General features: G+C 37.6%; 61 protein-coding genes (1 of these 61 running past the window's edge). 48 read left to right on the forward strand and 13 right to left on the reverse strand.

What is annotated here, in order from left to right:
• The 16 genes from BMZ41_RS07725 to BMZ41_RS16035 all read left to right on the forward strand — a co-directional run.
• On the forward strand, nucleotides 1-218 hold a 218-nt coding region (locus BMZ41_RS07725), incomplete at its 5' end, for a group II intron maturase-specific domain-containing protein (protein WP_304442048.1).
• Between the two features lie 236 nt (nucleotides 219-454).
• On the forward strand, nucleotides 455-682 hold the full coding sequence (locus BMZ41_RS07730; protein ID WP_090528383.1) for a DUF3791 domain-containing protein: 228 nt from the start codon (nucleotides 455-457) through the stop codon (nucleotides 680-682).
• 26 nt (nucleotides 683-708) lie between these two features.
• A complete protein-coding gene (locus tag BMZ41_RS07735; RefSeq protein WP_177184179.1) occupies nucleotides 709-900 on the forward strand; it encodes a hypothetical protein in 192 nt (63 codons plus the stop codon).
• Nucleotides 885-1,112 carry a hypothetical protein gene (locus tag BMZ41_RS07740; RefSeq protein WP_090528386.1) on the forward strand — a complete coding sequence of 76 codons (228 nt, stop codon included), beginning with the start codon at nucleotides 885-887 and terminating at the stop codon, nucleotides 1,110-1,112. Before BMZ41_RS07735 ends, BMZ41_RS07740 begins: the two co-directional genes overlap by 16 nt.
• A 19-nt stretch (nucleotides 1,113-1,131) precedes the next feature.
• Complete coding sequence (locus BMZ41_RS07745; protein WP_090528389.1) at nucleotides 1,132-3,210, forward strand: beta-galactosidase; 2,079 nt, start codon at nucleotides 1,132-1,134, stop codon at nucleotides 3,208-3,210.
• 263 nt (nucleotides 3,211-3,473) lie between these two features.
• Nucleotides 3,474-4,874 (forward strand): asparagine--tRNA ligase, encoded by a 1,401-nt coding sequence (asnS, locus tag BMZ41_RS07750; protein WP_090528391.1) that lies wholly within the window; start codon nucleotides 3,474-3,476, stop codon nucleotides 4,872-4,874.
• A 22-nt stretch (nucleotides 4,875-4,896) separates the two neighbouring features.
• On the forward strand, nucleotides 4,897-5,907 hold the full coding sequence (gene asnA / locus BMZ41_RS07755) for an aspartate--ammonia ligase (RefSeq protein ID WP_090528393.1): 1,011 nt from the start codon (nucleotides 4,897-4,899) through the stop codon (nucleotides 5,905-5,907).
• A gap of 219 nt (nucleotides 5,908-6,126) precedes the next feature.
• A complete protein-coding gene (locus tag BMZ41_RS07760) occupies nucleotides 6,127-6,414 on the forward strand; it encodes a YerC/YecD family TrpR-related protein (protein ID WP_015548776.1) in 288 nt (95 codons plus the stop codon).
• 152 nt (nucleotides 6,415-6,566) lie between these two features.
• Nucleotides 6,567-8,012 (forward strand): hypothetical protein, encoded by a 1,446-nt coding sequence (locus BMZ41_RS07765; RefSeq protein ID WP_090170414.1) that lies wholly within the window; start codon nucleotides 6,567-6,569, stop codon nucleotides 8,010-8,012.
• A gap of 56 nt (nucleotides 8,013-8,068) precedes the next feature.
• Nucleotides 8,069-8,824 carry a class B sortase gene (locus tag BMZ41_RS07770; RefSeq protein ID WP_090170412.1) on the forward strand — a complete coding sequence of 252 codons (756 nt, stop codon included), beginning with the start codon at nucleotides 8,069-8,071 and terminating at the stop codon, nucleotides 8,822-8,824.
• An 84-nt stretch (nucleotides 8,825-8,908) separates the two neighbouring features.
• Nucleotides 8,909-9,541 (forward strand): DUF1836 domain-containing protein, encoded by a 633-nt coding sequence (locus BMZ41_RS07775; RefSeq protein WP_090528395.1) that lies wholly within the window; start codon nucleotides 8,909-8,911, stop codon nucleotides 9,539-9,541.
• 86 nt (nucleotides 9,542-9,627) lie between these two features.
• Nucleotides 9,628-11,964, forward strand: a complete 2,337-nt coding sequence (locus BMZ41_RS07780) for an ATP-dependent helicase (RefSeq protein WP_090528398.1) — start codon at nucleotides 9,628-9,630, stop codon at nucleotides 11,962-11,964.
• A gap of 9 nt (nucleotides 11,965-11,973) precedes the next feature.
• The gene (gene rlmD / locus BMZ41_RS07785) at nucleotides 11,974-13,641 is read left to right on the forward strand and encodes a 23S rRNA (uracil(1939)-C(5))-methyltransferase RlmD (RefSeq protein ID WP_090528402.1); all 1,668 of its coding nucleotides are present in this window, start codon (nucleotides 11,974-11,976) and stop codon (nucleotides 13,639-13,641) included.
• Nucleotides 13,642-13,862: 221 nt separating this feature from the next.
• A complete protein-coding gene (locus tag BMZ41_RS07790) occupies nucleotides 13,863-14,153 on the forward strand; it encodes a CD3324 family protein (RefSeq protein ID WP_090528405.1) in 291 nt (96 codons plus the stop codon).
• A gap of 16 nt (nucleotides 14,154-14,169) precedes the next feature.
• The gene (locus BMZ41_RS16135; protein ID WP_050008154.1) at nucleotides 14,170-14,445 is read left to right on the forward strand and encodes a DUF1062 domain-containing protein; all 276 of its coding nucleotides are present in this window, start codon (nucleotides 14,170-14,172) and stop codon (nucleotides 14,443-14,445) included.
• 46 nt (nucleotides 14,446-14,491) lie between these two features.
• Nucleotides 14,492-15,487, forward strand: a complete 996-nt coding sequence (locus tag BMZ41_RS16035) for a GNAT family N-acetyltransferase (protein WP_090528411.1) — start codon at nucleotides 14,492-14,494, stop codon at nucleotides 15,485-15,487.
• A gap of 120 nt (nucleotides 15,488-15,607) precedes the next feature.
• Here BMZ41_RS16035 and BMZ41_RS07805 read toward each other — a convergent pair whose 3' ends face one another.
• Nucleotides 15,608-16,420: a helix-turn-helix domain-containing protein gene (locus tag BMZ41_RS07805; RefSeq protein WP_207646138.1), complete on the reverse strand. Its 813-nt coding sequence runs from the start codon at nucleotides 16,418-16,420 to the stop codon at nucleotides 15,608-15,610.
• 207 nt (nucleotides 16,421-16,627) lie between these two features.
• On the opposite strand from BMZ41_RS07805, the gene BMZ41_RS07810 reads away from it, so the two are divergent.
• The 9 genes from BMZ41_RS07810 to BMZ41_RS07840 all read left to right on the forward strand — a co-directional run bounded on the left by BMZ41_RS07810 (nucleotide 16,628) and on the right by BMZ41_RS07840 (nucleotide 23,620).
• Nucleotides 16,628-16,978: a plasmid mobilization protein gene (locus BMZ41_RS07810; RefSeq protein WP_026528705.1), complete on the forward strand. Its 351-nt coding sequence runs from the start codon at nucleotides 16,628-16,630 to the stop codon at nucleotides 16,976-16,978.
• A gap of 163 nt (nucleotides 16,979-17,141) precedes the next feature.
• On the forward strand, nucleotides 17,142-17,414 hold the full coding sequence (locus BMZ41_RS07815) for a hypothetical protein (protein WP_090528416.1): 273 nt from the start codon (nucleotides 17,142-17,144) through the stop codon (nucleotides 17,412-17,414).
• 51 nt (nucleotides 17,415-17,465) lie between these two features.
• A complete protein-coding gene (locus BMZ41_RS07820; protein WP_090528419.1) occupies nucleotides 17,466-17,762 on the forward strand; it encodes a resolvase in 297 nt (98 codons plus the stop codon).
• A gap of 75 nt (nucleotides 17,763-17,837) precedes the next feature.
• The gene (locus BMZ41_RS07825) at nucleotides 17,838-18,893 is read left to right on the forward strand and encodes an ORF6N domain-containing protein (protein ID WP_090528808.1); all 1,056 of its coding nucleotides are present in this window, start codon (nucleotides 17,838-17,840) and stop codon (nucleotides 18,891-18,893) included.
• Nucleotides 18,894-18,906: 13 nt separating this feature from the next.
• Nucleotides 18,907-20,598 carry a recombinase family protein gene (locus BMZ41_RS07830; RefSeq protein WP_090528422.1) on the forward strand — a complete coding sequence of 564 codons (1,692 nt, stop codon included), beginning with the start codon at nucleotides 18,907-18,909 and terminating at the stop codon, nucleotides 20,596-20,598.
• A gap of 83 nt (nucleotides 20,599-20,681) precedes the next feature.
• Nucleotides 20,682-20,846, forward strand: coding sequence for a hypothetical protein (locus BMZ41_RS15600; RefSeq protein WP_177184181.1), 165 nt, complete (start codon nucleotides 20,682-20,684; stop codon nucleotides 20,844-20,846).
• 53 nt (nucleotides 20,847-20,899) lie between these two features.
• Complete coding sequence (locus tag BMZ41_RS15835) at nucleotides 20,900-21,247, forward strand: helix-turn-helix domain-containing protein (protein ID WP_242942026.1); 348 nt, start codon at nucleotides 20,900-20,902, stop codon at nucleotides 21,245-21,247.
• 66 nt (nucleotides 21,248-21,313) lie between these two features.
• A complete protein-coding gene (locus BMZ41_RS15840) occupies nucleotides 21,314-21,874 on the forward strand; it encodes a hypothetical protein (RefSeq protein WP_242942027.1) in 561 nt (186 codons plus the stop codon).
• Nucleotides 21,875-21,943: 69 nt separating this feature from the next.
• Nucleotides 21,944-23,620, forward strand: a complete 1,677-nt coding sequence (locus tag BMZ41_RS07840) for a recombinase family protein (protein ID WP_090528425.1) — start codon at nucleotides 21,944-21,946, stop codon at nucleotides 23,618-23,620.
• A gap of 44 nt (nucleotides 23,621-23,664) precedes the next feature.
• On the opposite strand, the gene BMZ41_RS07845 is transcribed toward BMZ41_RS07840, so the two are convergent.
• The gene (locus BMZ41_RS07845; protein WP_090528428.1) at nucleotides 23,665-24,048 is read right to left on the reverse strand and encodes a PH domain-containing protein; all 384 of its coding nucleotides are present in this window, start codon (nucleotides 24,046-24,048) and stop codon (nucleotides 23,665-23,667) included.
• Nucleotides 24,049-24,396: 348 nt separating this feature from the next.
• Between BMZ41_RS07845 and rsgA the strand changes: the two genes are divergently transcribed.
• The 4 genes from rsgA to BMZ41_RS07865 all read left to right on the forward strand — a co-directional run bounded on the left by rsgA (nucleotide 24,397) and on the right by BMZ41_RS07865 (nucleotide 27,328).
• Complete coding sequence (gene rsgA, locus BMZ41_RS07850) at nucleotides 24,397-25,413, forward strand: ribosome small subunit-dependent GTPase A (protein WP_090528432.1); 1,017 nt, start codon at nucleotides 24,397-24,399, stop codon at nucleotides 25,411-25,413.
• Complete coding sequence (locus tag BMZ41_RS07855; protein WP_090528434.1) at nucleotides 25,400-25,603, forward strand: hypothetical protein; 204 nt, start codon at nucleotides 25,400-25,402, stop codon at nucleotides 25,601-25,603. The genes rsgA and BMZ41_RS07855 overlap by 14 nt, the downstream gene beginning before the upstream one ends.
• Nucleotides 25,604-25,943: 340 nt before the next feature.
• Entirely contained in the window at nucleotides 25,944-26,744 is an 801-nt protein-coding gene (locus BMZ41_RS07860) for a class I SAM-dependent methyltransferase (protein ID WP_090528437.1), read from the forward strand.
• 38 nt (nucleotides 26,745-26,782) lie between these two features.
• Nucleotides 26,783-27,328, forward strand: coding sequence for a GNAT family N-acetyltransferase (locus tag BMZ41_RS07865; RefSeq protein WP_090528440.1), 546 nt, complete (start codon nucleotides 26,783-26,785; stop codon nucleotides 27,326-27,328).
• A gap of 60 nt (nucleotides 27,329-27,388) precedes the next feature.
• Here the strand turns inward: BMZ41_RS07865 and mscL are convergent, their stop codons facing one another.
• Complete coding sequence (gene mscL, locus BMZ41_RS07870) at nucleotides 27,389-27,835, reverse strand: large conductance mechanosensitive channel protein MscL (RefSeq protein WP_090170194.1); 447 nt, start codon at nucleotides 27,833-27,835, stop codon at nucleotides 27,389-27,391.
• A gap of 228 nt (nucleotides 27,836-28,063) precedes the next feature.
• Here mscL and BMZ41_RS07875 point away from each other — a divergent pair, with 228 nt between their 5' ends.
• The 11 genes from BMZ41_RS07875 (at nucleotide 28,064) to BMZ41_RS07925 (ending at nucleotide 39,771) form a co-directional block, all read left to right on the forward strand.
• Nucleotides 28,064-29,326: an SseB family protein gene (locus BMZ41_RS07875; RefSeq protein ID WP_090528443.1), complete on the forward strand. Its 1,263-nt coding sequence runs from the start codon at nucleotides 28,064-28,066 to the stop codon at nucleotides 29,324-29,326.
• A gap of 39 nt (nucleotides 29,327-29,365) precedes the next feature.
• Complete coding sequence (locus BMZ41_RS07880) at nucleotides 29,366-30,697, forward strand: MFS transporter (RefSeq protein ID WP_090528446.1); 1,332 nt, start codon at nucleotides 29,366-29,368, stop codon at nucleotides 30,695-30,697.
• An 84-nt stretch (nucleotides 30,698-30,781) separates the two neighbouring features.
• On the forward strand, nucleotides 30,782-31,606 hold the full coding sequence (locus BMZ41_RS07885; RefSeq protein ID WP_330386167.1) for a glycerophosphodiester phosphodiesterase: 825 nt from the start codon (nucleotides 30,782-30,784) through the stop codon (nucleotides 31,604-31,606).
• Nucleotides 31,607-31,629: 23 nt separating this feature from the next.
• Nucleotides 31,630-32,595 (forward strand): alpha/beta fold hydrolase, encoded by a 966-nt coding sequence (locus BMZ41_RS07890; RefSeq protein WP_090170187.1) that lies wholly within the window; start codon nucleotides 31,630-31,632, stop codon nucleotides 32,593-32,595.
• Nucleotides 32,596-32,624: 29 nt separating this feature from the next.
• Nucleotides 32,625-34,127 (forward strand): ATP-dependent Clp protease ATP-binding subunit ClpX, encoded by a 1,503-nt coding sequence (clpX, locus tag BMZ41_RS07895; RefSeq protein WP_090170185.1) that lies wholly within the window; start codon nucleotides 32,625-32,627, stop codon nucleotides 34,125-34,127.
• 211 nt (nucleotides 34,128-34,338) lie between these two features.
• A complete protein-coding gene (locus BMZ41_RS07900; protein WP_015548251.1) occupies nucleotides 34,339-34,542 on the forward strand; it encodes a cold-shock protein in 204 nt (67 codons plus the stop codon).
• A gap of 141 nt (nucleotides 34,543-34,683) precedes the next feature.
• The gene (locus tag BMZ41_RS07905; protein WP_090528449.1) at nucleotides 34,684-35,835 is read left to right on the forward strand and encodes a transglutaminase domain-containing protein; all 1,152 of its coding nucleotides are present in this window, start codon (nucleotides 34,684-34,686) and stop codon (nucleotides 35,833-35,835) included.
• Nucleotides 35,836-35,944: 109 nt separating this feature from the next.
• On the forward strand, nucleotides 35,945-36,781 hold the full coding sequence (locus BMZ41_RS07910; protein WP_090170181.1) for a DegV family protein: 837 nt from the start codon (nucleotides 35,945-35,947) through the stop codon (nucleotides 36,779-36,781).
• A gap of 9 nt (nucleotides 36,782-36,790) precedes the next feature.
• The gene (locus tag BMZ41_RS07915) at nucleotides 36,791-38,011 is read left to right on the forward strand and encodes a bifunctional folylpolyglutamate synthase/dihydrofolate synthase (protein WP_090528452.1); all 1,221 of its coding nucleotides are present in this window, start codon (nucleotides 36,791-36,793) and stop codon (nucleotides 38,009-38,011) included.
• A complete protein-coding gene (locus tag BMZ41_RS07920; protein WP_090170176.1) occupies nucleotides 37,992-38,468 on the forward strand; it encodes a J domain-containing protein in 477 nt (158 codons plus the stop codon). Before BMZ41_RS07915 ends, BMZ41_RS07920 begins: the two co-directional genes overlap by 20 nt.
• Nucleotides 38,449-39,771, forward strand: coding sequence for an MATE family efflux transporter (locus BMZ41_RS07925; protein WP_090170174.1), 1,323 nt, complete (start codon nucleotides 38,449-38,451; stop codon nucleotides 39,769-39,771). The genes BMZ41_RS07920 and BMZ41_RS07925 overlap by 20 nt, the downstream gene beginning before the upstream one ends.
• A gap of 89 nt (nucleotides 39,772-39,860) precedes the next feature.
• Here BMZ41_RS07925 and BMZ41_RS07930 read toward each other — a convergent pair whose 3' ends face one another.
• Complete coding sequence (locus BMZ41_RS07930) at nucleotides 39,861-40,223, reverse strand: hypothetical protein (protein WP_090528455.1); 363 nt, start codon at nucleotides 40,221-40,223, stop codon at nucleotides 39,861-39,863.
• Between the two features lie 148 nt (nucleotides 40,224-40,371).
• Nucleotides 40,372-41,925, reverse strand: a complete 1,554-nt coding sequence (locus tag BMZ41_RS07935) for a methyl-accepting chemotaxis protein (protein WP_090170171.1) — start codon at nucleotides 41,923-41,925, stop codon at nucleotides 40,372-40,374.
• 221 nt (nucleotides 41,926-42,146) lie between these two features.
• Here BMZ41_RS07935 and BMZ41_RS07940 point away from each other — a divergent pair, with 221 nt between their 5' ends.
• The 4 genes from BMZ41_RS07940 (at nucleotide 42,147) to BMZ41_RS07955 (ending at nucleotide 45,971) form a co-directional block, all read left to right on the forward strand.
• Entirely contained in the window at nucleotides 42,147-42,695 is a 549-nt protein-coding gene (locus tag BMZ41_RS07940) for a DUF3990 domain-containing protein (RefSeq protein WP_090528457.1), read from the forward strand.
• Nucleotides 42,696-43,370: 675 nt separating this feature from the next.
• Nucleotides 43,371-44,267, forward strand: coding sequence for a hypothetical protein (locus BMZ41_RS07945; protein WP_090528460.1), 897 nt, complete (start codon nucleotides 43,371-43,373; stop codon nucleotides 44,265-44,267).
• A gap of 145 nt (nucleotides 44,268-44,412) precedes the next feature.
• Nucleotides 44,413-44,976: an RNA polymerase sigma factor gene (locus tag BMZ41_RS07950; protein ID WP_090528464.1), complete on the forward strand. Its 564-nt coding sequence runs from the start codon at nucleotides 44,413-44,415 to the stop codon at nucleotides 44,974-44,976.
• Nucleotides 44,973-45,971, forward strand: coding sequence for a DUF4179 domain-containing protein (locus BMZ41_RS07955; protein WP_090170163.1), 999 nt, complete (start codon nucleotides 44,973-44,975; stop codon nucleotides 45,969-45,971). Before BMZ41_RS07950 ends, BMZ41_RS07955 begins: the two co-directional genes overlap by 4 nt.
• 1,436 nt (nucleotides 45,972-47,407) lie before the next feature.
• On the opposite strand, the gene BMZ41_RS07965 is transcribed toward BMZ41_RS07955, so the two are convergent.
• The 8 genes from BMZ41_RS07965 to BMZ41_RS07995 form a co-directional block, all read right to left on the reverse strand.
• Nucleotides 47,408-48,181 carry an ABC-2 family transporter protein gene (locus tag BMZ41_RS07965; protein WP_026653665.1) on the reverse strand — a complete coding sequence of 258 codons (774 nt, stop codon included), beginning with the start codon at nucleotides 48,179-48,181 and terminating at the stop codon, nucleotides 47,408-47,410.
• The gene (locus BMZ41_RS07970) at nucleotides 48,181-48,963 is read right to left on the reverse strand and encodes an ABC-2 family transporter protein (protein ID WP_028246285.1); all 783 of its coding nucleotides are present in this window, start codon (nucleotides 48,961-48,963) and stop codon (nucleotides 48,181-48,183) included. Before BMZ41_RS07970 ends, BMZ41_RS07965 begins: the two co-directional genes overlap by 1 nt.
• Nucleotides 48,960-49,925 (reverse strand): ABC transporter ATP-binding protein, encoded by a 966-nt coding sequence (locus BMZ41_RS07975; RefSeq protein WP_026653608.1) that lies wholly within the window; start codon nucleotides 49,923-49,925, stop codon nucleotides 48,960-48,962. The genes BMZ41_RS07970 and BMZ41_RS07975 overlap by 4 nt, the downstream gene beginning before the upstream one ends.
• The gene (locus BMZ41_RS07980; RefSeq protein ID WP_015548220.1) at nucleotides 49,922-50,725 is read right to left on the reverse strand and encodes a peptide arginase family protein; all 804 of its coding nucleotides are present in this window, start codon (nucleotides 50,723-50,725) and stop codon (nucleotides 49,922-49,924) included. The genes BMZ41_RS07975 and BMZ41_RS07980 overlap by 4 nt, the downstream gene beginning before the upstream one ends.
• Nucleotides 50,726-50,754: 29 nt before the next feature.
• A complete protein-coding gene (locus BMZ41_RS07985) occupies nucleotides 50,755-51,891 on the reverse strand; it encodes a YcaO-like family protein (RefSeq protein WP_028246286.1) in 1,137 nt (378 codons plus the stop codon).
• 55 nt (nucleotides 51,892-51,946) lie between these two features.
• Nucleotides 51,947-52,111, reverse strand: a complete 165-nt coding sequence (locus BMZ41_RS15605) for a hypothetical protein (RefSeq protein WP_015548221.1) — start codon at nucleotides 52,109-52,111, stop codon at nucleotides 51,947-51,949.
• A 219-nt stretch (nucleotides 52,112-52,330) separates the two neighbouring features.
• Entirely contained in the window at nucleotides 52,331-53,032 is a 702-nt protein-coding gene (locus BMZ41_RS07990; protein ID WP_015548222.1) for a sigma-70 family RNA polymerase sigma factor, read from the reverse strand.
• Nucleotides 53,032-53,892: a helix-turn-helix domain-containing protein gene (locus tag BMZ41_RS07995; protein WP_051194705.1), complete on the reverse strand. Its 861-nt coding sequence runs from the start codon at nucleotides 53,890-53,892 to the stop codon at nucleotides 53,032-53,034. Before BMZ41_RS07995 ends, BMZ41_RS07990 begins: the two co-directional genes overlap by 1 nt.
• A gap of 354 nt (nucleotides 53,893-54,246) precedes the next feature.
• On the opposite strand from BMZ41_RS07995, the gene BMZ41_RS08000 reads away from it, so the two are divergent.
• The 4 genes in view from BMZ41_RS08000 to BMZ41_RS08015 are tightly spaced (at most 12 nt apart) and all read left to right on the forward strand, a layout consistent with a single transcriptional unit that may run on beyond the window.
• Nucleotides 54,247-54,600 (forward strand): DUF3847 domain-containing protein, encoded by a 354-nt coding sequence (locus BMZ41_RS08000; RefSeq protein WP_177184182.1) that lies wholly within the window; start codon nucleotides 54,247-54,249, stop codon nucleotides 54,598-54,600.
• Nucleotides 54,601-56,088: a MobQ family relaxase gene (gene mobQ / locus BMZ41_RS08005; RefSeq protein ID WP_090528470.1), complete on the forward strand. Its 1,488-nt coding sequence runs from the start codon at nucleotides 54,601-54,603 to the stop codon at nucleotides 56,086-56,088.
• Nucleotides 56,089-56,100: 12 nt separating this feature from the next.
• Complete coding sequence (locus BMZ41_RS08010) at nucleotides 56,101-56,718, forward strand: CHC2 zinc finger domain-containing protein (RefSeq protein ID WP_090528473.1); 618 nt, start codon at nucleotides 56,101-56,103, stop codon at nucleotides 56,716-56,718.
• A protein-coding gene (locus BMZ41_RS08015) for a virulence-associated E family protein (RefSeq protein WP_242942028.1) crosses the window boundary here: on the forward strand, nucleotides 56,678-57,671 show its 5' portion. The gene runs 389 nt beyond the window's last position; the window shows 994 of its 1,383 coding nt (coding positions 1-994); its start codon is at nucleotides 56,678-56,680; the stop codon falls past the right edge of the window. The genes BMZ41_RS08010 and BMZ41_RS08015 overlap by 41 nt, the downstream gene beginning before the upstream one ends.

The following is a 57,671-nucleotide window of genomic DNA, read 5'->3' on the forward strand; positions in this document are numbered from 1 at the left end:
CTATGCTAAGAGGCTGGATTAATTATTTTGGGAAATTCAATCCATCAGCCATGAAATATACACTTCAATGTATAGAACGTAGGCTAGTAAAATGGGCAATGTGTAAATATAAGAACCTTCGTGGTCATAGAAGACGGGCAGAAAAATGGCTCACGTCTGTAAGAAAACGAGAGCCGAGATTGTTTGCACACTGGAGCAAAATGTATTCGTATTGTTAGATGATAAGAGCCGTATGAAGGGAGACCTTCACGTACGGTTCTGTGAGAAGTTTGAGGTGAAAATCCTCCTACTTACTCGACTGAGAGGTCGGGAGATTAATTAAATCTCCCTCCTACTCGATTACCTATAACTAGCTGTTTTCTTCGGCTGCAAATATTCTTTTATATTTGCTGCTGTAATGGTAAAATTTAAATGAATAAGATATCTTTGACTATTTATATTGGAGTGAGAAACTATGGCAGATGAAAAATTTCAAATGACATTTATGGAGGCCAGGATTGTTAGATTGGCTTCATATAGATGGAATCTTCCGGTAGAAAAGATAATAGATTTATTTAGAAAAGTAGATGTTCTTGGATATATAGAGACAGGATTTGGAATTTTCCATTGTGAAGGTGATGAAACAGTTCTTGATGATGTAGAAAAATATCTTATCAGAAAAGGAGTTAATCTTAATGGTTGAATTAAAGGAAGGCCTGATTTTATATCATGGCAGTTATTGCCACATTGACAGCTTATTTAGCAGGTGCCTTTGGAAATGTTGGGGAGGCTGAAGCAGATACATTATGTATGAATCAGTTGCTTCCTAATAAACTTCAAGATCAATTGTGTTTTAGAACGGATAAGGCATTATCGTGTTTAGAGTTTATTGAGGGAGAAAAAATATGGCTGAACAAGTAGTATCAAAGGAGAGGCTAGATTATACAGTTGACGCTTTGATATCCATGGTTGTTTCGGAATTGGCTGAAGAGTTAAAGCAAGATGAAAAAAATATTTTAGAAGACTTTTTGATTTCTAAAACAGGAAAAGCACTTTATGATACTGAAACTAAACTTTGGTGCAATGGCCCAACATATATAGCTGAAATCTATAAGAAAGAGAAGGGACTTTAGTAAGGTCACTAAAATTAAAATGCACATAATCGATTTTACAAAAGCTAGAAAACAGAAGGTTTATCCTCTATCGCAGAAATTTTTTGGGAAAAATCCAGCTGGACAGGAGCTGGGTTTTACCAATTACTACATGACGATAGATGGTGAGCCTTTTTTCGCTATAAGCGGGGAATGTCATTTTACCAGAGTGGCAGAGAGCCAGTGGGAGGACACCATCCTGAAGATGAAGGCAGGCGGGCTGAATATTGTTTCTACCTATGTCTTCTGGAACCATCATGAGGAGATTGAAGGGGAGTTTTGCTTTGATGGCAGAAGAAATCTACGGAAGTTTGTGGAAATCTGTGCAAAGCATGACATGTTTGTAATCCTTAGAATTGGTCCCTTCTGTCATGGCGAAGTGAGGAATGGAGGATTGCCTGACTGGCTGTATGGAAAGCCTTATGATGTGAGAAGTAATAACTCGGCATTTTTGGAACAAGTGAGATTGTTGTATAGGGCAATTGGAGAGCAGATACAAGGCCTACTATATAAAGATGGAGGCCCTATCATCGGCGCACAGCTTGATAATGAATATATGCATTCAGCAGCACCATGGGAGATGACTACAGGAATTTCCAATGAGTGGGTAAATGGAGGCCGCGACGGTGATGCGTATTTGGTAGCACTGAAAAATATCGCAATCGAAGAAGGCATTGTTACACCATTTTACACCTGCACAGGCTGGGGTGGCGCAGCCACTCCTACAGGCGAGATGCTTCCACTTTGGGGCGGCTATGCTTTCTGGCCTTGGATGTTTTATGGAAACAAGGATTACAAGCATCCTGCAACACCTGAATACATTTATAGAGATAATCACAATAACGCTGTGAAATCCACCTATAACTTTGAACCATTCTATGAGCCTGAGTCTATGCCATATTCCTGCTGTGAAATGGGTGGTGGAATGATTCCTTTCTATAATTATCGCTTTCATTTTCCATGTGAATCGGTGGATGCGATGGCAAATGTAAAACTTGCCAGCGGCTGTAATTTCCTTGGATATTACATGTACAGGGGTGGAACAAATCCTCACGGTCTGAGAATGGATTATTTGAATGAACATCAGGTGCCAAAGCTTGGTTATGACTACAATGCACCTATAGGAGAATTTGGACAGCTTCGCCCAAGCTTTTACAGGCTTAGATGTATTCATATTTTCTTAAAGCACTTTGGTCATTTGCTTTGCCCAATGACTACTATATTGGCAGATGATAATCAGGGATTGATTCCGGAAGATAATTCGTATTTACGATATGCAGCAAGGACAGATGGTGAAAGTGGATTCCTGTTTATAAATAATTATCAGGACCATATTGAGCAGGCTGATAAGGTAAATGAATCAATAACCATCAAATTGAAGGATAAAGAAATTACAATAGATGACCTTTCCATAGCAGCAGGGGAAGAGGCAATTCTTCCTATTAATTTAGATATGGATGGTGTGCGACTGGAATATGCCACAGCTCAGCTGCTTTCGAGAGTGGAGACGGATACGAGTCTTATATATATATTCTTCAGACCAGCAGGAATGAAGCCAGTGTATAAATTCGAAGGCGAAGAGATTATTGAGATTCCAGATAGTCCATCCTACAGTTTTGGAAAGCAGGTTAAAGGCAAACCATTGTCAATAATAACGTTGTCCCGAGAATTGTCACTGGAGTACACAGAAATAAAGCCACCAGCAGAGCTCACAAATCAAAACAAGAGAGTGCTCACACCTAAGCAGTGCGGTGAGTCCAGATTTACAATAGAGATTCCAAAGTTGAATCCAGAGGCAAAGGATACGCTGCTTCAGATTAATTATAGTGGCGACATAGGACAGTTGTTTGATAAGACTGGAAAACTGCTTCACGACGATTTCTGCTGTGAATCCACCTGGGAAATCGGGCTAAAGGAGCTTGGTATTAAAGGGGGAGATGTGCTTACTCTCTACATAACACCTAAGAAGGATGATGTTGTGGTAGATGTGTCATCAACTATGGCAGGAAGACTGGAAAAGGCAGATGGAGTCCATTATGCACTAAGAAAAGTGGCGTTGGTGGAGACCTTGGAAGGCTAGCTGCAAAAAGATACTTGACTTTAAAAGTCTAAATAACTATACTTTACTCAAATAAAGAAGGGGAACGGTCATGGCATTTACATCTATGCTTAATAATCTCAATAATAACAATAATAATTCCGTGAATAATAATCAGGGGATTTAATTTTATTGCTGTTGATGAGATTTGAAGATTGTTCAAATATGTAAGAATTAGCGAGCCTCATCAAGCGCAAGTTTGATGGGGCTTTAATTATGTAATTCAATAATAAGGAGAAAATAAAATGAGCGTTAAAACAATTGACGTAAGAACACTTTCAAGAAACTTTAAAGAGTTCGACGGCAAGGAAGTTACAGTTTCAGGCTGGGTCCGCAACATGCGTGATTCTAAGACATTCGGTTTCTTAGTACTTGCTGACGGAACATTTTTCAACCCAGTACAGGTTGTATTTAACCAGGATAAAATCGACAACTTCGACGAGGTTTGTCATTTAAATGTAGGTGCAGCTGTATATGCAACAGGTATCGTTACACTTACACCAGAGGCAAAGCAGCCATTCGAGATTCAGGCTACAAAGATTGATGTAGAAGGAAAGTCTACACCAGATTATCCAATCCAGCCAAAGAGACACACAATGGAGTACCTTCGTACACAGACACATCTTCGTCCACGTACAAACACATTCCAGGCTGTATTTAGAGTTCGTTCTCTTTGCGCATACGCAATTCACAAGTTCTTCCAGGAGCGTGATTTCGTATATGTACACACTCCACTTATCACAGGAAGTGACTGCGAGGGTGCAGGTGAGATGTTCCAGGTTACAACAATGGACCTTAACAACATCCCTAAGACAGAGGATGGCAAGGTTGATTTCTCACAGGATTTCTTCGGCCATGCTACAAACCTTACAGTTTCAGGTCAGTTAAATGGTGAGACTTATGCTCAGGCATTCAAGAACATCTACACATTTGGACCTACATTCCGTGCAGAGAACTCTAACACAACTCGTCATGCAGCTGAGTTCTGGATGATTGAGCCAGAGATTTCATTTGCTGATCTTGAGGACGATATGATTCTCGCTGAGGACATGATTAAGTTCGTTATCAACTACGTTCTTGAGCATGCTCCAGAGGAGATGGAGTTCTTCAACAACTTTATCGACAAGGGACTTCTTGATAGACTTCATCATGTTGCATCTTCTGATTTCGGTCGCATCACATACACAGATGCTGTTGCTGAGCTTGAGAAGCACAACGATGAATTTGATTACAAGGTATCTTGGGGCTGCGATCTTCAGACAGAGCATGAGAGATATCTTACAGAGAAGATTTTCGGAAAGCCTGTATTCGTTACAGATTATCCAAAGGAAATCAAGGCTTTCTATATGAAGCTCAACGAGGATGGAAAGACTGTAGCTGCTATGGACTGCCTCGTTCCTGGTATCGGTGAGATCATCGGTGGCTCACAGCGTGAGGACAACTACGATGTTCTTGTTGAAAGAATGAAGGAGTGCGGTCTTAAGGAAGAGGATTACCAGTTCTACCTTGACCTCAGAAAGTATGGTTCATCTAGACATGCTGGATTTGGTCTCGGCTTCGAGCGTTGCGTAATGTACCTTACTGGTATGGGCAACATCCGTGACGTAATTCCATTCCCAAGAACTGTTGGAAACTGCGACTTATAATAAAGACTAGGAGGGTTAAGTTATGAGCAAGATTTACATCCCAGATGGATACGCGTCAGCGTTAGATTTAAAAGAGACACAGATTGCTATTAAGAGGGTTAAAGACTTCTTTCAGGCACAGCTTACAGCTGAGTTAAATTTACACCGTGTTACAGCACCACTTTTCGTTCGCCCTGAGTCAGGTTTGAACGATAACTTAAATGGTGTTGAGCGCCCAGTTGCCTTTGGTGTAAAGGAACAGAATGATAAAGAGGTTGAAGTTGTTCACTCTCTTGCAAAGTGGAAGAGAATGGCACTTGGCCGCTATGGTTTCAATGTAGGCGAAGGTCTTTATACAGATATGAATGCTATTCGTCGTGATGAGGACACTGACAATATTCATTCTATTTATGTTGATCAGTGGGACTGGGAATGTATCATTGAGAAATCTGCTCGTAACGAAGAGACTCTTAAAAAGTACGTAAAGAGCGTTTATGCAGCTCTTCGTGTTACTGAGAAATATATTGCAAATTCATATGACTATGTACAGTGCATTCTCCCTGAGGAGATTCATTTTATCACTACTCAGGAGCTTGAGGATAGATGGCCTGATTTAGATGCTCATCAGCGTGAGTATGAAGCAGCTAAAGAGTACGGCGCTATCTTCCTTATGAAGATTGGTGATTTGCTTAAGTCTGGAGAAAAGCACGATGGTCGTGCTCCTGACTATGATGATTGGCAGCTTAACGGTGATATCATCGTTTACTATCCTGTAGATGATATTTCACTGGAGCTTTCATCAATGGGTATCCGTGTTGATGAGGACAGCCTTAAGGCTCAGCTTCAGAAGGCTGGCTGTGAGGAGAGAGCAGAGCTTCCATTCCAGAAGGCTATTCTTGATAAGAAGCTTCCTTATACAATCGGTGGTGGTATCGGTCAGAGCCGTATTTGTATGTTCTTCCTCAGAAAATGCCATATTGGCGAGGTACAGTGCTCTATCTGGCCAGAAGAGGATGTTGAGTACGCAAGCCAAAAAGGTGTAGTCATCCTATAAAAGACAAATAATAAATACTGTCTTTCGCTGACAAACAAAACACTTTACAATTGTATATTTTTATCGTACAATATCTTTCGGCTCTCTTTCAGGGAGCCGATTTTTTCGTCTATAAAATATTTTTTATGTTGTCCTTTACTTTAAGACTTTAGTGTGCTACAGTATTATTGTAGTGATAAAGTTTATATTGTGGGATTTTTATTAGGAGTATTTGTAATAATGAATAAGAAACTTGAAACAGCAGAGATGGATGAGCTTTTAAGAGCTATTCTTAGCCTCGAGACAGTCGAGGAAGCCTATGAATTTTTTGAAGATCTTTGTACAGTTAATGAGATGGTAGCTATGAAGCAGCGCTTCGAGGTTGCCAAGATGCTTCGCGAGGAGCGTACATATCAGGACATCGCTGATGAGACTGGCGCTAGTTCAGCTACTATCAGCCGTGTTAATCGTGCCCTTAATTATGGTAACGATGGATATGATATGGTTCTTAAGAGAATCAGCAAGTAGTGATAAGGTAATCAGAGATTTAAGGTCAGGCTTTTATGCCTGATCTTTTTTTGTGAATTTTTCTATGACGTTATAAAAATTAGATTGACAACAAAATAATATCGAAATATAATGTCGTTTGCGTTTATAGAAATTTGGAGGTTAAATCTAATATGAATGGAATGAAAAAGTTTGTCGCTGTTGCAGCAGCTTTCGCTATAGCAGTGACAGGATTTATGGTTGATAAGAATGATGCAAAGGCATGGTCTGTAATGGACGTCAGTCAGATTAATTATAAAGCTTTAAGAGCCCCTGAGCAGGATAATGATATAAATCAGACTAATTCTTATGGCATACCTTATTATTATGAAGGTCAGACATTTGAAATTTACGGATTTACAACTGATATTGATGATAGAACATATAATGTTAATCGTATAGGTCAACCGGGAAATGGTAATGCCTATGGTTGGATAGATGGAGAAAACGATCCTATTCCTGAGTCTGAGGATGATTATATTTTAGCGGTTGCTACTAATGACGAAGGCACGATTTCAGTAGAAAATGGTGTTTGGACAACTAATAGATTAAATGCCCATACTTATTATTATCCAGCGACTAGAAATGCGAATGGTGAATTAAGATATAAATGGGATGATGCTATTCGTTTATATGGAACTTATACTATTATGGGTTCTATCTTTATTACAGATGAATCAGGCAAGATTTTAGAAGAAGATGTACCTAGTGGCACTATAGGTAATAGCAGTACATTTGGAGTAAAAACCATTAACTCTAAATACTCTATTACAGCAACTTCTGATAATGAAAGTATTGCTACTGTAAAGGTTGATGGTAGAAACTTCATAATTGAAGGAAAGTCTGCAGGTGTAGCTCATATCACAGTTATTGATGAAAAAGGAAACGAAGCTAGTATGTCTTACTTTGTAAAGGACGCTTCACAGACAAATACTACTTCTACCACTTCAAATAATTCAACTAATATAGATGTAAGTTCAGCTTCAACTAGTTCATCAGACAGTTCTTCAAGTAGTTCATCTGCAACTGTTCAAACAAAGGAACGTCCAGTTGACTCTTTTGAGACAGTAACTGTTAATGCTAATGGCGAACAAGTTAGAACTATTGTAACAAATAATGGAGTATTTAAATCTTCACTTGATAGTGTAAATGATGTTGTTCCAGCAGGAGCATCATTTACTAGTGCAGAGATTGAGCCAACTGCTCAGTATTACGTTACTGTTAATGAGGCTTTCAAGAAGTTCTGGAATAATAACGAGAATGAAGTATCTTACAAAATTGGCAAGATGGTAGAATTCGATCTTGCAGACATGAGTGGTGCTGCTATTCATCAGCTTGACGGATATGTAACTGTTTCTATGGATATGCCATCAGACATGGTTGTAGGCGAGAATCAGGTTGTTAAGGTATATCGTGTTGCTGAGGATGGTACGGTAGTACAATGTCCTACAGTTGTAGAAAATGGTGTAATCCAGTTTGCTACAAACCACTTCTCTACTTACGTATTTGTAGTTGAAGATGAGCAGACTTCTGCAAGCGCAACATCAACAACAAAATCTCCAAAAACAGGAGAGGAATAAGAATAAACTTTTTAGGGAGACTGAAATAATAGCAGTCTCCTTTTTTAGGTATAAGTATGAAGAAAAAAGATTTGATTGGTTGTATAGCCATAGTTTTAGTTACAATTATTGGCATTACGATATATGTAGGGATATTCAAAAAGGATAACTCAGAGGAAATGCCAAAAGATGCTGTTTCAGCTCCAATTGAAGTTGTTAGCGTTCAGAAACCAGAAGTAACTACTGATACCAAAGATATAGCAGCGCTTCAAAGTGATAATCCAGATATTTATGCGTGGATAACTATGCCAGGAACAACAGTTGATTACCCTGTACTTCAATCAGAAGAGGATAATTATTACCTTAATCATAAGGTGGATGGTACAGAAGGTCTTCCAGGTTCAATTTATACAAATCAAATAGATGGAAAAGATTTTCAGGTGGCAAATACAGTTGTATATGGTCACAACATGAAGAATGGTTCGTATTTTGGTCAGCTTCATTTATTTGAAGATAAGGACTTTTTCGATAATAATCGAGAAATTGATATTTACCTTTCAGATAGAAAACTAACCTTTGAGATTATTATTGCCAGCAGGTTCAATGATAGTTATCTTTCAGATACATATATAATGGAAAATCCAGTTGGAACAAAGCAGTTTTTGAGCGATTTGACAGCTTATGAACCGGATGCAGAGAGTACTCATATTATAGAGGGATATGATATGGGGGAGTATGAGCAAATTATTACTCTTTCAACTTGCGTGAAGGGTGTAGCGGAAGAAAGATATCTTGTTGTTGGTAGATTGATAAAAGTAGAGGCATACGAATAATCAAAGACAATGCAATATATTTATGCTAAAATGTGAGATGTAGTTTCTGAAACTACATCTCATTTTTTGTATAAGGGGAAAGATATGGATAATTCTAGAAAACGACTTAATGAAATTCTTCATCAGTTGGCTGAAATAGATTATGTTCATCCTGCTGATATTCCAAATATTGATTTATATATGGATCAGGTGCTGACCTTTTTAGATCAGGAGCTTGGTACTGTCCGCGAGGTAAACGAGGACAAGGCCATGACAAAGACTATGATAAATAATTACACTAAGAATCAGCTTATGCCACCTCCAGAAAAGAAAAAGTATTCCAGAGAGCATATGCTGAATCTTATCTTTATATATTACTTTAAGAATTTCTTGGGCTTGAAGGATATCAAGAGTATCTTAGACCCAATTAATGATAAGTACTATGGTGATAGTGAAGGTTTGTCTTTCTTTGATATTTATTGCGACATGGTCGGCTACGAGCGAAAGGTTGCAAAGGAAGTTACAAAGGACATTATTAAGAAGTACAACATGAGCCGAGAGGCCTTTGCTGACCAGGATGAAGAAAGCAAGGATGTGCTTCAGGATTTCACATTCATCTGTCTGCTTTCATTTGATGTATTCGTTAAGAAAATGATGATTGAACAGTATATTTCCAACCGTCGTAAAGATGAGGAAAAGGCAGACAATAGTTCCAAAGAAAAACCAAAAGAAAAGTGATTATTAGGTAGAAGGAACTATGTTTCTATGTTAGAATTATAGAACAAAGTTTCGAAAATAATCATAAATGTAAGGATAGTTTTGTTATGAATTTAGATTTTTTGAATGACAAGCAACGAGAGGGCGTAGTTACCACTGAGGGGCCAGTGCTTATTTTGGCTGGCGCCGGCTCAGGAAAGACACGAGTGCTTACCCACCGCGTTGCTTATTTAATAGAGCAGGGGGTGATGCCCTACAACATCATGGCTATCACTTTCACTAATAAGGCAGCCAGAGAGATGAGGGAGCGTATTGATAATATCGTCGGCTTCGGTTCTGATGGTGTTTGGGTAGCTACCTTCCATGCCAGCTGTGTTCGTATTCTTCGTCGTTTCTGCGAAAATCTCGGACAGGGCTACAGCAGCAATTTTACTATTTATGATACAGACGATTGCAAGACCCTTATGAAAGAGGTTTGCAAATATCTTCAGATAGATACAAAGCAGTTTAAGGAGCGAACATTCTTAAATGTAATTTCTGATGCTAAGAATAAATTAATTGGTCCTGAAGAATTTACTAATCGTGCCATGGGCGATTTTAATATGTCCCGTCAGGCCGCAGTATATCGCGAATATCAGGCTCGCCTTCGTCAGAATAATGCATTTGATTTCGATGATTTGATTATGAAGACTGTAGAGCTCCTTCGTTTAGATGGAGATGTTCGTGCTTATTATAATGATAAGTTCAAATACATTATGGTAGACGAGTATCAGGATACCAATGCAGCGCAGTTTGAGCTGGTTCGTTTGCTTACTGGCGGTGCACAGAATCTTTGCGTAGTAGGTGATGACGACCAATCCATCTACAAATTCCGTGGTGCTGATATTTATAATATTTTGAATTTTGAGCAGCACTTCCCTGCAGCTCACGTTATTAAGCTGGAACAGAATTATCGTTCTACAGGCAATATTTTGGAGGCGGCTAATTCTGTCATTGCCAATAACGAGGGACGTAAGGAAAAGGCTCTTTGGACAGAGGCTGAGGATGGAGATAAAATTCAGTTCCAGCAGTTTGACAGTGCATATGAAGAGGCTAGCTTTATTGCCAGCAACATAGGTGCTTTGGTTCGTAAAGGCGAAGCAGATTACAAGGATTGTGCAGTACTTTATCGTACCAATGCTCAATCACGTCTTATAGAAGAAAAAATGATTTATGAGGGTATCCCTTATAAGATTGTTGGCGGTGTTAATTTCTATAGCCGTAAGGAAATCAAGGATGTTCTTGCTTATTTAAAGACAGTTGATAATGGTAGTGATGATATTGCTGTTCAGCGTATCATTAATATTCCTAAGCGTGGAATTGGTGCTACCACTATCACAAAGGTTTCTGATTTTGCCAGAGAACGTGGTCTTAATTTCTACGAGGCACTGCTTCATTGTGAAGAGGTACCATCTATTGGAAAGGCAGCTACAAAGATTCAGGGCTTTACCAGCTTAATAGAGAAGCTGCGTCAGATTGCAAAAGAAGAATCTGTATCAGCACTTGTTGAAGAGATTTTGGATCAGACGGATTATGTGGCAGAGCTCAGAGCTGAGGGCACTGACGAGGCTAAGGCTCGTATTGAAAATATCGACGAGTTACTTACAAAAGCAGTTGCCTACGAAAAGGATGCAAGAGATGATGGCGAGGAGCCTACTCTTTCAGGATTCTTAGAGGATGTAGCGCTTGTTGCTGATATTGACAGCTATGAGGAAAGCGACAATTACGTTGTGCTTATGACTCTTCATGGCGCTAAGGGATTGGAGTTCCCACGTGTTTATATGGCAGGCATGGAGGATGGATTGTTCCCAGGTCAGGCAGCTATCTTTGATGGCGGCGGAGCAGATTCAGAGCTCGAAGAAGAGCGCCGTCTTGCTTACGTAGGAATCACCCGTGCCCGTGAGCATCTTACAATGACTGCAGCACGTATGAGAATGGTTCGTGGCGAGACAGCCTTCCATAAGATTTCCCGCTTTGTAAAAGAGATTCCTGAAGAGCTAGTAAAGGGCAATCTCTGGGAACCAAAGCCTATGGATGATTACAGCAGCACTCCTATTGGAGAGTACTCTGTCTACCAAAAGCCTTCAGGTTTCGGTAAGCCATTTGCTGCCTCTACAAGCTATGGTACAGCAGGTTCTACAGCAGGGAAAGGAAAGGGCAGCTACAGCGCCAGCAGATATTCTGTAGGTAGCTCCACTACTGCAGTTGCTAATAAGAACGGCACAAAGATTGAGAAGAGTGAATTGGATTATGGCATCGGCGACCGCGTCAGCCATATCAAATTTAAAGAAGGGACAGTTAAAGATATTATAGATGAAGGTCGCGACTACGAGGTCACAGTAGAGTTTGATGGTGTCGGCGTAAAGAAGATGTTTGCGTCCTTCGCAAAGTTAAAGAAAGTATAGGTGTAATTTATGAAACGTGGTGAAGTTGTACAAGGTAAAGTAATAAAAGTAAACTTCCCTAACAAAGGTATAGTAGAGACTGCTGAAGGAGACCGCCTTCGTGTAAAGGGTGTACTTCCAGGGCAGACAGTATCTGTAAGAGTTAAAAAGAGTTCAAAAGAAAAGGCTCAGGGTAATCTTCTTTCAGTAGATGCTCCATCTCCTCTTGAGATGGACTGCCCAGCTTGCGTGCATTTTGGAAAGTGTGGTGGTTGTACATATCAGTCACTTCCTTATGAGCAGCAGCTTAAGATTAAAGAGGGCATGATTCATGACCTTATGGCACCAGTTATCGGTGAGGATGTTTGGAATGCCACATACGAGGGAATCAAGGCCAGCCCTAAGCAGTTTGAATACAGAAACAAGATGGAGTTTTCTTTTGGTGATGAGGTAAAGGATGGTCCTCTTACTCTTGGTATGCACAAAAAGGGTAGCTTCTATGATGTTGTTACAGTAGATGGCTGCCAGATTATCGACGCAGATATGAGACGCGTTCTTACTATCACATTGGATTACTTCGCAAATGCGAAGCAGCCATATTATCGCAAGAATACACACGAGGGATATCTCCGTCATCTTCTTGTTCGCAAGGCAGCAAAGACTGGCGAGATTCTTGTGGATTTGGTTACAAGTACACAGATTTCATCTATCTATGAAATAGCTCTTTTAGAGGGATGGAAGCAGGCTCTTATTAATTGCCCTGATTGGGAAGGAAAGCTTACAGGTATCCTTCATACAAAGAATGATAGAGAAGCAGATGTTGTCTGCGATGAAGGTACAGAAATTCTCTATGGTCAGGATTGGTTCAAGGAAGAGATTCTTGGATTGTCATTTACAATCACACCATTCTCATTCTTCCAGACTAATTCACTTGGTGCTGAGGTGCTCTACAGTACAGCACGTGATTTTATTGCTGGCGGAGCTGACGGGGCAGAGGTATATGACCTTTATTCTGGAACAGGTACAATTGCTCAGGTTATTGCACCTGCAGCAAAGCATGTAACAGGTGTAGAAATCATCGCTGAGGCAGTTGAGGCTGCAAAGGACAATGCTAAGCTCAATGGCCTTGAGAACTGTGATTTCATCGCAGGAGATGTACTTAAGGTTCTCGATGATATTACTGAGAAGCCAGATTATATAATCCTTGATCCACCACGTGATGGCATCCATCCAAAGGCACTTGATAAGATTATCGATTACGGTGTAGATTCACTTGTTTACATCTCATGCAAGCCTACCAGCTTAGCTCGCGACCTTGAGGTATTCCTCGCCCGCGGCTACAAGGTCACACGCCTTGCCTGCGTGGACATGTTCCCAGGCACTTACCATGTGGAAACGGTTGTGCTTTTGTCCCAACAAAAACCAGATGATCATATTGAGATAGAGATTAATCTGGATGAGATTGATGCTACAAGTGCTGAGTCGAAGGCTACATACAAGGAAATTGAGGAATGGGTGCAGGAACACTACGGATTTCATGTAACAAATCTTAATATCGCTCAGGTAAAGCAGAAGCATGGAATTATAGAGCGTGAAAACTATAATAAGCCAAAATCAGAGAACAGCAGACAACCGGGATGTCCGGAGGAAAAAGTGAAGGCGATAGAGGAAGCATTGAGATATTTTCAAATGATATAAGGACATATTTTGTTGCGCAAGTTTTTTTATAATTATTCTTGAGGTTGAATCATAAGATATGTTCACGTACAATTAACGAGGATTATACTTTGTGTGATTAGGAAAGGAGCATGATTATATGACCATCAGAGTTGTTATCGCTCAGTAGTCTGAGCTTAAATAATAAATGAATCGTAAGCTCAGATGAATCCTAAAAGAAATATCAATTTAGGAGGAGCATTATGAGCTATATTAAGGCAGAGAACGTGCTGCCGCAGGAATTAATAGAAACGATTCAGCAATATGTAGACGGAAAAATGATCTATATTCCCTGCAAGGAAAAACAGGAGTGGGGAACCACGACTTCTGCCAAGGTCTTCTTTCGTGAAAGAAATGAAGAAATATACGAAAACTACATAGGCGGAATAGGAATACACGAACTTGCACACAGGTTTTCCCTGTCGGAGAAAAGCATTCAGAGAATCCTCAGGAATCAGAGGCTGGCCTTAAGCAAAGGTGCCCCTTCTGTCTGATCATACCAAAATAAGAGTGTTCTTTAGATGTGGAGGTTGTGGGAAGAAACAGGAGTTTATCAATTCCTATAGATTTAGAGTAAATGCTAACGGTAAGAGTGTTGATGTATGGCTGATATATCGATGTAAGAAATGTAAGCATTCCAAGAACCTCACAATTTATGAAAGGACTCGTCCAGGAAAGATACCTGAAGAATTGTTTGAGAGCTTTATGAATAACGATATGGAAACTGCCATGAAGTATGGTAGCGATATAGACTTTTTAAAAAGAAACAATGCTGAATTAAAATGAATTTCGGCCGGGCTATGTGTCCGGCCATTTCAATAGGGAGAATGTAATGGAAGAACAATATTTTTTTCATGTAATATCCGACATTCCCAAGAAGGTCGGTGAACATATCATTCTGGATGACAAGCATCCAAACGGTGTCCACAAGCGTGTATATGAGGAACTCGAAACAGTAAATGATATATATAACAATCCTGAAAAATATAAGGATACAGAACTGACGCACAAGGTGGATGTAGCGCTTCGTGAGCTTGCGTTGGAAAAAGTTAGAAAAGAAAAGTATTCGGAGTACCCTTCGAGAATGGCTTCGCTATATGTGTCTAAGTCATACGAGGAAGCTGAGAGGTGGGGAGACTATTTTGCTAAGTTAGGAAGACCTACTTTCGGAATTGCAAAGATAAAAGTGACTGGAAGAGTTTTTGAAGAAGATGCCTACAAGTGTTTTGATGGAGTAACAGACGAACAAGAGAATCTTAGGATGGCTGAAATCTATTGGCAGAATGGAGCTAATGAGGATGGACATGAATCAATCGTGGAGATTCTTGCTGACGGAGATATAGAGATTGTTGAGATGGTAAAAGATATTAATGCGAATACGGAATACAAATATTTTGAGTTGAGAGAAAAACCCGACTTAAAAGATATGGCTGCAGATTGGTTTCACAAAAAGTGGGGAGTCCCAAAGGATGCTTATCTTGAATGTATGACAGCGTATCTTAATAAAGAGACCGAAAATGGTTGGTACCTATGCATGTTAGGAGATCAAATTGTCGGGGGGTTAGGTGTAATCGATAATGATTTTCATGACAGGAAGGACTTAAGCCCCAATGTTTGCGCTGTATATACTGAAGAGGCTCATCGTGGACAGGGGATAGCAGGAAATCTTCTTAATCTTGTTGTGGAGAACATGAATAAAAAAGGAATTTCACCGCTCTATCTTGTTACAGATCATACTGGTTTTTATGAGCGTTATGGATGGGAGTTTTACTGTATGGCTCAAGGGGATGATGAACCGGAGCAGACGAGATTGTACATTCATCGATGATACATTTGAAATAAACAACTAGGAAAAGACGCACTCTATACTTACTAATGGCAGGTATGAGTGCGCCTTTTTCTTGAAAAAGAAAATGTAATAGATTTCGGAAAAGCATTTGACATTGGTTTATTTTTTCTTCTTGCCGCGTCCGGTTCCTTTTACAGGTTTACAAAGATCTGAATATCTCTGGAGGATATCGGTAAAGGTTTTAAACTCATAAGGGTCCATCTTAGTGAAGTTGATTTTAAAGAGTTTGCTGTACATTATCATCTGAGCTTGTGTTGCATTATCGGCAGTCTTTAGCTCTTCAAATGAATCAAGGATATCATCAACAGGTGTAGTTGCATTACCGGTTTCTGCATCTTTGCTATGAGCATCTCTTAAATCTTTTGCGATTTTTACGATATCATTTCCGAGAAGGTTATTAAAGTAATTATCTTCGGAAATAGAAGCTGTCGCCAATGTTTTCATATAATGATCTTCATCAGATATGCCTTTGTTTTGAAGACGGACTCTTGTCTGTTCAATCATTTTGTTGAGGTTTCTAAATTGCATTCCGGCAAGATTGTCAATGTAGATTTCCATGTCAGTGAGAAAATTTTTAAACTCTGGATGCTTTATCATTTCGCATATTAGGCGAGCATTCAGCTTGCCACTTTTTAATATTTCAACAGTTTCATCATCTAACCCTAAGTCATCAACAGGGAATCTGTGCTGTTCACGATTCTCGGTAAGTCCTAATAAATAATCGGAAGTTACTCCATAAAAATTTGCAAGGGAGATAATAGCCTTGTGAGTAATTTCTTTGTAATCATCAGTTTCATAATTTCCTAGAGATGCTCTGGATATTCCGGTCTGTTCTGCCAGTTCTTGCAGAGACAGGCCTTTTTCTATTCTTAAATCTTTTAGTTTTTCCTGAATTGATAATTTACACTTCAATGCTTTATTCCCCACAGTGCTTTTCCAAAAGTTCTTGTATATGTAAATCATAACAGAATGTAAGTTGGCTATAAATGATGAATTCCAATATCGTGGAAAATTTTGAGAAGAGCAACTATTTCCTACCTCTTGGATATACGGAGTAGGGCTTCTAAATCTTGGATAATTAGTCCATGAACAACGCTAACGAGAGGAGGTGAAAAGCAAATGTTGTTAAATCAGGGATACGTTCCATGTAACAAACAGATTCATATCAAGATTCCTGAAAATGAATTGCAGATGATTCATGACAGGATGGAGAAGATAGGAGTCAAAAACATGAGCGCCTATATTAGGAAGATGGCAATCGATGGATATTACATTCACATAGACTTCAGTGAGTTATTAGAAATCATCAAACTTCTAAAAATTGACAGCAACAATATCAACCAGATTGCAAAAGTTGCCAATTCATGTGGCACTGTAGATGGCAAAACAATTTCAGATATGAAGGAGAATCATGAACGAGTTTTGAAGAAGGTGGAAAAGACTTTTAACAAATATTTGGACATTTATTGACTTCGTTTTTAGCCTGTTTTGCAGGCGTAGCTTGTCGATGAAAATCGGCAATCAGGGGGATTGGGGCACACTCCCCAACAAGCAAAATCGCATCAGGTGTACACCGATGCACTGCTTGCCAATTTGTGAAAGGCCATAAAACTATGATGAAAGGGAGGAAAATATGGGAAGGAATTACTTTGAAAATCCATCTTGTAATGTAGCTTTTGAAAGATGCATCGACGTACTTGCTGAGCTAATTGAAAAGTATGCCGGTAAGTTTGCTATGGATGATATAGGCTATGACTATTGCGTATATATTGACAATACGCCGGTCATACTTGTTTATTCATACAAAAATTTGGGTGATCGACTCAAAGATTATTATAGGCAATGTTATCACAATCAAGACTCAGGGATGAAATCAGAAAAGAGCATGTGCCAAAAAGCAAGTTGACAGTGACACAGTGCGGAATTACAATGGTGTCAGAAAGCGAGGTGGCACAAGATGAAAATTACAACTCTTGATGAAGCCCTTGAAAGAATAAAGGAATTAGAAAAAGAGGTTGCAGAGCTAAAGGCGGAAAATGAAACGCTCCGTAACCGTAACTTCGGTGGTCGCAAAAAACATGATGAAGCTTGGATGGCAGCATACAATGATTTCATGTTGAAGTATGAGAGTGGCATGACTCTTATGGAGATTGTGGCAGAGGGGGATGTCAGCAGAAGAACAGCCTATCGCTATCTGGCATATTATAAAGAACTGCAGAAAATTGTAGGAGATTCAAAAAGTGTCCAGAAATGAACATTTTAGATTTTAAGTTTAAGACGTAGAATCTTGAGGTCAAAATATTTGACCTCAAGAATTGGAAAGGAAAATATGGACGATAAAAAGAAGGAAGTGGTTGAGAATACTGAAATAGTTCCAGTAGAAATCACGGAAGAACTTTTGAAAGAAAAACTATATGAGGTACGTGGCGTAAAGGTGATGCTTGATTCAGATTTGGCAGAAATATATGGATATGAAACTAAAAGGTTAAACGAGCAGGTAAAGAGAAATATAAGAAAATTTCCTGAAGACTTTATGTTTCAAGTGACTGATGAAGAAGTGAAAATTTTGTGGTCGCAAAATGCGACCGCAAATATTAATTCAATGTCGCGTAGTAATCCATACGTTTTTACAGAGCAAGGATTGTATATGTTAATGACAGTTTTAAAAGGAACACTGGCAGAAAAACAGAGTATAGATTTAGTTCGTACTTTCAAAAAGATGAAGGACTATATTATTGATAATCAGAGTCTTATTGGTCAGCGTGAAATGATGCAGCTATCAATGCAAACTGCAAGCAATGTGGTCGAGATAAAAAAGCTCCGAATGGATCTTGTTTCTGTGGAAAAACAAATGTCAGATGTCATGGATGGACTTAGCGATGTTGTGACAAAATCTGATCTTGCAGACATGATGAATAGTTTTGTTAGTGACGAGGATAATGGCTGGCTCATGTATAATACCAAGTATTGCAGTGCGGATGTGGCATATTCTTCAATATACAGTAAAGCCAAGAAATCAGTATATCTTGTTGATAATTATATTGGAATTAGAACGTTGGTACACTTGAAAAATGTTATTTCGGGAGTGGAGATCAAGGTGTTTAGTGATAATGTAGGTACTTCAAAACTCCACAATATTGAATACAAAGATTTCTGCAAAGAATACCCAACATTAAAAATTACAATGCAACGTACCGGTGGAATTTTTCATGACAGATTTATTGTTCTTGATTACGGAACAAAAGATGAACGTGTATTTCTGTGCGGTGCATCGTCAAAAGATGCAGGTGGTCGTATCACAAGTATTGTAGAAGATTTTGGAATAGATAAGTATAAACCGATGATAAAGAAATTATTGCAAAATGGATTATTGCAACTTCCATAGGAGGATGTTCTAATTGAAGAAACAAACAAAATGCTATATCTACACCCGTGTTTCTACAGCAATTCAGGTTGACGGTTATAGCTTGGACGCCCAACGAGATAAGCTAAGCAAATATGCTGAATATCAGGATATGGAAGTTGTAAAAGAGTTTTCTGATGCAGGCCACTCCGGCAAGAATATAAATGGTAGACCGGAGTTCTCAAGGATGCTCGAAGAAATCGCAAGTGGTGCGGATGGAATAAGCTACGTTCTCGTTTTTAAGTTGTCAAGATTTGGAAGAAATGCAGCTGATGTTCTCAGTTCATTACAGCTAATGCAGGATTATGGTGTTAATCTGATCTGCGTAGAAGATGGAATAGATAGTTCTAAGGAAGCAGGAAAGCTTATGATTTCAGTTCTATCGGCTGTCGCTGAAATTGAGCGAGAAAATATTCTCGTCCAAACAATGGAAGGCCGTAGACAGAAAGCAAGAGAAGGTCGTTGGAATGGTGGCTTTGCTCCCTACGGATATACGCTTGTTAATGGGGAACTCATAATTGCAGAAGATGAGGCTGAAATCATTCGTATTATTTTTGACAAGTATATTCATACCAATATGGGTGTCAACGGTGTGGCGGATTACTTAAATACGCATGGATACAAGAAGAAAAAGCGTCAGAATAATACGCTTGATGCATTTGCAAGCTCTTTCATAAAGGGAGTACTTGATAATCCTATCTATATGGGAAAAATGCCTTATGGCAGACGCTCTAATGAGAAGATTCAAGGAACTCGAAATGAATATCATGTTGTAAAACAAGAAGAATATGATTTATATGATGGAATCCATGAGGCTATTATTTCAGAGGATGACTTCAGGCTTGCGGCTCAGAAGCGAAAGGAGACAGGAGTAAAAAGAGAAAAGACGCATAGCCTTGAGCATGAACATATTTTATCAGGAATTCTTCGTTGTCCTGTTTGTCATGGCGCTATGTATTCTAATGTTAATCGTAAAAAGAAAGCTGACGGCACATACTATAAGGATTTCTTCTATTATGCATGTAAGCATAGGCTTAAAGTTGATGGTCATAACTGTAGCTATCATCATCAATGGGGGCAGGATAAAGTAAATGCTGCCGTAGAAGAGGTTATATATAAGCTCGTCAATAACCCAAAGTTTCAAGATGCTCTCAAAACTAAAGTGGGAGCAAAAACAGATACAGAAGAGTTGGAAAAAGAAAGAGAAATCTGTCGGACCAGACTTCGACAGACAATCGGTGCTAAGAATAAACTGGCTGAGCAGATGGACGCTCTTGATGTTAGTGACAGGTTCTATGACAGAAAATATGATGATATGCAGGAGCGCATGAATAAGCTGTATGAGGAAATTGGTGCAATAGAAGATGAGATTGATACCATCTCCATGAGAATCGATAACATCAACAAAAAGCAGCTTTCTAAAGACTCCATCTATCGCATACTTAAGAGCTTTGATAAAATATACAGTGAATTTACAGATTCAGAAAAGAAGCGTTTTATAAATTCTTTTGTGGAGCGTGTTGAAATCTTTGAAGAGGAACAGGAGGATGGTCGCTTCTTGAAGAGTATCAAATTTCGGTTCCCAGTATATTATAATGGGGCTGAGACGCAGGAAGTGGATCTTTCTGATTCTGGTTGGGACTATCAAAGAAGCCTCGAGACGGTAGCGAAAATTGATAAAATATAATAATTAAGTATTAAAAAAAGCTTCTGAACTTGAAAAAGTTTGGAAGCTTTTTTATCTGTTTCCAAGGTGTGGGAGCAGATTTTATGTATTCAATGATTTTAAAGTATAACGATAAGGTTGATTTGGACAGCTTGCCTGATCCAGAGGTTCTTTTTCTTATGCAGAACATAAGAAAGTTTATTAAGCTTTCGGCCGAAAAACGTAAAGAAAAGGATTTGTTTGATATTGAATACGTTTTGTTTGCATGATAATATATTCGTGTAAACGAAATTGAAAGAATTCGGAAAGGCGGACATATATTATGACAATAACTGAAAGAATATTTTTCCTTATAAAGGAGCGTGGGTTAAGTCAGAATGCATTTGGTAAAGCAGCAGGGATAGCGCCTAGCACAATCAGTGATTGGAAGAGAAAAGGTCATAATCCCTCCGCTGATAAGATTATGGATATATGCAGAGTATTAGAAGTATCACCAGAGGCTCTTCTTACTGGTAAAGGTATAGATGAGACTGAGGTCAAGGAGACTAAGGTGGATTATAAGGAAAAGCAGCTTTTAATGGAATATGAAGGTTTAAATGAGGACGCGCAAAAGAGACTGCTGACCTATGCGAAGAAGTTGGGGGAGTTGACGAAATTGGAGGATATTTAAAAGTATATTATCTTGAAATGCTATTTTGGCATTTCAAGTTTATTAAGTTTTACAAGGAGTATTAAATTGGAAGAAAGTAGAAATGTAACAGTTGTTAAAGATGCTGATGGAAAGGATGTTGTATTAATTAATTCTATTAAATTTAAAGGTAAACGTTCTATAGATTGGGATGACGTTAGAGAGTATTTAAAGACTTTTGTTGGAACATCTTGCCAGATTGAAAGCACAGGCGATTGGATATTTATTGGAAATGATTTGCCAAATGAGTATACAGGATCAGAATATACCTATGGTTTGAAAGGTGCTAATGCTAAAGCAAAGGCAAATGCAACACAAGGTATTCCAGAGTTAATCAATACTGCCAAGGGAACTCATTTTAGGGAAAACAATGAAGAAAAGCATTATAGAAATGCAAAGTATGGATGGTATCGATATGATTCACATTTTGCACTTCCTGTTTTCAAAGAAAATGGTGATATAGAAAGATATAATGTATTCCATGCTTCTCTAATTGTAAGACATTCAGAAGATAATAAACTTTATCTTTATGATATTTTGGACATAAAAAAAGAAACGAGCAACCCGCTTGAGCACTTGGCTGTACACGACAAAAAACCCATTTCTTGATTCTTATAATAAAGACGAAAAGAGTCTGTGTCAATAGTTTTTAAGATTATTTTAAGAAGGGGATATTTTATGACTAAGGAGAAAACAAAAGTTTATATTTACACTCGTGTTTCAACAGCAATGCAGATTGATGGTTATTCATTAGATGCACAGAAGACTAGGATGAAAGGCTTCTGTGCTTACAATGAATATGAGATAGCTGGAGAATATGAGGATGCAGGAAAGTCAGGCAAATCCACTGTGGATCGCCTGGCTTTTAATAAAATGATTGAAGATATAAAAGCAGGAAAGGATGATGTGAGGTTTGTTCTTGTATTTAAACTTTCAAGATTTGGTAGAAATGCTGCTGATGTTCTGTCTACACTTCAAGTAATGCAAGACTTTGGCGTTGACCTTATATGTGTAGAGGATGGAATAGATTCATCAAAAGATGCAGGTAAACTAGTGATTTCTGTTTTATCAGCTGTAGCTGAAATTGAGCGTGAAAATATTAGAGCTCAAACAATGGAAGGTAGAATGCAAAAGGCTAGAGAAGGAAAATGGAATGGAGGAATGGCTCCGTATGGTTATAAGCTTGTGGATGGTGAATTGCATGTAGATGAGGAAGAGGCGGAAGTTATAAGAAAGATTTTTGAAGTATATGTCAATACAACACATGGACCTTCAGGTGTAGCAAAGTATCTTTCAAATCATGGAATAAAGAAGGTAAAAAGGCGTGAATGGGAAAACGAATACTTCAGTGAACATACAATTCGCCTTATTCTTCAAAACCCTGTTTACATGGGAAAAATTGCATTTGGTAGAAGAAAAACTCAAAAGGTTAGAGGTACTCGTAATGAATATCAGATAGTTAATTCGGATGAGTATATCACTGCTGATGGAGCACATGAAGCTATTGTTTCTGAAGATTTGTGGGAGGCTGCCAATGCCAAGATGAAAAAGCGTTCTCATAAATATAGTCGTGTTAATAAGTCAAAAGAAGAAAGAACGCATCTTCTTACAGGAATAGTGAAATGCCCGATATGTGGAACAGGATTGTATGCTAATAAGGCAACTAAGAAAAAAGCCGATGGAACATTCTACAAGGATTTCTATTATTATTCTTGCAAGCACAGAAAAAAGGATAGAGGTCATGTATGCACATATAGAAAGCAGATAAATGAAGAATTACTTGATGCAGCAGTTATTGAGTCTATAATTCGAATGACACAAAGTAGAAAATTCGCCCAAGAAATCAAAAGAAAGATTAAGGCGGAGGTGGATACCACTGAATTGGATAAAGAAATAAAAGAATTAAAAGCTCAGCTTAGAAAGTGTTACAACAGAAAAGAGGCTATCAATGATGATATAGATTCTTTAGATGTTGAGGATAAGCATTATTCAAGACGCAAAAATGGTCTCGAGTGTAGTTTATATAAAATCTATGATAAAATTGATAGGACAGAAGAACTACTACTGTCTGCTCAGGCAAAGCGTCAGGCAATAATAGCAAATAAAGTATCAGCTGATAATGTATACAAGGCATTGGTTTATTTCGACAAGTACGTTGTTGATATGACTGATGCAGAGTGCAGAGAGTTCATCACCCAACTTATAGAGAAGGTTGAGGTTTATGAAGAGAGACAGCCAGATGGAAAGTGGATTAAGGATATTAAGTTTAAGATTCCAATGATCAATAATGAGACACTTTTTGGTTTGGACAATTTAAATCAGCTTGAATCAATTTGTGCGCTGACAAAAAAATAAAAACAAAGGGGTACATATCATAAAGATATGTGCCCCTTCAATTTTTATCTTACATCATCATCGTCGTCTTCAAAGTCAATGTCGCCGCCCATGTATTCACGGCCTACAACACGCTTTGCTTCACGTTGCTGTTCTACCTGAACAGAAAGCATTTCTTTAACGTTGGCAGAATTCTTTACATTTCTAATTTCGAATGTGCCAAGGTTCTTATCTGAGGAACTTACAAAGATAGAACCAACCCCAAATATTCTCTGCCCAATGCTTCTCTTAAGCTGAAGGTCGAGGATTCTGTATAATCTCACTTCGTTTTGAACAAGATTAAAAAATCCAGTCTCAACAAATAATCGATCCTCGCTCATGCTATATTTAGTAAAACTAAGTGGAAGTCCAAAATGTCTTTTTCGGTCATGCCATAAAATATTAGCCATTATTATCCTCCTAATTAATTGATATTTTAACTAATTATAATCGTTATTACTCATTAAAACAATTAGATGCATATATTGTCAAAATAATAAACATGTTGATATTCACTGAAAATTATGCAATAATGTCAAAGTAGTATAAAAATAATAAAGGAAGCGAGGTAAATTTGATGCGTGTGATGAACACAGAGATTGTAACTGAATATCGTATGAAGACCTCGGTTTTGGAATTTTAATATGATTTTCGACCGTGGCTAATTTGTCACGGTTTTCTTATGCCTTTTTCAGGTAGATTTCCATTATAGGTCTCCATACATATTTGTATTTTGAAAATGATAGGAGACTAAGAAAATGAATAATTTAAATACTAAAGAACAGATTACTAACGGTGAGAAACTTGGACGAATTTCTGAGGTACAAAAGAACAGCTTCAAAATAAAGTTTCAAGGACAGGATATTCCTGCAAAATTAAAGGGATTTTTCTATGAAGAAAGCGCTGATAAATTGCCAGTAGTAGGTGATTATGTAAGCTTTACATACAATCCGAATGGTGATTCCATGATACAGTCAGTGCAGGACAGAAAAAGTTTTTTGCAGCGACCAGATCAGGCAAAAACAGGTGTCATGCAGTACATGGTAGCCAACGTAGATTATGTTTTCATAGTCACATCATTGAATGAGGATTACAGCTACAACAGAATTGCAAGATATGTGAGCGTGGTTCTTCAGGGCGGTGCTACACCTGTTGTGATTCTCACGAAATCAGACCTTTGCAACAACGTAGGCCGCTACATTCGTGAGGTGGAAACAATTTCAGAAGATGTGAGGGTTCACGCTATATCTGCCATTTACGATATAGGCATGAATGAGCTGGAAGAATACCTTCAGCCAGGCAAAACAATCTGCCTAATGGGTTCCTCTGGAGCAGGAAAATCCACACTTCTCAATGCAATCACAGGAGAAGAAATCATGAAGACTTCTGCTATTAGAGAATCAGATGATACAGGAAGACATACCACTACCCACAGGCAGTTAATAGAGTTGCCAAATGGAGTTTCTATCATCGATACTCCCGGCATGCGTGAGCTTGGAATGGCCATGGTAGAGGATGGAATTGATAGCACATTCTCGGATATTATCGAGCTTGAAAGTAGATGTAAATTCAGCAACTGCAGGCACGATACAGAGCCTGGCTGCGCTGTGAAAGCTGCCATAGAAAGTGGAGAATTATCTTTGGAAAGATTCCAACTGTATCAAAATCTTGGTCAGGAAAATACAAAAAATTATGCCAAGAAGAAAGAAATATCGAAGTGGGCAAGGGCCTATAAGAAAAGTAAAAGTACAGGAAGGGTTCATGCAGATTTTTGAAAAGCATCTTGGAGTGGTGGGATCAGTAGATGGAGATATCTGTCAGGTGAGATATTGGGAATTTCTCATCCCTGCAAGAATTCTATCAGACCTGTCACAGAAGCCTATAGCTGGCAGCGATGTAATATCCGAGTGGAACCACAAAGGGGAATCCAGAATTATTAAGGTATTTAAAAATTTGCTGGAATAAAATTGGAGAAGTGAATTAAAGATAAGTTTATCTCATAATATAAATATTCATTATAATTACCCCTTGACTTCCATATGTGACACTACTATAATCTACTCAATTTAGAAAGCGAGGATAAAATGATTTACAGATTAACTCTAGTCGATTCGATGAATAAGGATTCGAAACCCGTGGATATGAAGCAGGGGTCTAATTCTTGTACAATCGATGAGGCATGCTATATGAGTTGATATATCATTTTATAAGCATAGGGACTAATCTAGCCTCATCAGACTATCATCTGATGGGGCTTTTTTTATACCTATTTACATTCGCTTAAATAGAATCAAGGAGGCTAGATATGGAAGGCAGAGAGAAAATTGTTAACGAGTTTTATGCACAGTATGTGGAGGACAATCGTCTTGACAGAACAAGACGTGGACAGATGGAATTCATCACCACAATGCATTATATTCATCAGTATTTGAAGCCTGGTATGAAGGTGGCTGAGATTGGCGCAGGAACAGGAAGATTGTCATTAGACCTTGCGAAGGAAGGCTATGATGTAACAGCAGTAGAGTACACAGATGCTAACTTCGAAAAGTTACAGAAAAATGCTGAGGGCTTCAGCAATGTAAGAACTGTTCAGGGTGATGCAGTCAATCTTCATCAGCTGGAGGACAACACTTACGATGTAACACTTCTCTTTGGACCTATGTATCACCTTTATTCAGAAGAAGATCAGCTTGCAGCACTGAAGGAAGCTTCTCGTATAACAAAGCCAGATGGAAAAGTATTTATCGCATTCATTTCAGTGTATGCAATCATGTATACCAATTATCTGATTGAACAGTGCGGAGATATGAGATATGGATTGGAGGAGAACTACACAGAAGACTATAAAGTAAAGCATTTCCCAGAGCAGTTGTTTACAGGTTTTGACATAACAGAGTTTGAGGAGCTTGTAGATAAAACTCCACTTAAGAGAATAAAAACTCTTGCAACAGATGGTGTCATCGAGTTGGTAGAAATTGGTAATGAAAATTTCAAACTAAGCGAAGAAAACTTTGAGGCATACAAGAATTATCATCTTGCAATGTGCGAAAAGAGAGAGCTTTTAGGCAGCTCAAATCATTTACTTGTAATTTGTGATAACCAATAATTTAATTCGTATATACGATAATAAAAGGAGGACATAAAATGGTTTTAAAAGAAGAGACTTATGAACTTAATGGAAGAACAGTCACCCTTAGAGCACCACGTCCTGAGGATGCTGAAATGCTTACCGAATATTTGAAAACGGTTTGCGATGAAACTCCTTATTTGTCTCAGTATGGAGATGAAGTGAAAATAACTGCAGAAGATGAAATTAAGTTTATCGAAAGACGCAACGATTCAGAAACAGGATATTTGATTTTAGCCTTTGAAGATGGTGAGTTCGCAGGAAATATGTCATTTGAGAGAGTGGGAACCAGCAGAAGAGCAAAACACAGAGCAAGCATCGGCATAGCCTTCTTCCAGAAAAATACAGGCCATGGACTTGGACGATTGGCATTAACTCGCCTTATTGAGCTGATAAAGGAGTCAGGCTACGAGCAAGCGGAACTGACAGTGCTTGAAGGAAATGAGAGAGCAAAGCATCTGTACGAATCTCTTGGATTTAAGGAAACAGGAAGAATTCCAAAGGCTAATAAATACGATGACGGAACCTTCAGAGACGATATTCTAATGGTAGCTGAATTATAAAAAATAAACCCTTGAGTGGTCAGTGCACACCCAAGGGTTTTTCATACTAAAATATTTATTTTATAACTGTGCTGTACAGTGTGGGCAACGAGTTGCCTTGATATGAATCTTGCTGTAGCAGTATGGGCAATCCTTCTCTGTTGGCTCAGCAGCCTCAGCATCTTCTTTGTTTTTCTTTACAAGAGCAGTAGCTCTTTCTGTAGCTCTGTTAAGACCCTTGATGATGCAGAAGATTACAAGTGCTGTGATAAGGAAATTAATTACAGCAGTAATGAAATTTCCGTATGTAAGTGTTGGAGCTAAATCACCGCTTCCAAGTGTAACCTTGAGCTCAGAAAAATCTGTGCCACCAAAGATACCAAGGATAGGTGTAAGGATGTCCTCGTTCAAAGATGTAACGATAGCTGTGAATGCACCGCCGACGATAACACCGACTGCCATATCCATTACGTTTCCACGCATGATAAATTCTTTAAATTCTGAGATGAAACCTTTTTTATCGCTCATAGTGACCTCCCTTGTGAAAAATATTTTAAACTTTAACCATTATACCAATATTGAAATAAAACATAAATAAGAAAATGAGGCAAAAAAGACAGTGACAACAAGGAATTAAGGCGCTTACTGTTTTTTTTCAGGGGCAATTAGGATATAATAGATTTACTGTCGAAATCGGAATTGCGGATCCGATAATACGAAAAATAATTTAGAAAGAATAAAGTAGGAGAATTTGTTATGGGTTTATTTGACAAGAAGAAAAAAGAGGAAAACATTGAGGTTGCAGATACAGATGTAACAACCAATGTTGAAACAGGAAGACGTTTTTCTGTAATTATAGATGGCATCACAACTATGCTTGATGGCAACGGTAGCATCATTACAGGCCAGCTTACAGGAAAGATAGTTAAGGGCGATAAGGTATTCGTTTGCATGCCAGCGTCAAAGCCTATCCAGTGCGAGGTTCAGGCTGTAGAGGCTTCAGCAGATGGAAAAAGCTCTATCGTTGAAGAGGCTGAGGATACAAAGGTTTCACTTCAGCTTACACTTCCAGATGATGCTCAGATTAAGAAGTATGCAGTGGTTACAAATATCGAGCCACAGGAGAAGATTAATCCACGAGTTTCTATTGAAAATCCAGCACTTTCAGGTATTATCAATGGTCTTACTACATATGCACAGGACAATACCTTCCATGGCACAGTAGCATATTGGGCAAGCCACGCTCATTTCCTTACACCTATCAAGATGGATCAGGAGCCAGAGGTTAACGAGCAGGGGGTTTCAGTTATCAAGAAGGATACAAAGATTGGCTTCTACATGCTCAAATCTACAATCAAGCTTGCAGGTACACCTGAAGATCAGGACAACATGGTACTTCCACTTTTCACTGATTGGGATGCACTTCGTCGTTGGACAGGTCTTGCGGATGATGGCGCTAAGATTCACACACAGATTCTTAGCTTCCAGGATGTATACGCAATGCTCAAGAGAGGCAATGCATACGCTGGTATAGCTATCAATCCATTCAACAAGGTTCCATGTACACTGCCAATTCCTTATCTTGATACAATTGTTAGCACACCTGGATATCAGGCTGAATTTGGTCCAAAGGAAGGTGCTGCACAGGGAAATGTGCAGGAGCAGAAGATTCCAGCAGGTCAGAAGATTCTTCTTGGTGTTCCAAAGGAATGCGAGGAGAATGAGGCTATCCGCGGAAAGCTTGTAGAGTACGGTCAGTCACATGATGAGATTAAGTCTATCAGCTTCCTTACAAAGGTTGAGGAAGAGACAAAGGCTGTTCGTCATCTCGTAGTTCTCGAGTTCCCAGAGGGATACGAAAAGGAAGAGATGAAGGTTCACATGGAAGCTATCTATCAGGAGCTTCGACCACTTGCTCACGAGATTCAGGCTATCGAATATGCGCTCAAGGGGGCCATTCCAGCCGTAGACAACGTCGTAAATCAGCACGCAGATAAGATGCTTATTTACACTGCATAATTAGAGGAGCAGCTTTTTATATTGGGGGGATAATTGAATATGAAGTTTGATGTGAAGAAGACTGTGCAGATGGGCTTCGGCTTTCTTAGCATCTGCGCATTTTGGCAAATGTATAATGCCCTGATTCCGCTGGTGCTCACCAACACCTTTCATTTGGATGAGACCATCTCTGGTGTAATCATGGCTATGGACAATGTCTTTGCTTTGTTTTTACTACCATTTTTTGGTGCAGTTTCAGATAAGTGCAAAAGCAAAATGGGGCGCCGCAAGCCATTCTATTTGTTCGGAACCATTGCAGCAGTAGTGCTCATGCTTATGCTTCCACTTGTGGATAACAGTTACTATGCAAATCCATCTATGGGGAAGGAGATTTTCTTCATAGGTATATTGGGAGCTTTGCTTGTGGCAATGGGTACCTATCGTAGTCCTACAGTTGCCCTTGTTGCAGATTGCACTATCAAGCCACTTCGCTCCAGAGCGAACGCCATTATTAATTTGATGGGAGCATTGGGTGGAATCATATATTTGATTGTTGCGGCTGTTTTCTACCCTGCCTCAAAGACAAGAGATTTGCCACATGTTAATTACATGCTGATTTTCATGGTGGTGGCAGGAATTATGCTTGTTTCATTATGTATCGTCATGATTAATGTAGATGAGGTACAGATGAGAAAGCAGGTGGAAAACTACGAGCTCCTTCATCCAGAGGAGAATCTTTCTGTGGAGGATGAAAGTGGTAATGAGGTATTGCCAGCGGATGTGAAACGGTCCTTGAGATTTTTACTATTCTCTGTTGCCTTGTGGTTCATAGCCTATAATGGCATGGAGACATGGTTTACTACCTACGCTGTAAAGATGTGGGATATGGCGCTTGGTGATGCTTCCAGATGTATGTTGGTTGCCAATGCAGGGGCAATCATATTCTTTATACCGTCAGGAATGCTGGCATCAAAGATTGGAAGAAAGAAGACAATACTCCTTGGAATAATATTACTTGGAGGTAGCTTCTTCGCTGGATTCGTATTTACGTTATTATCCGGAACCTTTTCACCAATCTTGTATTTATTTTTTGCAACTATGGGCGCAGGCTGGGCATTCATCAATGTCAACTCCTTACCTATGGTTCTTGAAATGTGCAGAGATTCAGAAAGTGGTAAATTCACAGGATATTATTATACATTTTCAATGGCAGCTCAGATAATCACTCCGATTGTTGCAGGCTGGCTGCTTGCTCATGTGGGATATATGACATTATTCCCATATGCAACAATATTTGCCTTCTTAGCATTTCTCACAATGCTCTTTGTAAAGCATGGTGATGTAGATGTAGAGGTAAGAAGAGGCTTAGAGGCCTTTGAAGATATGGATTAATTATGGGGCTCCCGTTGGGAGTCCTTTATTATTAGGTTTGATTTGACTATAATTAAAAATATCATCGTTAAGAAGGACAGAGATATGAATAAGAAATTAAAAAGAGCATGTGACAGAATTAGATTGTCCTGGTACCGAGTATCAGGACGTACAAAAGGGGGAAATGGGGCAATGAATAAGCCAGTTGTTTGGGCACATAGAGGTGCCAGCGGATATTTACCAGAAAATACACTTCCAGCTTTTCAAAAGGCTATTGAGATGGGGGCTTATGGAATCGAGCTTGATATCCACAAGACTAAGGATGGTCAGCTGGTAGTTATCCACGATGAAAAGATAGATAGAACATCAGATGGAAAAGGTTATGTTAGGGATTACACTTTAGAGGAGCTTCGTAAGTACAATTACAATGCGACAATGCCTGAAGCCTGCCCTCATGCAGATATCCCTACAATGCGAGAGGTTTTCGAGCTTATTAAGCCAACCAATCTTCATATCAATATCGAGATTAAGAATGGTGTTTATTTCTACGAGGATATAGAAAAGGATATCATCGCCATGACTAAGGAATTTGATATGGAAGACAGAGTAATCTATTCTTCCTTCAATCACTACAGCATCATGAAGGTGAAGGAGCTTGATCCTGAAGCACACACAGGCTTCCTTTATATGGATGGCACTTTGGATATGCCTGAGTACGGTAGAGACCACGGAGTGGAGGCCCTTCACCCTGCTCTTTACAATGTTCAGTATCCAAATTATGTGGAGCGTTGTCACGAGTATGGTCTGAAGATTAACAGCTGGACCATCAACTCAAAGCAGTATATGAAGATGGCATGTGAGATGGGAATTGATGGCATCATTACTAACTATCCAGATACAGCACTTGAAATAGTAGCCAGCTTTAATTAAGGCAAAATATAGGGGAAAGTTTTATGAATTTTAAAGACATATTTATAGAGGATAAGGATTTTGCAAATGCTATGCAGGATACCATTCTTCCTTTTATGAATGGAAAATTACAGGACGGTTACTTCGTAAATACGGATGGCCTAAATCTTCATTATCAGATGATGATTAATCCTGCAGAGAAGGCATCTATAGTTATCAGTCACGGTTACTGCGAGTTTGCTACCAAGTTTACAGAGACAATCTATTACTTCTATAAGATGGGGTATTCTGTATTTATTGTGGAACACAGAGGACATGGTTTTTCAGATAGACAGGTGGAAGGCTTTTCAAAGGTATATGTGGACCGCTTCGAAAACTATGTGAAAGATTTTAATCAGTTTATAGAAAAGATTGTTATTCCAGAAAGTAAAACAAAGCATCTCTATTTATTCGCCCATTCAATGGGCGGAGGTATCGGTGCCATGTATCTGGAAAAATATCCAAAGGTTTTTGAAAAGGCGGTTCTCACTTCGCCAATGATAAGACTGGTTACACATAACATTAACAGTTTCGTGGCGGCTATTGTTTGCATACTTTCATACTTACCTATGTTTAGTAAGAGATATCTGCCAAAGCATCACGATTATGACCATACCTTCAAGTATCCACATTGCTCGGCGATGTCAAAGGCAAGATACACCTATCAGTACAATGAGCGTGAGAGGGAGCCACATTATCGCACCAATGGAGCTACCTTTGCATGGATAAGAGAGGCACTTAATGTTTCTAAAAAAATTCTTAAAAACGCCCATTTGATAGAAATTCCTGTTATACTAATGCAAGCATCCAAGGATACACTGGTAATGTCAGATGCCCAGGAGCACTTTTGTCAGAAGGCTAAGAATTGCAAGCTGATTCGTTTTGAAGGAAGTAAGCACGAGATATTTAATGCCACTGACGAGATTATACAGGACTATTATTCTAAGATTTTCGAGTATTACGAGAATTAGAGCTATGGAAAATTGTAAGGAGATTTATTATGTCAGATCAGGATTTTAGAGAATTTGACCCAGAGGAAACAAACGAAGTTGTTGATGCAGACGTAGTAGATACTACACCAGAAAAGGACAACAACTCTTCAAATGATAATAATGATAAGAAGCCAACTGAGTTTTGCTATATGTGTCACAGACCAGATACTATCTGTGGCCCACTTATCAAGATGGCTCCAGGAATGGGTGTCTGCAATGAATGCATGCAGCGTACTTTCGATTCTATGGGTAGCTTTGGCTTTGGCGGCGGAGACAACTCCAAGAGCAATATGGATATGAATAAGATGCCAAACATCAGCTTTTTGAACCTTGGCAGTCTTTTTGGAGAAGGCCCAAAGGTTAAGAATGCTCATGGTGCAGCATCAAGCCAGGCAAAGGAAGACAGACCAGCTCCTGCCATCGATATCAATAACATCATTCCACCACACAAGATTAAAGCCATGCTTGATGAGTACGTGGTTGGACAGGATTACGCTAAGAAGGTTATGTCTGTAGCTGTTTATAATCACTATAAGCGTGTAGCCACAGGCACAATGGACGACATCGAAATCGAGAAGTCAAATATGCTTATGCTCGGACCTACAGGTTCTGGAAAGACATATCTTGTTCGTACACTTGCAAAGCTTCTTGATGTACCTCTCGCTATCACAGATGCTACTTCTCTTACTGAGGCAGGCTATATCGGGGATGATATCGAGTCGGTTGTTAGCAAGCTTCTTGCAGCAGCTGGAAATGACGTTGAGCGTTGCCAGCAGGGTATCATCTTCATCGACGAGATTGACAAGCTTGCAAAGAAGAAGAATGCAAATCAGCGTGATGTAAGTGGTGAGTCAGTGCAGCAGGGGATGCTTAAGCTCCTTGAGGGTGCTGATGTTGAGGTGCCTATCGGTGCATCCAGCAAGAACGCAATGGTTCCTACCACAACAATTAATACAAGAAATATTCTATTCATCTGCGGTGGAGCTTTCCCTGCAATGGATGAAATCATAAAGGCAAGATTAAATAAGCATTCATCAATGGGCTTCATGGCTGATCTTAAGGACAAATACGATGATGATAAGAATATCCTTCAGAAGGTTACTGTTGAAGATTTAAGAGAGTTTGGTATGATTCCAGAATTCATCGGACGTCTTCCTATCGTGTTTGCTACAGAGATGCTTGATGAGGATATGCTTGTACGCATCTTAAGAGAGCCTAAGAATGCTATTATCAAGCAGTACGAGAAGCTTTTAGAGCTTGATGAGGTTAAGCTTGAGTTTGAAGATGCAGCTTTACATGCTATCGCAAGAAAGGCACTTGATAAAAAGCTTGGTGCCCGTGGACTTCGTTCTATAATAGAAGAGTTTATGCTTGATATTATGTACGAGATTCCAAAGGATGATAATATCGGTCAGGTTATTATCACAGAGGACTACATCGAGAAAAAAGGTGGACCAAGAATCATGGTCAGATCAGCTGGATTAATACCAGAAAGAGCAGCTGCAAATTAGAAAAAAACACCTGTCAATTAAACATCAGACCGACAGAGTTTGTTGGTGGCAGTTATAGAAACTAATATTGTTGCATAAATGGTTTAATTGATAACATTTTGGAAAATTTGTACAAAAAATTCCGACATTTTCTTTACTTTGATAAAGTCTTTTGCTAAACTATCTTTAGTCGAGAGAAGCTCGGCAAGTAATATATTGGAGGTACTTTAGCATGAGCAAAGGTACAGTTAAGTGGTTCAACAATTCTAAGGGCTACGGATTTATCTCAGACGAAGAAGGCAAGGACGTATTCGTTCACTTCAGCGGCATCAACTCAGAAGGTTTCAAGACTCTTGAAGAGGGTGCTACAGTTGAGTATGAAGTAACCGATGGTGCAAAGGGACCACAGGCTGTTAACGTAACAGTTGTACGTTAATTAGCACCACAGTTAATCATTATTTTGGGTACCTTTGGTTTTGTTATGAAAAACGGGATTTAAAGGCAATACAAACATGTGATTAAGGGGAGAGGCAGCGTAATATTTATATTACGCTGCTTTTGTTTTATAGGAGGATTTTTGAAAAGAGTAGTTAGATTTTTATTAAGGACAATATCGATGCTTATAGCAGCCACAGGTATATTCCTGGTGGCTTCTTATTTCATACAGAATTATACAAATAAGGAAATAGATTTGAACCCTATGGTGGACGAACCGGTAGTGGTTGAAAGTGTTTCCTATGATAGATATGCATATCAACACCTTAATGATGAGACCAAAGTAACATACGATCAGATTTATAACTGTATGACGGAGTATAGTGAAAAAATCACTGTATCTACAAAGGATAACTCAACTCTCCAAAAGGCCTATGAAGCTGTTATGGCAGATTATGGAGATTTATTCTGGGTAAATGGTTATAAGTACAATACCTATACCAGCGATGATAAGGTTGTCAGCATAGAGTTTTGGCCAAAGTATACTATGTCCAAGGATCAGAGGGATGTGTACAAGGCTTCAATCGAGGCTACTGCTGACGAATGGCTTTCTGGAATCAGTCAGGATGCCAGTGATTTCAAGAAGGCACTTTATGTATTTGAAACATTAATAGAGAATGTTGATTACAACACTGACAGTGAGGAAAATCAAAATATTCTCAGTGTATTTTTGTATCGTTCTACTGTGTGCCAGGGCTATGCTGATGCGGCATGGTATCTTCTTGATAAGCTGGGAATAAAGAGCACTGTTATTACAGGAACTGCAAACGGAGAAAGCCATGCATGGAATCTGGTATATCTTGATGGTGCCTATTACTACATGGATGTCACTTGGGGCAATAGCAAATACCTGGATGGAAATAATGACACCGCAAAGCGTGTGAACTACGCTTATTTTGCCATGACTACTGAGGAAATCAGTCAGAATCACGTAATTACTGTGGATTTTGAGGTGCCAGAGTGCCTGTCAAATGCAGATAATTACTTTGTTCACGAAGGGCTTTATTACGACTGGTTCGGTGTAGATTCAATAGGAAACAGACTTGCACAATCCTACAATAACGGTGAGGCAGAAATATCTTTAAAATTTAGTAATTCTGACCTATATTCCAAGGTAATTAACTATTTTATAGATGAAAATCACCTGTCTGATTATTGTAGAGGCATAAACTCTGTGTACTATTTACTAGATGAGAATGCAAATGTCCTTACAATTCAATGGGTAAAACGGTGATAATACACACGTGGTTTTGAAAACTACATGTCGCAAGAATAAAAACTATTTACGTGGAACAGGCCTCGTGCTATAATGTCGGTAGAAAAAGCGGAGGAATACTAGGTAGATGTATAAAATTATTCTTGATAGCTGCGGAGAACTTACTGAGGAAATGAAAAAGGATGGTCATTTTGTTAATGTACCACTCACTCTGGAGATAGATGACCAGCAGATTATAGATGATGATAGCTTTGATCAGGCAAGCTTCATTAAGGCTGTAGCAGAAAGCCCTAATGCACCAAAGTCAGCATGTCCATCACCAAATGCATACATGGTGGAGATGGATTGTGAGGCTGAGAATGTTTATGTAGTTACACTTTCAGCTCAGCTTTCTGGTTCATATAATAGCGCCTGCCTTGGCAAAGATTTATACGAGGAGGACGATGAGTCTAAGAACATTCACGTTTTTGATTCAAAGTCAGCTTCTATCGGAGAGACACTTATCGCTCTTAAGATTGCAGAGTGTGAAAATGCAGGCATGTCTTTTGAACAGGTTATTGAGACTGTAGATGCTTATATCGAAGGTCAGCACACCTTCTTTGTGCTGGAGACTCTCGAGACATTTAGAAAGTCAGGTCGTTTATCAGGTTTAAAGGCTGCTATTGCTGAGACATTAAATATTAAGCCTGTAATGGGCTCTACAGAGACAGGTTATATTCAGCAGCTTGCTAAGGGCCGTGGAATGAACCAGACTATCGACAAGATGACTAAATGCGTCATGGATGTTACCACAGATTGTGAGAACAAAATTCTTGCAATTTCTCATTGCAACTGCCCAGAGCGTGCACTATCATTAAAGAAAAAAATGGAGTCGTTGGCCACATTTAAGGAAATCTTCATTGTAGATATGAGAGGCGTCAGCACAATGTACGCAAATGATGGTGGAGTAATTCTTGTGGTCTAGAAGATAAGAATGACATACGAACAGGTAGTATACACAATTGATAATAAACGCCGATTTGGAAAGGCATGTGGAAGGGATGTTACCCAGGAATTTATGGAGGCTTTAGGCCATCCTGAAAAGGGGCTGCATATCATCCACATCGCCGGTACCAACGGAAAAGGATCAGTAGCAGCTTTTGTAAGTAGTATCTTACAGGCTGCTTCTTTTGCGTCTTCTGAACATTATAAGGTAGGATTATTTACATCACCTCATTTGATAGATTATACCGAACGCATTCAGATAGATGGAAAACAGATTTCACGTGAAGATGTGACACGTATAGGCCAGCAGCTTCTTAATATGGAGCTTAAGCTTGAACCTACAATGTTCGATTACTGGCTTGCTATGGCAATGGTTTACTTTAAGGAGCAGCATGTGGACTATGTTGTTTTAGAAACAGGTCTAGGTGGTGCCAAGGATTCTACAAATGGATTAAGTCAGTTGCCTGAGGTATGTGCCATCACGTCCATTGGTTTGGAACACACACAGTATTTGGGTGATACCTTAGCAGCTATCGCAGGAGAAAAAGCAGGAATCATCAAATCAGGTGTTCCTGTTGTAATAGGAGAGATGGATGAGGAGGCTTCACAGGTCATAGAAGCACGATGTGATGAGCTGGGATGTGATTTGATTCATGCTACTCAGGTAGAATCGGATTTAAAGCTCGGACTATTTGGTGGATATCAGAGAAAAAATGCGGCAGTTGCTGTGGAAATAATTAGGAATCTGAAAATGATTGTGGATAATCAGACGATTGCAAATGGTCTTGCAACGGCTGTGTGGCCTGGAAGGATGCATGTCATCTCTGAATCTCCATATATTTTAGTGGATGGTGCACACAATCCTGCAGGAGTGACTGCACTTCGTGATAGTTTAAAGGCGGAATTTCCAAATCAGAAGTTTTCATTTATAATGGCAGTAATGGCAGATAAAAATTATGTGGAGATGGCACAGCTCATTGCACCACTTTCAGAACGTATTTATACTGTTACAGTTGATTCTGAGCGTGCACTTCAGGCGAAGGAGCTTGCAGATGCCATAGCGACTCTTGGGGTAGAGGCGCAGGCATGTGAATCCTACGAATCAGCCATTGATTTAGCAGGAACTTTTAATGAGAAGATCATAGTTTTTGGTTCTTTATATTTTATAGGGGAAATATTGGGGTCAGGTTATGATAAAAACAAGAGTTGAAGCGCTTCGCGTGCTGGGTTTGGGCCCAGATGCAGGAGAACAGAAGATTAAGGCGGCTTATAAGGATTTAGTAAAGAAATGCCACCCTGATGTGACAGGAATGGAAGATGCCACTCTTTACAACAGGATTACTGAGGCATATCAATTTTTGATTACTGAATCTAAGGGACAAGTTTTGACACATACACGTGTTATGGGCAAAGCTAATACCAGAAAGCCAGCCAGTAGTGCTGATTATGCAGCTTTTCAGAAAAAAGCTGCCAAGCAAAAGGAGCGCCGTAAGCAGGAGTTTGAACAGAAACAAAAGGATTTTTCTGCCATGTATGAAAAGCAGGAGGCAGATTATAAGCGCGCCATGGAAGCTATTGATGCCATTAGAGTGGCTCGTGCTATAGAGCACATGGTGTGGGCTAATGGTTTAGGAAAAGATATAAATAATGACGTTAAAGAAGAATAATTCTCTATTTAATATTTTCATTTCAGTAGTTGTTGTGGCTCTACCTACTATGCTGGAACAGATTCTTTCTGTGTTAATGCAGTATGTTGATACTGCAATGGTAGGACGACTTGGAGCTAATGCAACAGCGGCTGTATCTACATCTACTACGATTACCTGGCTGGTGGGAAGTATCCCTGTGGCCTTTGGCGTTGGTGCCATGACGCAGATTGCTCAGGCTATTGGTAGTGGAGAACATCATAAAATATCGCAGGTTGCGAAGGCAAGCCTTGTTTTTGCAATAGGTGTTGGTGCTGTAGTTGAGATTATCTGTCTGGCAGCATGTCCATTTGTGGCAAGCTGGATGGGTGCCTCTGCGGAGGTTGCTCCGGCAGCTACACGATATTTTTTCTGGATTTCAGTTCCAATTATTTTTAAATCGCTTAATATCATTTTATCAGCGGCAATACGTGCAACAAAGGATACAAAGACTCCGATGTATATTGGTGTGGGAGCTAATATTCTTAATGTTGTACTTGATTATCTCTTGATTTACACCTTCAATCTTGGGGTGGATGGAGCAGCTTATGCTACATGTATTTCTGCGATTTTCAGTGGTGTAATGACCTTGATGGTATTCCTTAGACATAAGGAGTTTAAGATGGAAGGACCAATTCTTTCCATTGAAAGAGAGATTATCAGTCGAATGTGGAGATTGTCTCTACCAGTACTTCTTATCAATGTGGCATCTACATCTGGTTACGTGGTTTTCGCAGGTCTGGTATCCCATATGGGCACCATTATTTTTGCCGCCCATAGTATTGCAGTAGGGGCAGAGGAGCTGTTTTATATAGGAGGCTATGGATTTAAATCTGCAGCCAATACCATGGTAGGCATATCTTATGGAGAACAGAATCACGACAAATATCATGCTGTTTGTGTTAGCAGTATTTTAGCTACAGTTTTAATTATGACGTTGAGTGGAGTACTGCTGTATGTATTTGCTACACCATTAATGGGCTTCTTCACAAATGATTCAGATGTCATAGCTCTTGGAAGCAAGGTGCTGAAAATGGTAGCCTTTAATGAGCCTTTCTTTGGACTATATATAATATCAGAGGGTATTTATTATGGACTGGGAAGAACAAAATATCCATTTGTTGTAGAGTTTGGTGGAATGTGGTTGGTTCGAATATTATCCACATATATAGGTATTCATTATTTTGGATTTGGACTAGTGGGAGTATGGTGCTGCATGATAGCAGATAATGTTTTGAAAGCTATTATGCTTGCTGTACCTGTTAGATGGTTGTGGAAAAAATAGAGTAAAAAGAAAAGCCTTTGCATTATCATTATTTAGACGATGCAAAGGCTTTTTTAATAATCAAAAGTGCTATAAATAAAGTAATCATACTATGAATACAATTTCTTCACGTTGCTCTCAATCACGTCTGTTGCGGAAATCTTGAAATCTCCCTTAAGGAAGCTCTCAAGCTGACCATGTGTATTGATAGCTTTACCGTTTACTAAAATGATAAATGGCTTCTGGCCATCCTCATTAAGAGTCATTCTATAATCAACTCTGTCAAGTGCATACTCAACTGCCATTTCATATGAATCGAAATAAGCTCTAGAATTTCCAAGAGTATGATCTGAAGTAATCCAGTATTCTTCTACGAAAGTGATAGTAGGATCGATAGCACTCATTTTTACAAATTTCTCAGAGCTTTCCTCACGGAGCAACTTGTATTCTTTGTTAAGTGTTGTTAATTCCATTTTTACACCTCATAAACTAAAAACCGTATCAACTGTGCTCAATCAGAAAGATAATAGCATGCAAAATGTTATATGTCAATAATAAAATGAAAATATATTTATAATTATAACGTGTAACGAATTACGGTATTTACATTATTCAGTTGCTTTATGCAAATTTTACAATCTTGCTGTTTCTTTCGGAAGTCTCAGCTTCCTGAATACCATCATTATATTTATCTAGAACAGCTGCTGTCTGCATAACATCATTAAGAAGCTCTCTTGTATCATTAGAAAGAATCTTATTATCGTTAGAAAGCTCTGCCGATTGTGCTGCAGCTGCTGTAACTTCCTCTGTAGTTGCAGAAAGCTGTGAAATATTGTCAACAATTGTGTTGTTTGACTGTGCGAGGTTTTCAATCATTCCCTCTAAATCACTGATGTTTGCTGTAAGGTTGTTAACATTATCATTCATCTTTATAAAGCCTTCAGCAGTTTTTTCGATTAATTCACCCTGCTGACTTGAAGCGATACGTGCTTCAGAAACGGCAGCTTCAGCATCCTGAGCGTTGTTTCCAAGCTCTATAATCATATTTGTAATATCTTCTGTTGCAGTTTTTGTCTTCTCTGCAAGCTCTCTGATTTCATTTGCTACAACTGAGAAGCCACGACCATAGTCACCTGCGCGGGCAGCCTCAATAGAAGCGTTAAGGGCAAGAAGGTTAGTTTGAGCGCTAATCTCTAAAATAACTTCTGTAATCTGCTTCATTTCTTCGCCCTTAGCAACAAGGGTGTTCATAGCATCACCAACGTGGTTGTTAATCTCTGAAATCTTTTCAGCCTTTGCTTTCAGCTCAACCATCTTTTCGTGATTCTCTTCATTGATATTGCTAGCCTCAGTAGCAGATGCCACCATCTCCTCAGAACGGGCTACGGTCTCTTCAATAAGATCCTGAATCTGCTGTGTCATAACAGTCTGTTCCTGAATGTGTTCTGCATTTGCTAAAGTACTGCTGGAAATGTCATCCATAGCACCGCTGACAGACTGTGTAGTCTCGTCTAGCTGGTTCATATTATCCATTGCATGACCAACGCCCTCACGAACCTTGGTAGCTACATTCATTACCTCTGAAAGGAGCTGAGCCTGGTTTTCTGCACGATGTTCGATAAGACCAACAGTATCGTGCTGGAAGAGCTCTAGAATCTTCTCAAGGTAGATACAAAGTGCTACAACGGCGAAGGTACATCCGATTGCTGCAGCGTTGTCAATTGCTTCCTCTGAAGTATATGGAAGGGCGCTAACAAATCTTGCTGCAAATGAACCAAGCTGTACAATAGCAACCGTTAAACCGGAGATTCTTGAAAACTTCTTATCATAATAAAGAACAAATGGAACAACTGGTCCGACCATGGCAAATCTTAAATAGTAGCTAGTGAAACCATAGCAGCCAAGTGCGCCAATAATAGCAAGCTCTATAAGAGATATCCATCTGAGTTTTTCTGAATTAGGCTTTTTGGCATAAATAGAGGTTAATGAGATAACAGTAAATATTTCTAAGCCTATTGTTGTTGCAAGATAAGCCAGAGATCTGAAGCCTCTTAAGTATGCAATTACAACAACTACTGTAAGTAATGTAAAATAGATTCCATATGTAAAAATTAACACACGGTTAATTCTTTTTACCTGCTCATTTCTGTCGGAGTATAAAAACTTTTCTTCCATTGTCTTTCCTTTCGAATATTAATCAACACATTATGTAAAACATACCGCAACGATTGTTGCTGAGGTATAGTATCATGTTATGAAAAATCTGTGAACGATAAAAGTATACAAAAATATAACGATGTTTCTGTGGCATAATTGGTAAAGTAAATAAATAATCTGGAAAACGTGGGGATTATGCAATAATATGTAGTAGAAAGGGGTTTATTGAAGGAGGTTTTATGCTGTTATACCATGCGGGCTTTGATGTAATTAAAGAACCAGATATTCATTATGGTAGGAAGAATGCGGATTTTGGTCAGGGCTTCTACACTACCCCTGATAAGGAATTTGCCTATAGGTGGGCAAAGGAGAGCGTTGGGAAGAAGACTATAGTAAATTACTATGAGCTTGATACTGATGGATTAGTGGTGAAGTATTTTTCCAGAAGCGAAGAGTGGTTTGAATATATCTATGCCAACAGACATCTGAAGCCAGATGAGCTGGAAGCTGATGTTATAGTGGGGCCTATAGCAAATGAAATTATATATGATACTTTGGGAATCACTACCAGCGGATTTTTAGATAAGAAAGAATCCATGGAGCTTCTTATGATAGGGCCTGAGTATATGCAGGTGGTGATTAAATCGGAAAGAGCAAAGGCACAGCTAAAATGGCTGTCAAGCGATGAAATAACAAGCCAGCAGCTTGCTGAATATCAGAAATTGATGGCAAAAGAGAATGAGGAGTTTCAGCGGATGTTCGCCAAGAAGTTTAAGGAGATGGAATAATAAGGAAGCAGCCCGTCTCGATTGTAAAAACAGAACATTTGTGCTAGATTTATCTATGCGGTTCATCCGCACTGAAAGTACCCATGACAGGGTGGTAGTCTCCCGAGCCTATATGGTATCTGAGCAATTGGATGCTAACGGAAGGGAGGTGGCGCCAGTGAGCGATTACGAAATCATAATGATAATGCTAGGTATCCTAGTATTGCCTTTCACGGCTTGTAGTTTTCTCCTCGCGTTGCTAAACTTTCTCGACAAGAGTAATAGTAAGCGCAAATAAAAATGCCTCTCCTGTCTGCCAACGGGAGAGGCTGTTGTTCTCATTGAGAACATAACTAGTTATTTTCTCAGGAGCATCCACTTTGGAATGGGTGCTTTCTTTATATATAATATAACATCAAATCCTCTTTTATTCAATGCTACATTATCCTAAAACAAACTCATCCATGTGATATTGCTCCCTTTTTCTTAATTTTAGAAGGCCTTCTACTTATAATACGATTAAAAGTGGGTAAAGTGGACACTAACATTTAAATTTTTTAATGGTAAAATAAATTATAGCTATTTATACTTATACGTTGCTATGGAATTGGGAGGTCCAGTTGCAAGTTAGCTTTGTTAACTTTGTTTAAGAATGATAGTATTTAAGTATAATAAATACTTGAGGGGAAATTATGTATGAAAAATCCAAAATCTTTATTTTTAATAGCTGTGTTGTTTTTTTGCTTATCAGCCTGTGGAAAATCCGTTACCGACAATTTACAAAACTACACTGCAAGTGAGAATGAAGGCATTCAGACCTTACAGATAGATGATAAAGTTTTTGTTCCATTTACATCAGTTACACCAGCCGATTGTGGTGTGCAAATTGGATTTGTTGGTGATGATTCAAAGGGTAAAATCTATGAGTACAAAGATTTTAGTTCTGATGAATGGATTATAGAATACTATGAATCCGGCGAAATGGATGTTCCAATGCTTTATCGAGAACAAAATGTTGATGACATTCCAGATGGCATCTCTTCAGATTATGAATGGAATAATACTACTTCAAATGATAGCTGTAATTCAGAGTATCCTATGTTGGTCAAGATTAATGATGTGGTTTACAAGAATACGGGTTATATTTGTTCCGCTATTAGCTGTGGGAATATGGATGGCACCATAGATAAAACTCTTGATTCCAAAGATACACCTACTGAAAATAACCAATCTAATTTTGGTACCGGATATAATTATCAATATAGTACTGAAGGCCAAATAGTCGTTGATATTGATGGAGAGAAATATATTTTCAGAGATTCCAAATTAACAGATTCATCCATTCCTATAGAAGTAGCTAATTTTACTGCTACAATCAAAGAAGTTAGAAATGATGGACAGTTACTTGTAACCTTTGTAGATATGGATGATATGTTTGTATCTCTTGCAGATGGAGACTATGTAGTTGATGGTTCAACATTAGAGACTGATTTTTCTGAAGGGGATTCGGTAAGAATTTGGTTTGATGGCAGTGTTGAAGAAGTCCTGCCTGCGATTCTTCCTAACGTTTATAAAATTGAATTAGATAATTAATTATGGTTACGATAACAGACGAGCCTCCTTTATGGAGGCTCATTCTTATTTGATTATAATTTTTTTTAAGTTTTGTAATATCCTTTGCTACTTTACGGCTATATAAGTGTAAGGCGCTTACAAATAAATCTAAAAGGGGGCATATATGAAAGACGAGGAAATAATTGAGCTGTATTTCAAACGAAATGAAAGAGCTATAGAAGAAACTGATTCTAAATATGGAAATTATTTGGAGTCAATTGCTGAAAATATCCTTAATGATGAATTAGATGCTGAGGAATGTTTAAATGATACTTATTTGAAGACTTGGGATAGAATCCCACCTACGCGACCAAGAGTCTTAAAAGCCTTTTTAGCCAAAATTACTAGAGAACTTGCTTTTGACAAATATAGAGCAATTCGAAGTAAAAAACGTGGAAATGGCACAATGCATGAGATACTGGATGAACTAGAGGAATGTATTCCTGCATCAAATGGTGTCGAACAGTCCATTTTAGGCAAAGAGCTTGAGAACATAGTAGCAGATTTTGTTAGGGCGCTTCCAGAGAGGGAGGCATATATCTTTCTCAGCAGATATTTCTATGTAGAAGATATTACAGACATTTCAAAGAAATATGGTATGTCAAAGAACAATGTTTCAGTAACACTTAGTAGGTTGAGAACGAAGCTTCAAACACGTTTGGTAAAGGAGGGCTATTTGGTATCATGAAAAAAGAAAACTTATTTTTAGCATTTAATGGTGTAGATGATGTTTTAATTACACAGTGTGCAAGATATCATGCCGGCAATAAGGTTGTAAAATTCAATAAACGATTTTCAATGGCTGCCTGCATATGCTTAATTCTTTTGACAACAATCACTGCAACAGCTGCAATTCATCACTTCTGGGGAAAAGGTTTGAGTAGTTATTTTAATGCTACTGATGATGAGCAACAGTCACTTACAAATCAGGGACAGGCTATTATTTTTTCAGAGAGCGATGATTATTCAAAATATGCTATTACTGATAATGGAATTACTCTTACACCAGTAGCAATTGTGGCTGATGATAATAAGATTAATCTTGCAGTAAAATACTCAGGCATTGAGCTTAATAATGATGCAGAGCCTAATATAAACATTGATGAAGTATATATACAAGGCTATGAAGGTAATACCTTAGGCTATAGCATGGGAATCAAGGATGATGAATTGATGTTCATTATTGATGGAACAGATTCAATTGATTCCGGAATTACCTTAACTGGTAAAACTTTGCATTTAGAATTAAGTGACTTTTCGGTTGTGAATTTTGATTCATCTGAGAAAAGTTTAGGTGGTAAGTGGACATTTGATTTACCTATTCCTGAAGTAAGCAATGCTAAGGTCATTGATTTAAATCAATCACTTTCTGATTTTAATTGCGAGGCTGCATCAATTAAAATCAGTCCTATCTCTGCTGAGATAAGATATAACATATCTGAGGATGTTTTAGAAAGATGGCTCGACGAAAGAGAATCCCCAGTACCATATATTGCAAGTCTCACTCTTGATGATGGAAAGATTATTAATTGCGAAGATTTAGATAGCTTAAACAATATTGATGGATTAAATAATAATGCTATTTTCTCTGTGGAATTTAACAACATCATTGATCCCAATACAGTCAAATCAGTTGAAATAAGGGATATTAATGGAAATATGGCAACTTTGACACTGAAATAACACCTCTAATATCTATTCATTGTGCTTCCTGCAACAATCAGTTGTGGGAAGCATTTTTTTATTTTATAAAGTTATATTTCTATAAAACATTCCGATATTAAGAATGAAGACTAGGCATATGGAGGTGCAAAAGGGAGTACTTGGTGGATGTGATAATAATTCAGATGGCGTTAGCTTCAGTGTAAATGGAATCAGTCAGAATACCTTAAATCTGTCTTCAGCTGAGTCAGTTTCTAGGACTCAAGTTTGGCAGAAAATAACGGCTACAGAAGGAACCCATCTAGAATATGAAAATACAACCTTTGCAAGCCAAGGCACCGTTCAGACTGCTGACGGACGAAGCTTGAGGTACAGTGCAATGAAAACAACGAATGTACCCCAGTTGTACCCCTTTTGGTTGTCCTTTCAAAAATTGGTTGTATTATATAAGGAAAGAATATAAAATATTATTGTCATTAGGATTTAAACAGTAAAAATCCATTCAGTTGACTATTTAGAAATAGTTGATATAATAAACATAGGCAAAGAAATGAGATTATTAGATCATAACAAGCTAACAAAAAAGCTAGGAGTGGCAGCTCCTAGCTTTTTCTATGCCGTTTTGGTCAAGGTGGCTTAGTCCTTAGGCTCATTGCCATCGTCATTTCTGTCAAGCCATTTGCAAATATAGTAGGCAGCTATACTTGCCATAACAGAAATTAGAAATGAGATTATTATCTCCAAGCTAACACCCCCTTCCTGTGCCTGTCTAGGGGTGGCAACGTTCATCATTATATCATAAAATTCTTCAATTACTATCTCAGTTTTTTATCGAAATTTAGAATAAAAAATATGAAATTTCATAATTTACACCCCAAACAAACCTGATAAATAAAACGATTTTTGACATTTTCTACTCTTATTTACTCTTATCTATATGTATAATGAGCCTTAATTCAAATATACTCATTCCAAAGGGAATACCTGTCGCAGATAGAGCAAGACTACTCGGGCATAGTGTAGAAACAAATCTACGTCACTATTCATATGCACGTATAGGTGTGGATGAAGAAATCAGAAATTTATTGAACGCGTAGGTTGCCCATAGGTTGTCCGAAATTTTAATGATTTTATACGAAGATAAAAAAGAAAAAGTCCTATGAAGCTTTATTTCATAGGACTTTCAAAACCAAATTTTAAGAGCGCGAGACGGGACTCGAATCGCATTCCTTATCTTAAAATACTGATAGAAAGGGGATTCTAGCACCGCTATTTGCTTAGGGAACACCTGAGGGGTCACCTAGATCATTTTCATGTCATACAGAAGTTGGGACTTGAATTGTAACGTCACCATAAAAATACTGAAAGAAAGGGGACTCTAGCACCACACTATTACTGGGGACCCCTTAGGGAACCCCTGACAATAATTATTGAGATTTGTAAAATCATCCACATATTTAATTTGCAGACGCATATTTCGCCAAACCTCTTTTCCAAACCATCCCAACTATAATAGATAATACAACCAAAAAAATAATAAACCAAACTAATTCCACTACGCTAATATTTCCTTTAAGTATTTCGACGGGTCCATTAATCGCTGTAAAAAAAGGAAGAACCCATGTTAAAAAAAATATTATGCTATTGGGATATATAACCTTTGGTCGCGTAGACGCATCAATTAAAGATTCTGGAACTCCCATCAATTTATTAGTTTTTTCTTTCCAAAACGAAAACATAACCATTAACTGATTTACCAAGAATACAAACATCATAGCAAATGGAATAAAAATTACATATTCAATTATATTTATGCGATAGTAATTTGACTTCGAAATAATCACCATCTGAATAATAATTGCTATGACTAAATTAACCGCACTTGGAATATCTAACCTATATAATGCATAATACCAAAAGGACTTTACTGGACGAACAAAAACATAATCCAAATTTCCTTCTATAATATCATCCGATAAATTTTCATGTGCAGAAACAAACAACACTTGATACATACTTAAAATTATATTTGATGTACATATCAAAGAAAAATAATCATTTCGTGTCCAGCCAAGTATTGTATCCGAATACTCATAGTAGATAATTCCAGTTATCATTTCTATGGAAAAAAACATAATTCCAAACAATGCTACAAAAATTGAGGTACTTCTATAGACCAAGCATTCTTGAATACTTTGCGAAATAAAAACTTTATATAATCTCTTATTCATCAATTGCCCATTCCTTCATATTTTTTTAGTCCTTTAGATAGCAAAATATTATAGATATAATATAAAAATACTATCCATATTAATGTGATTAAACAGTAATATAAAATAAAAGTATTTTCCACCTGGCAAGTTAATACTTTTGTCAAAACATGTCCAACAATAGCAAATGGTGTAACTGATAAAACCATATAATATGGTTTTGGTAACAAATCAAGTGGAAAATACAAACCTCCCATAAGTAGATAAATAGCAGTTAATATTGATCTTAACGGCCACATTTGTATAATCCAAAAACCTATTGTTGAGATTACTGAAACACACATGAAAAACATTAAAAAGGCTAATAGCAAAAAAATTAATGCAAAAAACACATACAAGATATCTGCTCCTTGAGCATTAATCATAAAAAATGCCAAAATCAAATATACTGTAACCTCTAAAATTTTACTTCCCATATATCTGGCAAAACTTTCATAAAGCAAATGTATTGGTCTTAACAATAAAGTTGTAAGTTTTCCAGAATGTATTAGAGTCCCCAACCTAAAACAAGGTTCAAAAGAAAAAATAACACTAGCTACATTTGCCAATATAATATACATAATCATATTGTTATACGAATACTCACCGATATAATTATATTCATTTGATATATATATCGCTTTCCAAATAAACACAGTTGTCAAAATTTGCATAACTTTTAACGCCAACTTGACACAAGTATCAAATTTATATATCAACTGTGAACTGATTTGACTATATAAAATTCTTAGATACTTATTCATTGGTTCTCCTGTGTAAACATCTTAAATATAATTTCTTCAAGCTTTGGTACTTCCTCCCTGATTGAGACAATATTGGATATATTTACATTATTTAGAATGTTTTCGGAATCTTCATTCAAATATAATTTATATTTACAACTTTCAATTCTCTCAATTCTATATGCTTTTGCATCAAATGGTATCTTATTTTCCTTAGTCTCTATAATATAGCAATTTTGGGTACTATATTCTTTTCTAATTTCATCAATCGTCGATTCTTTAACTATTTTACCTTTGATGATGACTGCTATGCGATTAGCCATTTTTTCTATATCATTCATATAGTGACTTGTTAGGATAATAGTTGTTTTTTCCTTACTATTCAATTCATGCAAAAAATCATATATAGCATATTGACTCACAATGTCTACCCCAATAGTCGGTTCATCTAAAAACAATACTTTAGGAGAATGAATCACTGAGCAAACTAACTCAAATTTTATTCTTTCACCCAATGATAGTTTTCTGACTGGTATGAAAAGTTTATCTGCTATCTGAAGTTTTTCTGTCAAGTACTTTAACCGAACCGAAAAAGAAGCATTCGAAACATTATAAATAGCTTGAAGCATTTTAAGAGTTTCAAACGCTGGTAAATCCCAAATCAGCTGTGTCTTTTGTCCTAAAACAACTCCAATTTGTGATAAATAATTTGGAGTTTTAGAAAATGGATTGCACCCTAAACTGTCAATTGTTCCCTGCTGAGGTTTGATTATTCCAGTAAGCAACTTAATTAAAGTTGTTTTTCCGGCCCCATTGGGGCCTAGTATTCCAATAATATCACCTTCGACAATACTTAAATTTATATCGTCTAGTGCAGTTACTTCTTTTTTTTCCCTTTTACCAAAATCCAAAATTGAACCTTTTAGACCCGCTTTTTTTTCAAACGTCTCATATTTATAACTTACATTTTTACATTCAATCATATATTTATCCTATTTTCTACAAAATATTTAATTACTTCTTGTCTCGTATAACCACTACTTTCTGATTTGCAAATGATATTTAAATCAGGATTCAAGTTGTGCCTAACAAAAAAATCACGCAAAGTTGCTAAGTTAGCTTTTATTTCATTTTCTGATATTTTACATGCTGGAATTGGTTCAAGCCCAAATAATTTAACATAATACCTAGAATCCTTTGAGTAGACATTTAAGTTGCTTCCAAACGAACATCTAACTTTATTATAAATATTATTTTGTAACTCAAAGAATTGATTTCGTGTTATTTCTAATTCAATAAGTTCTCCTAAATGGTCATTACTTCCAAAATAATCTAAATCCACACTCACAATTACAGATTTATTCGAAAAATCATATATATGTGTTAAATTTGTATCCGCTCTACATGTAATTAATTTATGGATATTTCCCGCTACCTTCGTTTTAATTGGTAATAATGAAATAAAATCATTTGCCTTTTGTTCAGTATTTATACATATTTCAGAAAATCTCTCACTGTTATGATTAGATATCCAAATTACATCCTCAATAATATCCGTGTACAATAGGGGAGGAATATAATTTCCATAGTTCAATTGAGAATATGAGATTAAATCAATAGATTCATCAGTTAGATTATTTATTGCAGATTCACTTACAATAGCTTCATTCATATCACTATGATCATCTATATGAATCAAGGTAAATTTTTGTTTCTTCACTCTATGCAACTTAACAATTTCTTTAAAAGCTTCTTGATGCTCCTCTATATATACTGTCTGCATTTAAAGTCCTCATCTTTATAATTATATTTTTAATCATTAGGGACAACTGGAATACCACTTCCAACTAAATAAAATTTATCATTGCCATGTAGTATTACTTGTACACAAATTATTTGATTATAACTAAATAAAATCTTATAGCTAATATTCATTTTATTCTGCTCAATTATCTTAATCTCTTCTTGATATATTTGCTCCGCAGCGATTTCTTTTGAAGTAACATAGTCAGCAAATTGAATATCAGCACCATACTTTAGACAAAGAATCGCATTATATTTCTTCAACTCCTTAAACAACGATAGTGCGGTTACATCCTCAATTTTATTCTGTGCACACTGTAGGTGATAACTTTGAAGGCATTCCAGCAATGCTCGTTCAAGAGCATATCTTGAAGACGTTGATAGTCCGCTCCCTTTAAAAGGTACTCCTGTTCCAGGATTGTCTGCAAAAACTTGATAACAAAAAAAACCATCAAATGTTTTAATATCAACAATAATAATCTCTGTGCCAATCTCAGCGGATATTGTATTATATAATTCTAATAAACTGGCAGATAATGATTTGGGATTAATAAATACAGCTTTTTCACTATGGTCGATAAATACATTATAGTAATGTTTAGAAAGTGAATATCTTTCCAATAACTCGTTTAACGCATGAATAAGAGCATCATTTAATGATGTTCCGATTGCACACCCAGAATTCGTGCTATATTTTTTTATAGATACACATTTATCAGGAATACTATTGTTATAAACATTCCATAATGCAGTTGGGAAAAAAATCTTATTGTTTCCATCAAAAAATTTTGTAGCACCAATTATATCATCAGGCGATAGATTTTCTTTCAAGACCTTTACAGCATATTCGTTTTGTATTATTCCATCACAAATTGATGAAATAGGTACACTCATCTCAGAGTTTGAACTATTTTGATAAATATAATGTTCTATTGCCTCATAAATAGCACTTGCTAATGACTGATTTGAATACCCTTTTCCATTTCCCTGTACAGTGCCATTTAAAATCACACTATAAGTCGACACATTACTATCAACAATAGTTTTTTTTTCACTTATTTCATAGTTTAAATTTAAGAAATCAAGGCATTGTTTTGCTAGTTCTATTGCCTCTTCAGTTTCCATTTCACGTTCATATACTGACACAATATAATCCTCATAAAAAAGAGGTCAAATTAATGACCTCTTTTCTTTCTACAAACTACTCAGCAGCATTTAAAGCTTCGATTAACATTTTTTCCTGCTGCGATACATTGATTTCACTAAAAGACTTATTGACAATGTCAGCAAGGCTGATGTCCATTAACTGATTGTCTTCTAAGATTTCAGACATCACAACATTGATTTCACTTCTTCTGTTTCCCATCGAAAAGCCCCTCCTTTTTGTCTGAACATTCAGTCTAATCATATATATTGTAAAATAATATATAGATATTTTTTGTTAATTTCAATGGAAATAATCAATAGAATTTCTGTGAAAAATGTCCGAATTTTCGTGTTTAATGCACATTATTCTATTTTTGTGTATTTATTATATTTAGATTATATAAATAATCAATTATATAAAATTGAGCATAAAATACTTTCATGTGACCGAATAATCATTCATGGCTACTCTCAAATGCTGTAAACTGCTCTGCTCGATACCTTTAACAGTTTCTTTAGATTTATTAAAATGCCTAGCTGTAGCTTCAAGCGTCCTTCCTTCTCTCAGGCTAAAGCCATAGTGATAGGTGAGGACTTTTCTCGCATCTGAAGGTAAATCCTGCAATCTGATTAGCATTTTAAGGAGCATAGTTCTGTGAACAGCCAACTCACCTGTAGGATCACGGTGACTGTCAACACTTGCTTCAGCAGTTAGCTGTCCGATGTACTCATCTCTGTACCCATTAGCAGGATCATCGTCCAGAAAGATATTTGTAAGACCATCATCAACTGAATGCTTCTCAAATGTTCCAAACGTTCTTCGCCCTACATCACGCATCTTATTTCTTATAACTTCAGTAGCGTATGTTGAAAATTTAGCGCCTGCTTCTGGCGAGAATGAAAGTGCTGCATCTATCAGAGCTAGATATCCTTCCTGTATTAAATCTTCAATATCCCAGCCTCCATAGGGATTAGAATTTAGGGAGTATTCCTTTTCTACTAGGATAGCATTTGCTATAACAAGACCTTTGTTAGCAAGAATGAGGAGCTGTTTGGCATTGTCATCACCAGATTGAATTTTGGTACAAAGCTCTTGATTAAATCGACTTAGACGTTCATTGTGTGTAAGGCTTCTTTTCATTATTTCTTATCAAAAAGAGCCACCACCTTATAGAACCATCTTATTGGTGTTCTTAATGCCTTTACCATTTTTTCATTTGCTCCCTGCTCCAATAATGACTTTTCAGTAGCAGTCATCATTATGTCAATCTTTTCATCAGTAGATAGATTTTTCTTAGATTTCCCCTTATATTCTTCTACGAATGTATTGAATACTTTTCTATTTAAGTCAGAAGTACGATTTAGGCCATTGGCTTTTATTTCTTCCTCAGATTTCTTTTTGATTTCTCGAACAGCAGCTTCTATTCTATGGATAATCTGGTCAAATTCATATCTTGAAGCAGTAAACTTTTGAGATTTTATTTCTTTAATGTCATTTTGAAATTCTTCAACATCAGTTATTTCATTGATGTCAACTTCATCTTCCAAAAACTCAGCGGTGCAGCTTAACAAATCATTTCTAATCTTGTACGTTTCATCCATCTGTCCTGAAAAGTAAATTGCCATAGACTTTGTTGCTTGACGAAAGTTTTTATTAAGTAATAGCTCATTTACAACATCAGGATTTACATTATCAGTCAGCAAATGCTTGACTGCTTCAGCAGATAAACCAAGCTCACCTATATCATGATAGAAAGGCTCTGGATTATCAGTTAATCCTAAAATAAAGTCAGTAGAGACATTATAAAGGTCAGCTAAAGCTTTTAAGCTTTTTCCAGTGATTGAATCTACACCACCTGATTCCATTCTTCCATAGGTGGCATTGCTTACTCCGATAGCCTTAGCAACATCACCTTTATCTAAACCTTTTTTTCTTCTTAATTGCTCAAGTCTTTTTGGTCTATCTTCAGGCAAAAAGACATCTAATTCCATAACATCCATTAATAATCTCCCTTATAAAAACGCTCCAAACGAATGTTTCATCCTATTGTAACATTTTCATATTTGAAAGAAAATCCCAATTCAGTTTCCATAATTCTCCAATATTTTCATCTTTGTTTGATTTGAGACCTGCCTCAGTTTTTATCCGTATTATCTATTAGAAGCCCCAAAGTGGAGACTTGCTAAAGCCCCTTATTTTAATAAGGGCGCACTTCTATACCTCTTCAAGAGGTATGTGCGTTTTGCCTTCGCAAAAGTCTTCCCGACTTCGTCGATTTTGCGTTCGCTGTCGCTCCGGGATTGCAGGCAATCGTGCAAGACACTATTAACAAAAATATGAAAGGAACCAATATTATGGAAAACAAAGAAACGATTGTAGAGGGCTATACTATTAGCTCCAAACTAACAAAAGCACTATCAGACTATGAAAAAGCGGAGGCCATTCATCAAAAAACGCTAAAGCGTTGTGAACAGCTTGAACACAAAGTCACTTTACTAGAAAACAGAATTGAATATCAGAAGAAGCAGGAAAGAAAACGAAGAACACACAGGCTATGCACAAGAGCAGGTCACATTGAATCACTTCTTCCTGAAACAAAAGAGCTAACAGATAACCAGTTCATGGCATTCTGTGATGCTCTTTTTTCTTATCCGAAGATAAAGGAACTTGTCAGCAAACTACTAGCCAAAGTAAAGGAGGAAAACTAAATGGCACTTTATCATTTTCATGTATCTCAAGTTAGTCGAGGAAAAGGACAAAGTTGTTTGGCAAGCGATGCATATATTACAGGAACAAGACTCATTGATGACTACTATGGCGATGTCCATGATTACACCAAAAAGCATGGCGTGCTCTTTACAGAACTTCTACTTCCTGATTATGCGCCAGAAAGATTGCATGACCGTGAAGTATTATTTAATGAACTTGAAGTAATTGAAAAACATCCTAAAGCTCAGCTATGTTACACTTTTGATTTTTCTCTCCAAAATGAATTGAGCTATGAAGAAAACTTAGAAATTGCCCAAAAATTCATTAAGGAAAACTTCTTATCAAAAGGAATGATTGTAGATTATGCAATTCATGATCCAGATAAACATGGTGGCATCCCAAATCCACATGTTCACATGCTAATTCCCATACGTCCTCTTAATGAAGATGGAACCTGGGGAGAAAAACAAAAGCGAGAATATCTTATTGATGAGAATGGCGAAAGAATTAAAAAGCCAAATGGCAAATATGATTTTAAATCTGTACCGACAACTGACTGGGGAGATCCTGAAACGCTTGATGCCTGGAGGAAAGCTTATGCAGATATCTTTAATAAGGCATTTGAAGAAAATGGACTTGATTGCAGAATAGACCATCGTTCTTATTCTGCCCAAGGACTTGAGCTACTTCCAACTATTCATGAAGGACCTCAGGTAAGAGCAATGGAAGCAAAGGGGATTAAAACTGAAATCGGTGATGAGAACCGCAGGATAAAGGCTTTTAATGAAATGATTAAAAAGCTATCTACAAACCTTATTGATATCTCTGAATGGCTCTCAAATTTCATAAAAGAATGTCATAAGCAAAAAATATACGTTCCATCACTTGGTGAGCTTGTTTCTGATTATTATGACAAGCGCTATATCAATGCATGGAGTAACAAAGCAAAGGTAAAAAATTTAAAGGAAAGAGCTGCTGTGATATTTTTCTTATCCCAAAACAACATTAGCACTTTTGAAGAACTTAAGGATTTTGTTCATGCATCATATGGAAAAGTTAATGAACTTCAGGTGGATATTTCAGAGATTGATAAAAAGATTTCTAAAATCAAGGATGCATTTCGCTATCGTCAAATGTTGGCTGAAACAAAACCTATCTATGACAAGCAGTTTTCTTTTCGTTTAAAGAGGAACCAAGAGAAGTATGTGGCTGAACATAGAGATGCACTTGATAAATATCATTTAGCCAAACGAATGCTTGATAATTATTGGTACGGCAGAAAGCCAAACTGGGAAATTGCAAAAATCAATTTAAGCAATCTTGAGAAATCTAAATCCCAAAAGCAACAACTTTATAAAGACTGCAAGGTAATAGCTAGTGAAGCCTATAAGATAAGAAAGATTGCAGAAGAAATGATTAAAAAGCCTGCGACTAACATTCCGGTTCATCAAGTAACTAAAAAACGCAAATACGAATTAGGTCGATAGGAGGAATAACAATTGAATTATTTTACAGAGATCAAGTCAGCTGTTTCCATTGAGGAAGCCGCTTCTTTTTATGGTATCAACTACAACAATAATAAAATGTGTTGCTGTCTTTTCCATAAGGATAGACACCCTAGTATGAAGCTTAATAAAGATTATTACTACTGCTTCAGCTGTGGAGCACATGGTGATGTAATTAACATTGTCCAACAGCTTTACAACTTAAGTCCTATTGATGCTGCAAAGAAAATCTGCTTAGACTTTAACTTAAATCCCAAGAGCGATAGTTATAGCTATTCATCAATAGTAAAAGAAAAGAAAAAGGAAATTGAACACAAGAAGGAACTCGAAAGAGCATTTGCGAAGAATCGTCGTGATGCTCTTTTTATTTTGCATGAGTATCACGGTCTACTTCTTAAATGGAAAAGAGAACTAGTTCCAGATGATATGAATCTTGATAATGCAAATCCTCTTTTCCTGGAAGCACTCAATAACTTTGACCGTATCGATGCAATGATTGATGAGCTGACCTACGGAACAATGAAAGAACAAATTGACTTTATTAAAACATTTGACAAGGAGGTTTCTAAAATTGAAAAACGAATCACTAAATTTAAGTCCGCAGGATGCTAAAGTGCTTGAAGCACTCTTTAAAAGCAACGGATATACACTAATAACAGATACAGATGAATCCGAAGAATGGACATCAAAGCTTGAACAGGATGCTAAAGGGAAAATCAAGCAGACAAATAATAACTGCACCTTAGTGATGGAAAATGATTCTCTTTTGGCAGGTGCTATTAAGAAAAATGAGTTAAGCGGAGGCATTGATATTGTTAAAGACCTTGGTTGGAACAGAAATGGAAGGTCTCTTACAGACACAGATATAGATAACATTATCATTTATCTGGAAAGGAACTATGATCTTCACGTAGACAGAATGATAGAGCGTGCTATCAGAGTTATTGCAAATCAGAATTCCTATAACCCAATAAAAGATATGTTAAATGGTCTTAAGTGGGATGGAAAACCAAGACTTGAAAATGCTCTTAGTCATTTCCTAGGAGTAGAAAAGACACCTATAAACATAGAGGCTTTAAAGCTATTTATGTTTGGTGCAATAGAAAGAGTCTTTAATCCAGGCTGCAAGTTTGAATACATGCTTTGCCTTGTTGGCGGACAGGGAGCAGGAAAATCTACATTCCTTCGATTTTTAGCAATGTATGATAACTGGTTCTGTGATGATATCAAGCAGCTTAGTGATAAGGAAGTATTTGAAAAGCTTCAGGGACATTGGATTATAGAAATGCCTGAGATGACAGCTATTCTACATGCCAAATACGTTGAAGACACTAAGGCATTCCTAAGCAGGCTATCTGACACATATCGAGCTCCATATGATAAGTATGCACAGGACCATCCAAGAATATGTGTCTTCGCAGGTTCATCTAACACCATTCAATTTTTACCACCTGACAAATCTGGTAACAGACGATTCATTCCAATAGAAGTTCATATGGAAAAAGCTGAAACTCATATCCTGGAGAATGAAAATGAATCCAGATATTATTTCGCTCAGATGTGGG

This window comes from Pseudobutyrivibrio sp. UC1225 (assembly GCF_900115215.1).
GTDB lineage: Bacteria > Bacillota > Clostridia > Lachnospirales > Lachnospiraceae > Pseudobutyrivibrio.

What these genes read in the sequence shown, in the direction of transcription:
- BMZ41_RS07730 (WP_090528383.1), top strand. Translation starts at nt 455, where the DNA reads ATGGCAGATGAAAAATTTCAAATGACATTTATGGAGGCCAGGATTGTT.
- BMZ41_RS07735 (WP_177184179.1), top strand. Translation starts at nt 709, where the DNA reads ATGGCAGTTATTGCCACATTGACAGCTTATTTAGCAGGTGCCTTTGGA.
- BMZ41_RS07740 (WP_090528386.1), top strand. Translation starts at nt 885, where the DNA reads ATGGCTGAACAAGTAGTATCAAAGGAGAGGCTAGATTATACAGTTGAC.
- BMZ41_RS07745 (WP_090528389.1), top strand. Translation starts at nt 1,132, where the DNA reads ATGCACATAATCGATTTTACAAAAGCTAGAAAACAGAAGGTTTATCCT.
- asnS (WP_090528391.1), top strand. Translation starts at nt 3,474, where the DNA reads ATGAGCGTTAAAACAATTGACGTAAGAACACTTTCAAGAAACTTTAAA.
- asnA (WP_090528393.1), top strand. Translation starts at nt 4,897, where the DNA reads ATGAGCAAGATTTACATCCCAGATGGATACGCGTCAGCGTTAGATTTA.
- BMZ41_RS07760 (WP_015548776.1), top strand. Translation starts at nt 6,127, where the DNA reads ATGAATAAGAAACTTGAAACAGCAGAGATGGATGAGCTTTTAAGAGCT.
- BMZ41_RS07765 (WP_090170414.1), top strand. Translation starts at nt 6,567, where the DNA reads ATGAATGGAATGAAAAAGTTTGTCGCTGTTGCAGCAGCTTTCGCTATA.
- BMZ41_RS07770 (WP_090170412.1), top strand. Translation starts at nt 8,069, where the DNA reads ATGAAGAAAAAAGATTTGATTGGTTGTATAGCCATAGTTTTAGTTACA.
- BMZ41_RS07775 (WP_090528395.1), top strand. Translation starts at nt 8,909, where the DNA reads ATGGATAATTCTAGAAAACGACTTAATGAAATTCTTCATCAGTTGGCT.
- BMZ41_RS07780 (WP_090528398.1), top strand. Translation starts at nt 9,628, where the DNA reads ATGAATTTAGATTTTTTGAATGACAAGCAACGAGAGGGCGTAGTTACC.
- rlmD (WP_090528402.1), top strand. Translation starts at nt 11,974, where the DNA reads ATGAAACGTGGTGAAGTTGTACAAGGTAAAGTAATAAAAGTAAACTTC.
- BMZ41_RS07790 (WP_090528405.1), top strand. Translation starts at nt 13,863, where the DNA reads ATGAGCTATATTAAGGCAGAGAACGTGCTGCCGCAGGAATTAATAGAA.
- BMZ41_RS16035 (WP_090528411.1), top strand. Translation starts at nt 14,492, where the DNA reads ATGGAAGAACAATATTTTTTTCATGTAATATCCGACATTCCCAAGAAG.
- BMZ41_RS07810 (WP_026528705.1), top strand. Translation starts at nt 16,628, where the DNA reads ATGTTGTTAAATCAGGGATACGTTCCATGTAACAAACAGATTCATATC.
- BMZ41_RS07815 (WP_090528416.1), top strand. Translation starts at nt 17,142, where the DNA reads ATGGGAAGGAATTACTTTGAAAATCCATCTTGTAATGTAGCTTTTGAA.
- BMZ41_RS07820 (WP_090528419.1), top strand. Translation starts at nt 17,466, where the DNA reads ATGAAAATTACAACTCTTGATGAAGCCCTTGAAAGAATAAAGGAATTA.
- BMZ41_RS07825 (WP_090528808.1), top strand. Translation starts at nt 17,838, where the DNA reads ATGGACGATAAAAAGAAGGAAGTGGTTGAGAATACTGAAATAGTTCCA.
- BMZ41_RS15600 (WP_177184181.1), top strand. Translation starts at nt 20,682, where the DNA reads ATGTATTCAATGATTTTAAAGTATAACGATAAGGTTGATTTGGACAGC.
- BMZ41_RS15835 (WP_242942026.1), top strand. Translation starts at nt 20,900, where the DNA reads ATGACAATAACTGAAAGAATATTTTTCCTTATAAAGGAGCGTGGGTTA.
- BMZ41_RS07840 (WP_090528425.1), top strand. Translation starts at nt 21,944, where the DNA reads ATGACTAAGGAGAAAACAAAAGTTTATATTTACACTCGTGTTTCAACA.
- BMZ41_RS07845 (WP_090528428.1), bottom strand. Translation starts at nt 24,048, where the DNA reads ATGGCTAATATTTTATGGCATGACCGAAAAAGACATTTTGGACTTCCA.
- rsgA (WP_090528432.1), top strand. Translation starts at nt 24,397, where the DNA reads ATGAATAATTTAAATACTAAAGAACAGATTACTAACGGTGAGAAACTT.
- BMZ41_RS07855 (WP_090528434.1), top strand. Translation starts at nt 25,400, where the DNA reads ATGCAGATTTTTGAAAAGCATCTTGGAGTGGTGGGATCAGTAGATGGA.
- BMZ41_RS07860 (WP_090528437.1), top strand. Translation starts at nt 25,944, where the DNA reads ATGGAAGGCAGAGAGAAAATTGTTAACGAGTTTTATGCACAGTATGTG.
- BMZ41_RS07865 (WP_090528440.1), top strand. Translation starts at nt 26,783, where the DNA reads ATGGTTTTAAAAGAAGAGACTTATGAACTTAATGGAAGAACAGTCACC.
- mscL (WP_090170194.1), bottom strand. Translation starts at nt 27,835, where the DNA reads ATGAGCGATAAAAAAGGTTTCATCTCAGAATTTAAAGAATTTATCATG.
- BMZ41_RS07875 (WP_090528443.1), top strand. Translation starts at nt 28,064, where the DNA reads ATGGGTTTATTTGACAAGAAGAAAAAAGAGGAAAACATTGAGGTTGCA.
- BMZ41_RS07880 (WP_090528446.1), top strand. Translation starts at nt 29,366, where the DNA reads ATGAAGTTTGATGTGAAGAAGACTGTGCAGATGGGCTTCGGCTTTCTT.
- BMZ41_RS07885 (WP_330386167.1), top strand. Translation starts at nt 30,782, where the DNA reads ATGAATAAGAAATTAAAAAGAGCATGTGACAGAATTAGATTGTCCTGG.
- BMZ41_RS07890 (WP_090170187.1), top strand. Translation starts at nt 31,630, where the DNA reads ATGAATTTTAAAGACATATTTATAGAGGATAAGGATTTTGCAAATGCT.
- clpX (WP_090170185.1), top strand. Translation starts at nt 32,625, where the DNA reads ATGTCAGATCAGGATTTTAGAGAATTTGACCCAGAGGAAACAAACGAA.
- BMZ41_RS07900 (WP_015548251.1), top strand. Translation starts at nt 34,339, where the DNA reads ATGAGCAAAGGTACAGTTAAGTGGTTCAACAATTCTAAGGGCTACGGA.
- BMZ41_RS07910 (WP_090170181.1), top strand. Translation starts at nt 35,945, where the DNA reads ATGTATAAAATTATTCTTGATAGCTGCGGAGAACTTACTGAGGAAATG.
- BMZ41_RS07915 (WP_090528452.1), top strand. Translation starts at nt 36,791, where the DNA reads ATGACATACGAACAGGTAGTATACACAATTGATAATAAACGCCGATTT.
- BMZ41_RS07920 (WP_090170176.1), top strand. Translation starts at nt 37,992, where the DNA reads ATGATAAAAACAAGAGTTGAAGCGCTTCGCGTGCTGGGTTTGGGCCCA.
- BMZ41_RS07925 (WP_090170174.1), top strand. Translation starts at nt 38,449, where the DNA reads ATGACGTTAAAGAAGAATAATTCTCTATTTAATATTTTCATTTCAGTA.
- BMZ41_RS07930 (WP_090528455.1), bottom strand. Translation starts at nt 40,223, where the DNA reads ATGGAATTAACAACACTTAACAAAGAATACAAGTTGCTCCGTGAGGAA.
- BMZ41_RS07935 (WP_090170171.1), bottom strand. Translation starts at nt 41,925, where the DNA reads ATGGAAGAAAAGTTTTTATACTCCGACAGAAATGAGCAGGTAAAAAGA.
- BMZ41_RS07940 (WP_090528457.1), top strand. Translation starts at nt 42,147, where the DNA reads ATGCTGTTATACCATGCGGGCTTTGATGTAATTAAAGAACCAGATATT.
- BMZ41_RS07945 (WP_090528460.1), top strand. Translation starts at nt 43,371, where the DNA reads ATGAAAAATCCAAAATCTTTATTTTTAATAGCTGTGTTGTTTTTTTGC.
- BMZ41_RS07950 (WP_090528464.1), top strand. Translation starts at nt 44,413, where the DNA reads ATGAAAGACGAGGAAATAATTGAGCTGTATTTCAAACGAAATGAAAGA.
- BMZ41_RS07955 (WP_090170163.1), top strand. Translation starts at nt 44,973, where the DNA reads ATGAAAAAAGAAAACTTATTTTTAGCATTTAATGGTGTAGATGATGTT.
- BMZ41_RS07965 (WP_026653665.1), bottom strand. Translation starts at nt 48,181, where the DNA reads ATGAATAAGAGATTATATAAAGTTTTTATTTCGCAAAGTATTCAAGAA.
- BMZ41_RS07970 (WP_028246285.1), bottom strand. Translation starts at nt 48,963, where the DNA reads ATGAATAAGTATCTAAGAATTTTATATAGTCAAATCAGTTCACAGTTG.
- BMZ41_RS07975 (WP_026653608.1), bottom strand. Translation starts at nt 49,925, where the DNA reads ATGATTGAATGTAAAAATGTAAGTTATAAATATGAGACGTTTGAAAAA.
- BMZ41_RS07980 (WP_015548220.1), bottom strand. Translation starts at nt 50,725, where the DNA reads ATGCAGACAGTATATATAGAGGAGCATCAAGAAGCTTTTAAAGAAATT.
- BMZ41_RS15605 (WP_015548221.1), bottom strand. Translation starts at nt 52,111, where the DNA reads ATGGGAAACAGAAGAAGTGAAATCAATGTTGTGATGTCTGAAATCTTA.
- BMZ41_RS07990 (WP_015548222.1), bottom strand. Translation starts at nt 53,032, where the DNA reads ATGAAAAGAAGCCTTACACACAATGAACGTCTAAGTCGATTTAATCAA.
- BMZ41_RS07995 (WP_051194705.1), bottom strand. Translation starts at nt 53,892, where the DNA reads ATGGATGTTATGGAATTAGATGTCTTTTTGCCTGAAGATAGACCAAAA.
- BMZ41_RS08000 (WP_177184182.1), top strand. Translation starts at nt 54,247, where the DNA reads ATGGAAAACAAAGAAACGATTGTAGAGGGCTATACTATTAGCTCCAAA.
- mobQ (WP_090528470.1), top strand. Translation starts at nt 54,601, where the DNA reads ATGGCACTTTATCATTTTCATGTATCTCAAGTTAGTCGAGGAAAAGGA.